Source organism: Robertmurraya siralis, assembly GCF_005502275.1.
Lineage (GTDB): Bacteria > Bacillota > Bacilli > Bacillales > Cytobacillaceae > Robertmurraya > Robertmurraya siralis.
Genome location: NZ_SWLZ01000026.1, coordinates 1 through 57671, shown reverse-complemented (window position 1 = coordinate 57671; position 57671 = coordinate 1). Strand labels below are relative to the sequence as shown.

52 protein-coding genes, 1 tRNA gene, 3 pseudogenes and 1 riboswitch (1 of these 57 running past the window's edge) are annotated in these 57671 nt (G+C 38.1%); of the genes and pseudogenes, 48 read left to right on the top strand and 8 right to left on the bottom strand.

Annotation, left to right across the window (positions count from 1 at the left end; translation table 11 throughout):
* From FCJ93_RS21160 to FCJ93_RS21125, 8 genes and pseudogenes are all read left to right on the top strand, one after another.
* Positions 1 to 130 (top strand): annotated as a pseudogene (locus FCJ93_RS21160) (GNAT family N-acetyltransferase); its annotated part reaches 41 nt to the left of the window's first position; the annotation flags it as partial.
* A gap of 19 nt (positions 131 to 149) precedes the next feature.
* On the top strand, positions 150 to 707 hold the full coding sequence (locus FCJ93_RS21155; protein ID WP_137744653.1) for a GNAT family N-acetyltransferase: 558 nt from the start codon (positions 150 to 152) through the stop codon (positions 705 to 707).
* A gap of 423 nt (positions 708 to 1130) precedes the next feature.
* A complete protein-coding gene (locus FCJ93_RS21150; RefSeq protein ID WP_137744652.1) occupies positions 1131 to 2687 on the top strand; it encodes a spore germination protein in 1557 nt (518 codons plus the stop codon).
* Between the two features lie 16 nt (positions 2688 to 2703).
* A complete protein-coding gene (locus tag FCJ93_RS21145; RefSeq protein ID WP_137744651.1) occupies positions 2704 to 3819 on the top strand; it encodes a GerAB/ArcD/ProY family transporter in 1116 nt (371 codons plus the stop codon).
* Positions 3816 to 4973 (top strand): Ger(x)C family spore germination protein, encoded by a 1158-nt coding sequence (locus FCJ93_RS21140; protein ID WP_095309168.1) that lies wholly within the window; start codon positions 3816 to 3818, stop codon positions 4971 to 4973. Before FCJ93_RS21145 ends, FCJ93_RS21140 begins: the two co-directional genes overlap by 4 nt.
* Before the next feature lie 25 nt (positions 4974 to 4998).
* Positions 4999 to 5232, top strand: coding sequence for a hypothetical protein (locus FCJ93_RS21135; RefSeq protein WP_095309170.1), 234 nt, complete (start codon positions 4999 to 5001; stop codon positions 5230 to 5232).
* Between the two features lie 380 nt (positions 5233 to 5612).
* Positions 5613 to 5694 (top strand) — tRNA-Leu (locus tag FCJ93_RS21130).
* 145 nt (positions 5695 to 5839) lie between these two features.
* Complete coding sequence (locus tag FCJ93_RS21125) at positions 5840 to 5998, top strand: hypothetical protein (RefSeq protein WP_211344143.1); 159 nt, start codon at positions 5840 to 5842, stop codon at positions 5996 to 5998.
* A gap of 59 nt (positions 5999 to 6057) precedes the next feature.
* Here the strand turns inward: FCJ93_RS21125 and FCJ93_RS21120 are convergent.
* Positions 6058 to 7178 (bottom strand): IS3 family transposase gene (locus FCJ93_RS21120; RefSeq protein ID WP_137743760.1). Its coding sequence is split into 2 segments (ribosomal slippage): positions 6058 to 6929 and positions 6929 to 7178, totalling 1122 coding nucleotides; the frame shifts between segments, so codons are not numbered across the junction.
* 22 nt (positions 7179 to 7200) lie between these two features.
* Here FCJ93_RS21120 and FCJ93_RS21115 point away from each other — a divergent pair.
* The 4 genes and pseudogenes from FCJ93_RS21115 to FCJ93_RS21100 all read left to right on the top strand — a co-directional run bounded on the left by FCJ93_RS21115 (position 7201) and on the right by FCJ93_RS21100 (position 14571).
* Positions 7201 to 8571: pseudogene (locus FCJ93_RS21115) on the top strand (IS3 family transposase).
* Positions 8572 to 8747: 176 nt separating this feature from the next.
* A complete protein-coding gene (locus FCJ93_RS21110) occupies positions 8748 to 10475 on the top strand; it encodes a site-specific DNA-methyltransferase (RefSeq protein ID WP_211344142.1) in 1728 nt (575 codons plus the stop codon).
* Between the two features lie 3 nt (positions 10476 to 10478).
* The gene (locus FCJ93_RS21105; RefSeq protein WP_137744650.1) at positions 10479 to 12665 is read left to right on the top strand and encodes a DEAD/DEAH box helicase; all 2187 of its coding nucleotides are present in this window, start codon (positions 10479 to 10481) and stop codon (positions 12663 to 12665) included.
* 184 nt (positions 12666 to 12849) lie between these two features.
* The gene (locus FCJ93_RS21100) at positions 12850 to 14571 is read left to right on the top strand and encodes an ATP-dependent nuclease (RefSeq protein WP_137744649.1); all 1722 of its coding nucleotides are present in this window, start codon (positions 12850 to 12852) and stop codon (positions 14569 to 14571) included.
* Positions 14572 to 15508: 937 nt separating this feature from the next.
* On the opposite strand, the gene FCJ93_RS21095 is transcribed toward FCJ93_RS21100, so the two are convergent.
* The 4 genes and pseudogenes from FCJ93_RS21095 to FCJ93_RS25715 all read right to left on the bottom strand — a co-directional run bounded on the left by FCJ93_RS21095 (position 15509) and on the right by FCJ93_RS25715 (position 18472).
* Positions 15509 to 16432, bottom strand: a complete 924-nt coding sequence (locus FCJ93_RS21095; RefSeq protein ID WP_137744648.1) for a DUF5655 domain-containing protein — start codon at positions 16430 to 16432, stop codon at positions 15509 to 15511.
* Between the two features lie 459 nt (positions 16433 to 16891).
* Positions 16892 to 17068 (bottom strand): hypothetical protein, encoded by a 177-nt coding sequence (locus tag FCJ93_RS25125; RefSeq protein ID WP_170211376.1) that lies wholly within the window; start codon positions 17066 to 17068, stop codon positions 16892 to 16894.
* Positions 17069 to 17138: 70 nt separating this feature from the next.
* Positions 17139 to 18064, bottom strand: a pseudogene (locus tag FCJ93_RS25565) (IS3 family transposase); the annotation flags it as partial.
* A gap of 279 nt (positions 18065 to 18343) precedes the next feature.
* Positions 18344 to 18472, bottom strand: a complete 129-nt coding sequence (locus FCJ93_RS25715) for a hypothetical protein (RefSeq protein ID WP_268951615.1) — start codon at positions 18470 to 18472, stop codon at positions 18344 to 18346.
* Between the two features lie 631 nt (positions 18473 to 19103).
* Between FCJ93_RS25715 and FCJ93_RS21080 the strand changes: the two genes are divergently transcribed.
* Positions 19104 to 19607, top strand: coding sequence for a DNA topology modulation protein (locus tag FCJ93_RS21080; protein ID WP_137744646.1), 504 nt, complete (start codon positions 19104 to 19106; stop codon positions 19605 to 19607).
* A 268-nt stretch (positions 19608 to 19875) separates the two neighbouring features.
* Here the strand turns inward: FCJ93_RS21080 and FCJ93_RS21075 are convergent, their stop codons facing one another.
* Positions 19876 to 20385, bottom strand: a complete 510-nt coding sequence (locus tag FCJ93_RS21075; RefSeq protein ID WP_408014808.1) for an SRPBCC domain-containing protein — start codon at positions 20383 to 20385, stop codon at positions 19876 to 19878.
* A 186-nt stretch (positions 20386 to 20571) separates the two neighbouring features.
* Positions 20572 to 20898, bottom strand: a complete 327-nt coding sequence (locus FCJ93_RS21070) for an ArsR/SmtB family transcription factor (RefSeq protein ID WP_095309174.1) — start codon at positions 20896 to 20898, stop codon at positions 20572 to 20574.
* A gap of 823 nt (positions 20899 to 21721) precedes the next feature.
* On the opposite strand from FCJ93_RS21070, the gene FCJ93_RS21065 reads away from it, so the two are divergent.
* The 5 genes from FCJ93_RS21065 to ade all read left to right on the top strand — a co-directional run bounded on the left by FCJ93_RS21065 (position 21722) and on the right by ade (position 28324).
* Positions 21722 to 22576: an AAA family ATPase gene (locus FCJ93_RS21065; protein WP_137744645.1), complete on the top strand. Its 855-nt coding sequence runs from the start codon at positions 21722 to 21724 to the stop codon at positions 22574 to 22576.
* A gap of 501 nt (positions 22577 to 23077) precedes the next feature.
* Entirely contained in the window at positions 23078 to 24082 is a 1005-nt protein-coding gene (locus tag FCJ93_RS21060; protein WP_137744644.1) for a helix-turn-helix transcriptional regulator, read from the top strand.
* A 75-nt stretch (positions 24083 to 24157) separates the two neighbouring features.
* Positions 24158 to 24952, top strand: a complete 795-nt coding sequence (locus FCJ93_RS21055) for an SDR family NAD(P)-dependent oxidoreductase (RefSeq protein ID WP_137744643.1) — start codon at positions 24158 to 24160, stop codon at positions 24950 to 24952.
* 508 nt (positions 24953 to 25460) lie between these two features.
* Positions 25461 to 26147 carry a GNAT family N-acetyltransferase gene (locus tag FCJ93_RS21050; protein WP_137744642.1) on the top strand — a complete coding sequence of 229 codons (687 nt, stop codon included), beginning with the start codon at positions 25461 to 25463 and terminating at the stop codon, positions 26145 to 26147.
* Between the two features lie 213 nt (positions 26148 to 26360).
* Positions 26361 to 26462: riboswitch (purine riboswitch) on the top strand.
* Positions 26463 to 26584: 122 nt separating this feature from the next.
* A complete protein-coding gene (gene ade, locus FCJ93_RS21045) occupies positions 26585 to 28324 on the top strand; it encodes an adenine deaminase (RefSeq protein WP_137744641.1) in 1740 nt (579 codons plus the stop codon).
* A gap of 19 nt (positions 28325 to 28343) precedes the next feature.
* On the opposite strand, the gene FCJ93_RS25120 is transcribed toward ade, so the two are convergent.
* On the bottom strand, positions 28344 to 28514 hold the full coding sequence (locus FCJ93_RS25120) for a hypothetical protein (protein WP_170211375.1): 171 nt from the start codon (positions 28512 to 28514) through the stop codon (positions 28344 to 28346).
* A 789-nt stretch (positions 28515 to 29303) separates the two neighbouring features.
* On the opposite strand from FCJ93_RS25120, the gene FCJ93_RS21040 reads away from it, so the two are divergent.
* The 30 genes from FCJ93_RS21040 (at position 29304) to lepB (ending at position 57198) form a co-directional block, all read left to right on the top strand.
* The gene (locus FCJ93_RS21040; RefSeq protein WP_137744640.1) at positions 29304 to 30887 is read left to right on the top strand and encodes a long-chain-fatty-acid--CoA ligase; all 1584 of its coding nucleotides are present in this window, start codon (positions 29304 to 29306) and stop codon (positions 30885 to 30887) included.
* A gap of 268 nt (positions 30888 to 31155) precedes the next feature.
* The gene (locus FCJ93_RS21035) at positions 31156 to 32334 is read left to right on the top strand and encodes an acyl-CoA dehydrogenase family protein (RefSeq protein ID WP_137744639.1); all 1179 of its coding nucleotides are present in this window, start codon (positions 31156 to 31158) and stop codon (positions 32332 to 32334) included.
* Positions 32335 to 32350: 16 nt separating this feature from the next.
* A complete protein-coding gene (locus tag FCJ93_RS21030) occupies positions 32351 to 33115 on the top strand; it encodes a beta-ketoacyl-ACP reductase (protein WP_095309182.1) in 765 nt (254 codons plus the stop codon).
* Positions 33116 to 33205: 90 nt separating this feature from the next.
* The gene (locus FCJ93_RS21025; RefSeq protein WP_095309184.1) at positions 33206 to 33655 is read left to right on the top strand and encodes a MaoC family dehydratase N-terminal domain-containing protein; all 450 of its coding nucleotides are present in this window, start codon (positions 33206 to 33208) and stop codon (positions 33653 to 33655) included.
* Positions 33652 to 34053 carry a MaoC/PaaZ C-terminal domain-containing protein gene (locus FCJ93_RS21020; RefSeq protein WP_137744638.1) on the top strand — a complete coding sequence of 134 codons (402 nt, stop codon included), beginning with the start codon at positions 33652 to 33654 and terminating at the stop codon, positions 34051 to 34053. Before FCJ93_RS21025 ends, FCJ93_RS21020 begins: the two co-directional genes overlap by 4 nt.
* Positions 34054 to 34071: 18 nt before the next feature.
* Complete coding sequence (locus FCJ93_RS21015) at positions 34072 to 35307, top strand: acyl-CoA dehydrogenase (RefSeq protein WP_137744637.1); 1236 nt, start codon at positions 34072 to 34074, stop codon at positions 35305 to 35307.
* A complete protein-coding gene (locus FCJ93_RS21010) occupies positions 35297 to 36070 on the top strand; it encodes an SDR family oxidoreductase (RefSeq protein WP_137744636.1) in 774 nt (257 codons plus the stop codon). The genes FCJ93_RS21015 and FCJ93_RS21010 overlap by 11 nt, the downstream gene beginning before the upstream one ends.
* Before the next feature lie 15 nt (positions 36071 to 36085).
* Entirely contained in the window at positions 36086 to 37255 is a 1170-nt protein-coding gene (locus FCJ93_RS21005) for a thiolase family protein (RefSeq protein WP_137744635.1), read from the top strand.
* A 143-nt stretch (positions 37256 to 37398) separates the two neighbouring features.
* Positions 37399 to 37968, top strand: a complete 570-nt coding sequence (locus FCJ93_RS21000) for a TetR/AcrR family transcriptional regulator (RefSeq protein WP_095309192.1) — start codon at positions 37399 to 37401, stop codon at positions 37966 to 37968.
* 23 nt (positions 37969 to 37991) lie between these two features.
* Positions 37992 to 38438: an acyl-CoA thioesterase gene (locus FCJ93_RS20995; RefSeq protein ID WP_137744634.1), complete on the top strand. Its 447-nt coding sequence runs from the start codon at positions 37992 to 37994 to the stop codon at positions 38436 to 38438.
* 64 nt (positions 38439 to 38502) lie between these two features.
* Complete coding sequence (locus tag FCJ93_RS20990) at positions 38503 to 39564, top strand: phosphotransferase family protein (RefSeq protein WP_137744633.1); 1062 nt, start codon at positions 38503 to 38505, stop codon at positions 39562 to 39564.
* A 16-nt stretch (positions 39565 to 39580) separates the two neighbouring features.
* Complete coding sequence (locus FCJ93_RS20985; protein WP_095309196.1) at positions 39581 to 40330, top strand: 2-phosphosulfolactate phosphatase; 750 nt, start codon at positions 39581 to 39583, stop codon at positions 40328 to 40330.
* On the top strand, positions 40327 to 41115 hold the full coding sequence (locus FCJ93_RS20980; protein ID WP_095309198.1) for an enoyl-CoA hydratase/isomerase family protein: 789 nt from the start codon (positions 40327 to 40329) through the stop codon (positions 41113 to 41115). The genes FCJ93_RS20985 and FCJ93_RS20980 overlap by 4 nt, the downstream gene beginning before the upstream one ends.
* A gap of 291 nt (positions 41116 to 41406) precedes the next feature.
* The gene (locus FCJ93_RS20975) at positions 41407 to 42270 is read left to right on the top strand and encodes a branched-chain amino acid ABC transporter permease (RefSeq protein ID WP_095309200.1); all 864 of its coding nucleotides are present in this window, start codon (positions 41407 to 41409) and stop codon (positions 42268 to 42270) included.
* Positions 42271 to 43260, top strand: a complete 990-nt coding sequence (locus tag FCJ93_RS20970) for a branched-chain amino acid ABC transporter permease (RefSeq protein WP_137744632.1) — start codon at positions 42271 to 42273, stop codon at positions 43258 to 43260.
* 3 nt (positions 43261 to 43263) lie between these two features.
* Positions 43264 to 44031: an ABC transporter ATP-binding protein gene (locus tag FCJ93_RS20965; protein WP_137744631.1), complete on the top strand. Its 768-nt coding sequence runs from the start codon at positions 43264 to 43266 to the stop codon at positions 44029 to 44031.
* Positions 44024 to 44731, top strand: coding sequence for an ABC transporter ATP-binding protein (locus FCJ93_RS20960; protein WP_137744654.1), 708 nt, complete (start codon positions 44024 to 44026; stop codon positions 44729 to 44731). Before FCJ93_RS20965 ends, FCJ93_RS20960 begins: the two co-directional genes overlap by 8 nt.
* 194 nt (positions 44732 to 44925) lie before the next feature.
* The gene (locus FCJ93_RS20955; protein ID WP_137744630.1) at positions 44926 to 46122 is read left to right on the top strand and encodes an ABC transporter substrate-binding protein; all 1197 of its coding nucleotides are present in this window, start codon (positions 44926 to 44928) and stop codon (positions 46120 to 46122) included.
* A 101-nt stretch (positions 46123 to 46223) separates the two neighbouring features.
* Positions 46224 to 47231 (top strand): NADP-dependent oxidoreductase, encoded by a 1008-nt coding sequence (locus tag FCJ93_RS20950; RefSeq protein ID WP_137744629.1) that lies wholly within the window; start codon positions 46224 to 46226, stop codon positions 47229 to 47231.
* 403 nt (positions 47232 to 47634) lie between these two features.
* Positions 47635 to 48204, top strand: a complete 570-nt coding sequence (locus FCJ93_RS20945; protein WP_137744628.1) for a YdeI/OmpD-associated family protein — start codon at positions 47635 to 47637, stop codon at positions 48202 to 48204.
* Between the two features lie 550 nt (positions 48205 to 48754).
* Entirely contained in the window at positions 48755 to 49054 is a 300-nt protein-coding gene (locus FCJ93_RS25985; protein ID WP_137744627.1) for a pyridoxamine 5'-phosphate oxidase family protein, read from the top strand.
* 81 nt (positions 49055 to 49135) lie between these two features.
* The gene (locus FCJ93_RS20935) at positions 49136 to 49936 is read left to right on the top strand and encodes a CPBP family intramembrane glutamic endopeptidase (RefSeq protein WP_095309217.1); all 801 of its coding nucleotides are present in this window, start codon (positions 49136 to 49138) and stop codon (positions 49934 to 49936) included.
* Between the two features lie 187 nt (positions 49937 to 50123).
* Positions 50124 to 50567 carry a DUF488 domain-containing protein gene (locus FCJ93_RS20930; RefSeq protein WP_225310678.1) on the top strand — a complete coding sequence of 148 codons (444 nt, stop codon included), beginning with the start codon at positions 50124 to 50126 and terminating at the stop codon, positions 50565 to 50567.
* A gap of 162 nt (positions 50568 to 50729) precedes the next feature.
* Positions 50730 to 51107, top strand: coding sequence for an iron chaperone (locus FCJ93_RS20925; RefSeq protein ID WP_095309219.1), 378 nt, complete (start codon positions 50730 to 50732; stop codon positions 51105 to 51107).
* Between the two features lie 131 nt (positions 51108 to 51238).
* Positions 51239 to 51616 (top strand): VOC family protein, encoded by a 378-nt coding sequence (locus FCJ93_RS20920; RefSeq protein WP_137744626.1) that lies wholly within the window; start codon positions 51239 to 51241, stop codon positions 51614 to 51616.
* A gap of 481 nt (positions 51617 to 52097) precedes the next feature.
* Entirely contained in the window at positions 52098 to 52556 is a 459-nt protein-coding gene (locus FCJ93_RS20915; RefSeq protein WP_137744625.1) for a hypothetical protein, read from the top strand.
* Between the two features lie 246 nt (positions 52557 to 52802).
* Positions 52803 to 53981 carry an Nmad3 family putative nucleotide modification protein gene (locus FCJ93_RS20910; RefSeq protein WP_137744624.1) on the top strand — a complete coding sequence of 393 codons (1179 nt, stop codon included), beginning with the start codon at positions 52803 to 52805 and terminating at the stop codon, positions 53979 to 53981.
* A gap of 23 nt (positions 53982 to 54004) precedes the next feature.
* Positions 54005 to 54691 (top strand): DUF6946 family protein, encoded by a 687-nt coding sequence (locus FCJ93_RS20905; protein WP_095309227.1) that lies wholly within the window; start codon positions 54005 to 54007, stop codon positions 54689 to 54691.
* A 236-nt stretch (positions 54692 to 54927) separates the two neighbouring features.
* Positions 54928 to 56313: a serine hydrolase domain-containing protein gene (locus tag FCJ93_RS20900; protein WP_137744623.1), complete on the top strand. Its 1386-nt coding sequence runs from the start codon at positions 54928 to 54930 to the stop codon at positions 56311 to 56313.
* Positions 56314 to 56631: 318 nt separating this feature from the next.
* The gene (lepB, locus tag FCJ93_RS20895) at positions 56632 to 57198 is read left to right on the top strand and encodes a signal peptidase I (RefSeq protein WP_137744622.1); all 567 of its coding nucleotides are present in this window, start codon (positions 56632 to 56634) and stop codon (positions 57196 to 57198) included.
* Positions 57199 to 57671 lie beyond the last annotated feature (473 nt).

Below are 57671 nucleotides of genomic sequence, written 5' to 3'. Positions count from 1 at the left end.
GCAAAGAGTGATGGAGAAGGCAGGAATGACTTTTGAAGGAATTAATAGAAAAAGCATGTATATAAAAGGGCAATATTGGGATTTAAAGGTATATGCCATTTTAAAGGAAGAGTTTGATTTGTTTTATTAATGGGGAGCTAGGTGATGAAGTGAGTTATCAGGATAATGATTTAATAATTAGACCAATTACAAATGATGATTTAAGTAGGTTGTGGGAATTAATCTATAAAGAGGATTCTCCCGAGTGGAAAAAATGGGATGCTCCGTACTATGAACATAAAAGTATTTCATATGAGGAATTTTTACGTCAGAAGGATGATTATGTCGATAATGAACGGCGTTGGGCGATTGAAGTGAAGGGATTGGTTATCGGAACGGTCGGTTATTATTGGGAGCATAAGCCCTCGCTTTGGCTTGAAATGGGGATTGTGATCTATGATCCGCATTATTGGAATGGAGGCTATGGGAAAAAAGTGATTAAACTTTGGATTAATCATTTATTTCATACTTTGCCATTAGTTCGTGTTGGTTATACAACCTGGTCAGGAAATATGAGAATGATTAAACTTGGCGAAGGTCTTGGCATGAAAGAGGAAGCGAGGCTCAGGAAGGTTCGTTATTATAATGGCAAATATTATGATTCCGTCCGTATGGGACTGCTTCGAGAGGAATGGGAGAATAATCATATTTTTCACGAAGAAGTATGAATAAAACGAACGCTCCCTTATTTGTTTAAGGAGCGTACATAAATTCATCAAGGAAAGTAGTTCATGAAAGCATTCATAAAAAAAGGGCAACTCGATTGTATTGTATGAAATACGCTAATTTGACTACTGAAAAGAATTCTTAGAAAAAATGAAAGCGCTTTCTTTTATAGGTATTTTGTTTATAACTACTTAATCCAAACAAATTAGTTAGCATCATATGCGAGAAACACGTGATTTTACGCAGAAAGAGAGTAGCTCAATATTTATAAGCTTGGTCCGAAAGTAGTTTCAAGTCCAAACGCGTCCTCTTTTACTGGTCCAAGTAAAGAAACAGGCAAGCACAGAAATGGTATATTTTGCTTGGTAAGTGTGATACTACGTATATAGGAATATAATGGTTACCATCGAGAAAGTGGGATTCGGGTGTTTTTTCGAAAAAAGATTAAATTCAATAAGAACATTAATAAAAAACAGCAAGATGATAAACAAATTCCAAAGCCACTATTTTCTAATTTGGAGAAAAACTTGGACATTTTGCGTGAGCTTTATAAAGAATGTTCTGATGTCGTTTTCCGTTCATTTTTAATTGCTGGTCATACAAAGGCTCAGTTAATTTACATAAAAGGTCTCTCCAATGTTGAAGAAATGGATAACAATGTGCTAACTCCGCTTATGAAAAAATCCGAAAAGCGAACTGTTAATCCCAAAACCTTGATTGAACAGACATTGTCTGTTGCAGAGGTAGTGAAGATCTCCTCTTTTGAGGCTTGTATCGAACAGTTATCCGTTGGGAATCCGATATTGTTATTGGAAGGTGATGAACAAGGATTTGCCTTGGGATTGGCAAAGTGGGAGAGACGAGCAATTGAAGAGCCGACAGGTGAATTGGTTGTTAGAGGGCCGCGCGAAGGGTTTACTGAGGCATTGGAGGTCAATACTTCCTTGCTGAGGAGGAAGATTAGAAGTCCCCAATTAAAATTGAAAACGTTAAAATTGGGGCGTTATACGCAGACCGCGATTGCCCTTGCTTATATCGAAGATCTTGCGGATGAAACGTTAATTGAAGAAATCAATCAACGGCTAAAACGAATCGATATCGATGGGATATTGGAATCCGGCTATATTGAAGAATTAATTCAAGACAATCCATACACCCCTTTTCCACAGGTGCTTATTTCGGAACGGCCTGATACTGCCGTTTCGAGTTTGCTTGAGGGACGTGTAGTTATCATTGTTGATGGTACGCCTTTTGTGATGATTGCCCCGACAACATTCTTTTCCTTATTCCAATCAGGAGAAGATTATTATCATCATTTTTTGATATCCACGGCAACTCGCTGGCTCCGTTATTTATTCTGCTTTATTTCTCTACTGTTACCGTCTTTATACGTTGCGGTTATTACATATCATCAGGAGATGGTTCCTACAACCCTTCTGCTTACAATGGTGGACTCTCGTGAGGTTGTTCCATTTCCAGCCTTAGTGGAAGCATTGCTTATGGAGATTACATTTGAGGGATTGCGAGAAGCAGGACTTAGACTTCCAAAACAAGTAGGGGCAGCCGTCAGCATTGTAGGTGCATTGGTTATCGGACAAGCGGCTGTGGACGCCGGCTTAGTTTCAGATCATATGGTTATGGTCGTGGCGATTACTGGTATCGCTTCCTTTACCATTCCACGTTACAATCTTGCCATTCCCATAAGATTGTTGCGTTTTCCAATCATGTTGCTTGCTGGAACGTTTGGATTGGTAGGGGTCATGATAGGGCTTCTTGCAATCATGACACATCTGAGCACATTACGTTCCTTTGGAGTTCCGTACCTTTCACCAGTGGCACCGATGAAAGGAAGAGATATGAAGGATGCACTCATGCGAGCTCCATTATGGAAATTAAATACGCGTCCTCATTTAACGGGAGAATATAATAAACACCGACAAGGCTCCAATCAGAAGCCGCATTCCGATAAAGGCGGCGAGTAATGATGAGGTGAGAGCAGTGATTGAAAAAGGAAAAATATCAGCATTGCAAATGGGATTATTGATGTATCATGCTATTTTGGCAACGGGGATTCTTTTTATTCCGGCTACCGTCTTTAATGTTGCAAAACAGGATATTTGGATCTCTCCTATTTTGGCTTCTCCTCTAGGGTTTTTAAGTGTATATATCGCATACAAGTTAAACAAGTATTATCCCAAAGATACGATTATGCAATACAGCAAACATATTCTTGGAACCTTTTGGGGGAAAATGCTTGGGCTGCTCCTGCTGCTATTGTTAATCACTTCATTGAGTGTGATGTTCTGGCAGTACGGTGAATATGTCGTTAGTGAATTTCTCCCGCACACGCCAAAATCCGTGATTATTGGAATGATGGTGATATTGTGTGCGTTTGCGGTACATGGGGGACTGGAAGTTTTGGGAAGGCTGGCAGGAATGGTCTTTCCAGTTTTTTTCTTGTTGTTTTTAGTCATTATCATTCTTGTCCTACCCGATGTAGAGGTAAAAAGAATGCTTCCTGTGATGGAAAACGGGTTGATGCCTTCACTAAAAGGGGCTTGGGTGTTATGCACGTGGTTCGCTCAATTTGGCATCATCTATTTTTTTCTCCCTTTTTTAACAGACCGTGAAAAGGGGCTGAAGTTTGGAATGCTTTCGGTACTCGTCGTTACGTTAACGTTGGTGGTGACCAATATTATCGTTATTTGGTTATTCGGGAATGTGACCGAGAACTTTAACGCTCCATTCATGAGCGCGTCCAGATATATTAGCCTAGCCGAATTTCTGTCACATCTTGAATCAATCGTAATGGCGATTTGGATTGCGGGGACATTTATTAAGCTCTGCGTGTTCTATTATGTCGTGGTGATCGGAACTGCTGAATGGCTTAACCTTTCAGACTATCGCTCGCTCGTTTTGCCAATGGGCTTTTTAATCGGAGTATTTGCCATGCAGGTATTTCTTAATTCGGCGGAAGCAGCTGAGCATTTTCGAATAGTCTCCCATGAAATAATGGATACTTTAGTGTACGGACTGTTGATCCCTATATTTCTTTTAATAGTAGCGTACATACGCAAAACGATTTTTAAGCATAAAGTGAGGCGGACAAATTGAGACGTGCAATCATGATTGGCGTTATTTTTATGGCTTTTGTGCTGCTTACGGGCTGTTGGGATCGAAGGGAAACCAATGATCTTGCGATTATTACCGGAGTCGCTCTCGATAAAAATAAAGAAGGGCAGATCGAACTTACAGCAGAAATACATTCTCCTGGCGGGAGCGGTAATGGGAGTGGTGGAGGAGAAGACAATAACCAAGGGGGAGTGCAAAGCACAGTTCTCCAAATCGGTAAAGGAAGCTCCATACCAGAAGCGATCGAGAACCTTAATGAAAAGCTTCCCCGGGAAATTCTGTGGAGCCATGCAGAGGCGATCGTGATCAGCAAAGCGTTTGCTGAGAATGGAATAAGCGATGAATTGGATTTTTTTGTCCGCCATCCTGAGCCCCGTTTGAGAAGTTATGTCTTTATTAGTGACGGGAAGGCAAAGGAAATTATGGCCTTACGTCCGTCATTGGAACGAAGTGTTTCCGAAGCGCTGATAAAGTTAGCGGAATCCGAAGTATTAATGAAGGCGACATTATTCGATTTAATGGAAATGCTGAAGGGAGAACAAGGCGCGATCGTTCTTCCGATGATTGATAAATTGTCTCCGGAAGAAGGGCAGCTTCCCTCGGAATCTATTGCATACATTCATCGTTCGGCAGTTTTAAAACAAGGGAAGATGATCGGAGTCATTAATGATCAGATATCAAGAGGAGTGCTCTGGTTTAGAAATGAGATCAATGAATCGATTGTCACTGTCGAACCTGACGAAGCAGACGAGATCATATCGATGAATTTAATTAAAGGAAGAACGGATTTAGTTCCGGAAATAGACGGCCAATCATTAAAAATGACGGTTAAAATTGTAACAATAGATGATGTCATCCAAAACCAAACGAGTTGGGATTTGAAGAGATTAGACAAACTTAAAGCACTGGAAAACGAGTTGGTCCAAAAGATTGAAAAGTGTCTAACAGACACTCTAGACACGGTTCAAAAAGAAATGAAGATTGATATCATCGGTTTTGGGGAAGAATTTCGCCGACACCATCCTAAAAAATGGAAAAAAATAAAAGGAGATTGGGATGAGAAATTTCCGACTGTTCAAGTGGATTTTGACATCGATGCCCGTGTTTTGAGAGCAGGAAAAGGAAGCGAAACTTGAGGCTTTTAAAATAGAGGTGAAGAGGATGAAATGGGTATATATTGTCAGTATAACGATACTCGTTATTTTGATGTTCATTTTCCAATGGCCGAAAATTAAAACAGTCGAAAAAAATGAAAAGATTGCTTTCATAACTTTAACTGTATTAGGTTGGGCAATCGCTATTTTTTATGTGATTTTTCCATCTATGCCTTCGCCGGCAAAAATCGTTGATTTCACTCTAATGCAAATAAGTAATATCTTTCGTACTCTATGGTAAGCTCTGTCGTGTCTCCCATTTGAACACTACAACGACAACATGGCTGATGAGAGAGGATAACCTCGCCCTTGCGATTCAAGATAAGGATGCAGACCTCTCTCTCGAACTTGCCTGCTTCGCAAGAGACAACATATTTAAATGGAACAGCAGCATTCTCCATTAATAAGCGTTAAAGGCAACACTAGCAGGGGTGATAATCAAGCACCGACAGAATCACAAAAAACAGTGAACGCATGTTTGGAAATAAGGTGTGACAATTTTTTGCTCAAAAATATTTGACTTAAATCCGAACATAAATTTAGTTTGACAAACTAATATTATCGTGATATGATATTCTTTGTCTTGAGATAATGTTATTTATCTTTTGACAATCAAAATATGCCGGTGTGGCGGAATTGGCAGACGCGCACGACTCAAAATCGTGTTCCTTCTGGAGTGTCGGTTCGACCCCGACCACCGGTATCATAAGGTCAGTAATGACAAGGCTTCTACTCATTTGAGTGGGAGCTTTTTTGTTGTATACAGACACGATTTTTTACTGACAAGTCGTGTTCCATGAGTCGTATTCCTTGTGGTGTCATACGAACCAGTACAAGGAGGAAGAATAATGGCTAGAAGAAGTAATGTACTTTCCACAGTTGAGCTTGCCAAGGTAACTAAAGAGACTAACTCGTGTGACTATGAAAGCTCAATTAAATTCTTTGAGGAGGATTGCAAGCTCAGAAATTTAAGACCTCATACCTTGAAGTATTACTTAAACGAATGAAAGGTCTATGAGAGATACTTGAAAGAGCAAGACATAGATACTGGTATGTCAACACAAAACTAGACAATTTTTTTAAGGTGTCTTTGCTTATAATCAATTGGGCTTTCATATCCAAGGGTCCCATGAATTCGTATGCTATTAAACCAGTGAACATAGTCTTGTAATTCCCTTGTTAGTTCATCTAAACCATTAAAATGCCTGCCTTTCACAAACTCTGTTTTGATGATTTTGAATGTTGCCTCTGCTACTGCATTATCATACGGGCAGCCCTTCATACTTAAGGATCTTTGAATATTAAATGTCTTTAAAGCATCATCAATCAATTGGTTTTTAAATTCATTTCCACGATCTGTATGAAATAGCTGTATCTTATTTAGATCGACCTTGATAGAAGCTAGCGCACGATATACGAGTAGTGCATCTTTATTTGGTCCTGTACTAAAACCAACAATTTCTCGATTAAAGAGATCGACAAAGACACATACGTATTTCCATTTTTGATTAACTCTTACGTACGTTAAATCGCTTACGATTGCGCTCATCTCTTGTTTCTGGGCGAACTCACGATTCAATTCATTTTTCTGTTCTGATTCATTACAGGTTTTCGTATGTGGTTTAAATTGAGCGGTTGTGTAGGCAGAAACAAGGCCCTGCTCCTGCATGATGCGGCCGATTCTTCGTCTGGAAACGATAAGACCACGCTTTTTTAATTCTACTTTGATTTTTCGTGTTCCATAGTTTTGACGGCTTGCGTGAAAGATATCAACCACATCAGAGACAACGGGATCCTCTGCTCTTCTTTCTTTTGCTTCATAATAATAGACACTTCTAGAGATTTGTAGGACTTTGCATATTGCTGATATCGAGTATTTGTGTTGATTATTCTTGATTACAATTACTTTCGTCCTAGTATCAGCGCGGCTTGCTTTAAAATATCATTTTCCATTTCTAGTTGTTTATTTCTTTTCCGGAGTTCCATCAATTCTTTTTGATCATTTGTTAGATTGTCTTTCTCCTTAAAAGAACCTGAATTTTGGCTCTGACTCACCCACTTATCTAAAGAAGAAGGAGTAAGGTCATATTCACGAATAATCTCTTTTCTCGATTTTCCATTTTGGTACAATTGCACGATCTGTCGTTTGAAATCTTCAGTAAATGTTCGGCGTTCTCTTTTGGCCATGTAGATTCTCCTCAATTATATTATCTGTAGTCTACTTGACCTTAAAAATTCTGTCCAACTAAGTGTAAGCCTATCCACATATTCAGCTAAAGAGATTAAAGCACTACAACAGAATCCAAATGTTCAACGTGTTAGTGAAAAAGCTATTACATATACTGACACCTTTAAAAATAGATTTATGGATGAGTATCTGTCCGGTAAACTTCCGCGTCAAATTTTTATGGAGAACGGCTTCGATATTGAGATTATAGGACAAAGTAGAATAGAACAAGCTGCTTGTAGGTGGAAGAGGACATATGAAAAGAATGGATTAATCGGTCTTACAGATTCAAGGAAAGTAAGTTCGGGCAGACCATTAAAACGAGAGCTTACCCCTTCTGAGGTGATCGAGAGACAGGAAGCAAGAATTAAGCTACTCGAGGGGCAGGTAGAGCTATTAAAAAAGCTAGAAGTGACAGAAAGGAGGCTGCTAAACGCAAGAGAAAATCTAGAACCGAGTAAAGTATATCAGTTGATTTATGAGACCATTGAAAAGAATCGTTTTAAAGGAATGACCTCGTATTTTTGTCAGCTATTAGATGTATCCCGTTCGGGCTATTATAGCTACTTAAAGGCATCCAGCAGCCGAGAAGCAAGAGAACGATTAGACCAAGAGGCAAAAAAGATGATATTAAAGGCATTTAATCATCGAGGATATAAGAAAGGGTCACGTTCTATAAAAATGATACTAGAAAAGGACTATGGTATTATCTATAGTCGTAAAAAGATACAGAGAATCATGAGGAAATATGGCATTGTCTGCCCACATAGAAGACCGAATCCTTATAAAAAGATTGCTAAAGCAACTAAGGAGCACCAGGTCGTTCCGAATAAATTAAACAGAGAGTTCAAGCAAGGCGTTCCAGGAAAAGTATTATTAACGGATATTACTTATTTGCCATATAACGGGAATTGTATGTCTTATTTGTCGACCGTAAAAGATGCCGCCCCTAACGAAATCTTAGCTTATCATGTTTCCGATCGGGTTACTTTAGACATCGCAACTAAGACGATACAGAAATTAATGAACAACAAGAAAGTGACTCTACATCCAGAAGCCTTCATCCATTCCGATCAAGGAAGTCATTACACTAGTCCAAGATATCAAAAGTTATTAAATAAGTATGGTCTTGGATAATCTATGTCTCGTAGAGGAAATTGTTAGGATAATGCTCCTCAAGAGTCATTCTTTGGGCATCTAAAAGATGATGTTGATTATAAATCGGCTAAAACGTTGAAAGAATTGAAGGCAAAAATAAATCATTATATGGTTTACTATAACAATTATCGATATCAGTGGAATCTAAAAAAGATGACCCCTATCCAATATAGGAATCACCTTCTAGTTGCTTAAGCTCTTTTCTATAGTGTCCTTGACATAGGTGCCAGTTTACCTAGCTATTGCTGGTGATGTAGCTCTCTTTTTTTATGTTCTTTAATGAAAACTAAAAAAACACTAATGTTTATAGTAAAATAGTTGGTAGGATTGATAATTTATTATTGAGTAGGAAGCGAGTGTTACAAGAATAAATGAGTACAAATATATCAAAACAAAAAAGAGAAGCTTTACTTGAGAAAATAAATCAACTTAAAACTTTTGTTGAAGAAAATTCAAGTGACGAAAATACTAGACGATTATTGAGCTATTTAGGTGAGATTCAAAAAGACGTTAATGGTAAAAAATTTGGTCTTGTTTTTGAGGAGCATAAAGAGAAAATTGATTTAACCTTAGAAGCGAACACTCCCGTTTTAACAGAAGAAAAAGAGTTGTTTATTCACAATGGCGAAAAAATGAATTTTTTAATTGAGGGAGATAACCTAGCTGCGTTAGAGTTACTCACAAAAACACATAAGGAGAAAATTGACCTTATTTACATAGACCCTCCCTACAATACTGGAAATAAAGACTTTATGTATGATGACGACTATGTAGCTGAAGATGATGAATACAGACACAGCAAATGGTTGTCATTTATGAGTAAAAGATTAGAGTTATGTAAAAGTCTACTATCTCAAGAAGGCTTCATTTTTATCAGTATTGACGACAAAGAGTATTCACAACTCAAAATATTATGTGATGAGATTTTTGACGAGCAAAACTATGAAAAAACAGACTATATTCAAGTTAGGTATGCAGATAAAACACTAAAGTCAGATATGAAATACCATAAACAAGTTGAACAAGTGCTTATGTATAGACGGAGTAGCAAAGCACAACCTTACTTGGAGCCAGAAGATTATTCTTATGATAAGTTTATTTACTCCTTTCAAGAGTTGGAAGAAGGAAGAGAAATCCAACTAGGAGGAAAAAAGGTTGTTGTATTTGATAAAGGTCAATACAAATTGATTAAGCATGAAGAGGGATTTAAAGAAGGACTAAAAGAAGTGTGGGCAACTGGAACAATCTTGAATGGCAATTCCTCTGGAAGATTTTTTAGAGATTACTTATCTGGCAGAAAAGATGAAGATGGATTAGGTGTTGTATATAAGGTATATGGAATTGGTGACGACCAATATGATTATAGGTACTTTACTGGTCCGAAAAGAGCAAATGCAACTAAAGGAAAGTATTTTCAAGGTGTTCCAAATGAAAAATTAGAAGAAGGTTCAACAAAGTTTTCACCTATTCCAAATTTCTATGACATGGCTGGAGACTTTGGAAATATCCGTCATGAGGGTGGAGTTGACTTTAACAGTGGAAAGAAACCAGTAAAGCTAATTAAGAAATTCATTGAATACTTTAGTAAGAAAGACATTACTGTATTAGACTTTTTTGCTGGTTCGGGGACAACTGGACACGCTGTATTACAAAAAAATGAAGAAGATGGTGGAGAGCGTCAATTCATTTTGGTAACAAATAACCAAAATAATATATGTAGAGAAAAAACATACAAAAGATTATGTAATGTAATTGAAGAGCTTGGTAATAAGTCAAGTCTAAAATATTTCAAAGTAGACTTTGTTCCAACAAATGAAAGATTTTTCTATGAATATGCTAATGAGCTTCTTGAGCATATACGAGAATTGGTTGAGCTAGAAAATGCTATAAACTTCAATGAGAATAAAGAAATTAAAATTATCTTATCAGATGAAGAACTGGAAAGGTTCACTCAAGAGATTGACCAATTGGAGTTGTGTAAAGTAGTTTACCTTGGACATGATGTGCTTCCAAACGGTGAACAAGAGGGAATTCTTAGAAAGAAAAAAATCAAAGTAAATGTAATTCCAGATTACTATTACAAGGAGAAAAGGGGATAAAATATGCAACTTGCAACTTTTCAACTTAAAGCAGTAGGGGAAATAATGGAAAGCATAGGAGACTCAAATAAAGAGATTGTTTTTAAAAGTCCTACTGGTTCGGGGAAAACAATCATGCTAACACACTTTATGAGTGAGTATGGTAAAGGACATTTTGGTAATGTCTTTGTTTGGTTAACTCCAGGGAAAGGAGACCTTGAAGAACAAAGTAAAGCCAAAATGGATAAGTATATCCATAACAGCTCAACAAAGCTTATAACTGATATTATGACAGATGGTTTTAAAGAGAATGACGCTTGTTTTTTAAACTGGGAGAAGCTAACCAAGAAAGGGAACAACGCTTTGAAAGAAGGCGAGAAAGCTAACTTTCAAGAGCGAATTAAACAAGCTCATAATGATGGACTTGAATTTATCATAATAGTGGACGAGTCGCACCAAAACGATACAGTAAAAGCAGATGATATAATAACTCTTTTTAACCCTAAAAAGATTATAAGAACTTCAGCAACTCCAAAAAATTATTCTAACGCTACACTTATTGAAGTGAAGGAAGAGGAAGTAATAGCAGAAGGTCTTATTAAAAAAATGTTAGTTATCAATGAGGACTTTGGTCGTTCAGTTGAGGTAGAGAGCCAAGTTGGTTTCCTTCTTGATAAAGCTTTAGATAAACAGAATGAATTAAAGGTGGCTTTTGAAGAAAGAAAATCATCAGTTAATCCTTTAATTATTGTCCAACTCCCAAATAAGAGTGAAGTCATGCAAGATGAAGTTGAGCGTTATTTAGCGACAAAAGATATTACCTATGAAAATGGCTTATTAGCAGTTTGGTTAAGTGATAGAAAACAAAACCTTGAAGATATTGAAAAAATGGACGCTAAGCCAATTGTTATTATTATAAAACAAGCAATTGCTACTGGCTGGGATTGTCCAAGAGCACATATTCTTGTAAAGCTTCGAGAAAACACAAGCGAAACTTTTGAGATACAAACAATTGGACGAATTAGACGTATGCCAGAATTAAAGCATTATGAAAGTGACTTGTTAGATTCTTGTTATTTATTTACCTTTGATGAAAAATTTACAGAAGGTGTAAAGTTACATTTGAGAAAAGGTGCACTAGACGCTGTAAAGCTATACTTGAAAAAAGAACATAGGGAAATAACTCTAACGAGTGAGCAAAAATCTGTAATAGGAATATCTAAGGACGCAACTCAGTCATTAAAAACTTTGTTGCTTTATTATCAGAAGGAATATGGAATTTCTACAAAAACGGTAGAAAACAAGACACGTCTTGAGACTAATGGATATAAATTTTCAGATATGATTATTAAAAATACCTACACTGGAGAAATACATAAATTAACTGTTGAAGAATTTAAAAATCTTGCAAGGGTAGATATGATTGAACCATTAAACACTCACAGACACGGACGTGAGTACCATAATCGTGTTAGTACACTAGGTGTAAAATTGAATTTACCTTACGAACATATGAACACTATTATTCGTCGTTTATTTGATAAAAATGTTCGTTATGAAAATAAGATTTTACGTTTAGACACGAGGGAAGTCTATGCTTTTGTTATTAACAACTTTGATAAACTAAAAGATGATTTTCGGTTGGCTATTTCAAGTCCAACATATCAGACTTCATTCGCTTTACCAGTTACTTCAGAGAAAGAGTTTAGAATACCTCAAGAAGTTTTATTTACTTACGATTCAAAAAACAAAGTGCAAAGAGTATACGAACATAATGTATATAAGGGGTATCTTTCTTCTGCTGAGGTGCGTTCAGATTCAGAAAAATCTTTTGAAAAATATTGTAATGAGTCTGACAAAATTGAATGGTTCTATAAGAATGGTGACAAGGGAAATGAATACTTATCAATTGTTTACCAAGATAACTCTGGAACACCAAGGTCATTCTATCCAGACTATATTGTTTCTAAAGACGGAGAAGTTTGGATTGTAGAAACAAAAGGTGGGTTTACAAGAAGTGGTGACAGTGAAGATATAGATAGATTTTCACCTAAAAAGTTTGAAGTTTTAAAAGCATACTTGAATAAGCATAATTTAAAGGGTGGATTCGTAAGGAAAGACAAAAGTAATAATGAATTGTTTATCTGTATGAATACCTATAATGATGATATTTCAAGTGACGAATGGCAATTGTTAGAAGATGTATTGTAAACTTCATAGGAATATATTTTAAATTTAATTGAGAGTCATTTATTGGCTCTCTTTTTTATAACTTGAATATATGTTGTTAGTAGAAATTACAAGAAATAAGTCATAATTTGGAATAGTAGACAACCAATTAGTAGGATATATATGGTAAAATATAGAGTAATATACTAGGGGGGATTTTTAAAAGATGAGATTAACAAATTTTAGTGTAACGAATTATAAGGTCTTTAAAGACACTTTTAATATTGATTTTTCTAAAGACTCAATTGCAATTCTAACTGGAAGAAATAATACTGGTAAATCAACTATCTTAGAAGCTATTAACTGTTTTTTTCAAAAAGCGTCTAAAGCAAATGCTATTCCTAGTGATTGCTTCTCGGTGGAGAATAAGGAAATTATACTAAAAGCTACATTTGAGTCTACTGACGAAAAAATCACTATCCAAAAGAAATATACTGAGGGTACATCTCCTAAGTTTTATGATGAAACTGGTGATGAAATTAAAGCAAGTCATGAACTGAAAGAAAAACTAGATGAAATTTTAAACAATCAACCCTTTTACATAACTCCAGCTATGTTGCCAGATGATATTAACGGTTTAATACAAAATATATATTCAGAGATACTTAAAAACAATTTAGATAAACTTGAGGGTGATGAAGGCAACGCTGAAGAAAAAGAATTAGCAGAAGAGTATGCTCAACTCAAAAAGTCTTACCCTGAGTTTTTAAGAAAACTTAAAATAAGTACGGATAGACTACTTGAAGAAGTAAGTGGTGATGTTTCTGATAACTTGCGAACTTTGTTTTCTAACGAACATTTATCTTTAAATGTTGTAGGTGGAGAGAGTGGTGGATTTTCCTCATCTGACATATTAAAGTCTACAAGCTCAAGTGTACATATTGATAGTAAAAAGCAATCCGAAATGCCATTGGCGAATCAAGGAACTGGTTTACAGCGAATGAGTTTAATATATCTCATTCAAAACATGATAGAGAAAAAACTAATGGGTGAAAGTGACAATAAGTTATTATTGATAGATGAGCCAGAAGCCTTCTTACACCCAGAAGCTGTAAGAGCACTCAGTCGTTCTCTTTATAAAATTGGTGAAAAAATGCCACTCATGATTTCAACTCATTCACCAATACTTATAGATTTATCTGAGAACCATACGTCTATTCAAGTTTTCCGTGTTGGTGAAAAAGAAGCAATCCAATTATATAGGTCTGAAAGAGAAAAATTTGATGATGATGATATTAGAAATATGAAAATTCTAAACTATGTTGATTCTTATGTGAATGAATTTTTCTTTGCTGACAGAATTATAATTGTTGAAGGGGATACTGAGTATATTGCTTTTAAACACCTAGCTAAAACAAAGAATGAGAATGTGCACATAATTCGAGCTAGAGGTAAAGCTACTATTTGTACCTTGATGAAAATTCTTAATCAGTTTAACTCAAGTTATGATGTTTTACATGATGTGGATAACCATACTAAGCACTCCTCATCAACATTAAAAGCTCAACTAACCAATTGTAAAAACATACTGGAACTAAAAGAAAATGAAAACATAAGAATTTTCTGCTCAGTATCAAACTTTGAAAATGCCATTGGTATTGGAGACGTACCAAACAATAAAAAAACGCAAACAATTTATGAAATATTACATGGAACCTCTGATACAGATGAGTTTGCTAAACCTAGAAGGATTGTACAAAATTTGTTTGAACAAATAATAAATCGTAAAGACAAGAAATCTTTAGATATAGGATTTTGTAGGATAAACAATAAAGAAGATTATGATGATTTCTTTACTGGATTGATAGAACAAAAGATTATAGAAGAAATGGAAGAGAAGAAGAAGAAAAAAGAGGAAGAAAGCAAGGAAGTAGCTTCTCATAAATAAAGCTAGAACTAGCTACCTCAAGGGTGTTGCTCAGAAGCTCTCAGTTGCATTTATCTTTTATGAGCTGGATTACTACTCAGTTAATTGCTCCAGAGCTTCTCACTGAGGAGCTTTTACTGGTGAAGAAAACTGTCTCCTCTAGTACGCTTGCCAGCTCTCCTAAATCATGTTAATATGGAAGCTCAATAACAATCGTATGACATACTCAAGGAGTATGAGCTGACAAACTCAATACTGACAAGGTTTGATACCTTCCATGAGGTAAATTGACGACTCAAAATCGTGTTCCTTCTGGAGTGTCGGTTCGCTCCCGACCACCGGTATCTATTAAATGCAGTAATAACAACGCTTTGCCGTACATGGCATGGCGTTTTTATTTTGCCTACACACACGACTTTCACTGAAAAATAGTGTGCATATAATCGTCTGCGAGTTGAATTAATTTGCAAAGTATGCGAGTTTGATTTATACGAACCGATATCATCGGAAATGGCTGAATATGAAGCTACTATGGTTGAAGATATAGCCCTTGTATGTTCCAACTGTCATCGTATGCTATACCGTAAAAGACATTGGCTATCTATAAACGAACTTAAACAATTATTAACTAACGCAGTAAACACGAGTGAGTTAAGTGAATAAGAATTTAAAGACAAAGACCGTGATGAATATGAGAAATAGTGTAGTAACAATAAAACCGGTGTGTATTTAATAAGGCAGGAGGTAAAACTGGCAACGTAGTTCATGCGGTTGGTTGTTGGCATTTAAACGTGCCTTCACGTATAGGCATTTACACCATACGTTATCCAAAATACTGTTCGGAAAATCTTTACGATTTATGGTGGTAGTTGATGAATTAAGTAAGCTGAATAGTTGGCGGGAGTGTACTGCTTTTATTAAGAAATAATTAAACGGGCTTGCGTTATGCTTGCCCGTGTTAACTAACATCGTATGCCATATTTATTAATCGTTTAGCTCTTTCAATATCTTCACCGTTAGAAATCGTAACCTCTAAATCGCCCGTACCGAAATGACCAATATTGCTAACATCACGAGTAAATCCTGGCTCTAATGTAATACTATCTGGTTTAACTTTTAAATAAAGCAGTACCTTAGCACTTTGGGGGTGTATTTCAACGCAAGCAAAGTTTTTAATACGTTTAAACGCTATGTAATGTTTAAGTATTTTCATTTGAACGTCATCACCTAACGCCATCATATAGGCTTTTACCGTTTCAAATCTATCCGTTAATTCCATGTTAGCCTGCTCTAAATAGTCCGATACAGTTTTTATCCGTGTGTTACGGTTTGAAGGCGTTGTTGTTGGAGTATCATCTTCAATATGTACCGTTTGTGCGGTTGTAGCGTTAACTAAATCTAGTAACAGTAGTCCGTCTGTATAATGCTTATATTGATAAAGTTCAATGTTTCGGTTTATTTGTTGTACGGCGTGCTCATCATACTTAGTAAAACCGCCTGCTATACAAAGTAAGCGAGGGCTGCTCCAGTCAATAGCATCTGAAACGGATTGTCCGTACCTACGCATTACCATTAGTTCAAATTCCGCTTTATGGTCTAGTAACCAATCTAAGTAAAATAAACCTTGATTAATAACATTTTCGTTTAGTGATCGCTTATATTCAATAATAACAGGTGAATTGTTTTCATCAATGCCTAACGTATCGATTCTTCCCGCGTGTCTTTTACCCGTACTATGTTCGGATGCTAGAAAGCGGACACCCAAAAAAGTTTCTAAATGCCGTTCTAGTATATGTTGTAACGATTTTTCAACAGCAACTGATTGCCCTTCTAATTCATCTACTGTTTCACCGTTTAACCTAAATAGCTTTATATCACCCAAAACATTCCCTCCCTTACAGTCGAACTAATTATATCATTTTGTATTAGTAAAATCTTCCTGATAATAGGTAAAAGTAACTGTCACTTTGATAAACGGCGTGTGTCGCATTTATAGCTTATAATACTGTTAGCCGTTAAAAAGTGACAGGCGTTGAAATCAGCGGATTGGTAGCGTGTGTTAAGCCTGTCGGTACGTGTGCACGTTTAGGATTGCCGTACTATTAGCGGGCTATATTATACTGTTGTAGTACATGGTCCACGGCACGTAAAAGTTTTTTAAATCTTTTTTCCATAAAAACGGCATAATCTCTCCATTTTAACGGTATTAAGGTGGGGGATATATTTTTAAAAACTTACCTGCCGTAATAAGGTCCTTTTAACGGTATTTGAATTGAGTTGTTAGTTATTCCGAATTAGCGGGCAGTATTCATGATCGAAGCACCTGTGTTTTTCATATAGTCTAATACATCGTCTTAAATTGAGCAAACCTCGTTGTTCTTTTCTGTTTGCGCATTAACCCTTCCATTCCAAATTTCTCAAATACTTTCACCCATTTCTTAATGGTTGTATCACTTTTTATACCATACTTCTTGACCAACAAACTGTACCCCCATTTTTCTCCACTGTATTTAGCCATAAAAATACACCCCGAAAATTAGATATTACTCTAACTTTGGGGCGCAGACACTAGTGGTTTTGATTTGAAGCTAGTAAAGATTCTGGATCATCAACACTAAACTAGACAGTTTTCTTAGGTGCGTAACTTTGTATTCTACTGGACTTAGATAATCTAAAGTACCATGGATGCGTAGGTGGTTAAACCAGTGCACATAGTCTTTAAACTCTCTATGTAACTCTTCTAAACTATCAAAATGACGTTTCTTTACGAACTCTGTTTTAATGATTTTGAATGTTGCTTCTGCTACTGCGTTATCATAAGGACAGCCTTTCAAACTTAGAGAACGCTTAATGTTAAACGTTTCTAGTGCCTCATCGATGATCTGATTCTTAAACTCGCATCCTCTGTCAGTATGGAACATTTGAAACGTATGCAAATTACCTTTAATGGACGATAGAGCACGATAAACTAGTAAAGCATCTTTGTGCTCACCTGTGCTAAATCCAACGATTTCCCGATTATAGAGATCAACAAATACATATGTAATTCCATTTTTTATGGACTCTTACGTAAGTTAGGTACTGACAACTTCAACTTATCCTCTTGTGTAAATTCACGATTTAACTCATTTTGCTTGTTCACCTTCATTTGGTTTATTCTTATGCGGTTTGAATTGAGCTACTGTATAAGCTGAAACAAGCTCTTGTTCGCTCATAATTTTGCCGATACGACGACGTGAAACCCGTTTCCCTCGTTTCTTTAGCTCATGCTTAATCTTTCTCGTACCATAATTTTGTCGGCTTTGATGAAAAATTTCTATGATGTCTAAGGTTATATCGTCCTCATTCTTTCGTTCCTTTGCTTCATAATAATACGTACTTCTAGGGAGTTGTAGGACCTTGCACATGGCTGATATCGAGTATTTGTGCTGGTTGTTCTTAATCACATTTACTTTCGTCCTAGTATCAGCGCGGCTTGCTTTAAAATATCATTCTCCATTTCTAATTGCTTATTACTAGTTTAGTATTGACAATCCAAGCCACATAAAATCGGATTAAAATTGGTAAAAGCAATACTATACCATTCTTATTAAATTCTAATGATAATCATTAATGGTGATAGCCATTGTTATAAAGAATCCTTGAAACAAGATTAATTTTTTGCGTTGGCATGTATGTTTTACTTGTGTTTTATGCTTGCTAATAAAAAATCCTATTAAAAAAACAAGGCGAAGCTGCAAGATTTTTAATGAGATCCTCGCCTTATTCACCATTAATTTTAATTTCATAAGCATTAGTACTGAATCCAACATAGCGCATCCCTGCATAAATTAGGTTTCTCTTGACCATCGGCAGAGGCAGGGGCAGTGATTGTTACTGTAATGATTGCCACTAAGCCAAGGCGGATAATCCATTTTTTCATCATAACACCTCCTTCTTGTATAAATCTGTAAATAGATTAACAAGAAAATCGAAGTTAATAAATAGAATTTTATTTATAATCAGAAAATTGGTAATTTATTACTATACTCAAACACAATATATTATATATGGTAGGTAAAATGTAATCTCATGACTCTCTATGCAAAGGAAGCTTTTCAGATATAAGAGATGAAGGAAAAACTAATTTCAAAGGATGTAGTGCTGAAAACTAATGCTTACTTTCAAGGCTTAAAATATAGATTTTTAATAAACTTAAAAAAATGTTAACATTTTTGCGATTTATGTCGAATATTTTGTAAAGAATTTGCTGAAAAATATAAGAGTTCAATGGACTGTCTAATTAAAGGAACGAATGAGATAACAGTGTTTATAGGATAGGGTAGACACTTGAAGGGGTGTGCAGTGCTATTGCCTAGTGCCTAGTGCCTAGTGCCAAAAATATGGATACCATTTTAAATGGACAAAATCTTTTGACAGGCGCCATAATTAATAGCTATTTGCCAAATAGGTGCAGTGCTGAGGGATATTCTAGGAGAAGAAACTTTTACATATTTTAGAAGGTTAAGTTATTATTAAATAAACGATATAGAATTGTTTATTAAGGGGTTCTTATGAAAAAGGTTGTACTTATTGGTTCAGGTGGCTCAGGGAAATCTACACTAGCAAGACAATTAAGTGAGAAGCTAAAAATAAATGTTTATCATCTTGACGTTTTATTTTGGAAGCCAAATTGGGTAGCCGTTCCTAAAGAGGAACAAAGAAAAGTTCAAAATGATTTAGTGAAAAAAGAAGAATGGATTATTGATGGAAACTACGGGGGAACAATGGAGATAAGGCTAAATGCTGCAGATACAATAATTTTCCTTGATTTTCATAGAACAATTTGTGTCTATCGTGCATTTAAAAGAATGTTGAGGTACCGAAATAAAACAAGACCCGATATGGGAGAAGGCTGCAAAGAAAGATTTGATTTAGATTTTTTAATGTGGATATGGAATTATCCAAAAACAAAAAGGCCAGGAATTTTGAAAAGGCTCAAACAGTTGTCTAAAGATAAACAAGTAATTATATTAAAAACACCAAAGGAAGTGCAACGGTTTTTAGAAAAACTTTAAGTCCTTATTCTCAAAGGCCATGTCAGGCTATACTTTTGCATCGTTTCCTTTTTTTGAAGTGAAATATGTGAAGTGCCGTCTTGTGATGACCTTTTGCCAAAGCTAATCTAAATTTTGTCTTGTGTTGGATCAAAGTATTGCGGGATTGGTCACTTTTGAATCAAGAAAAATATATAAAAATGTCCCCATCTTCGATTCTATCAGGAAGCAAAGATGGGGGCAGTCTTTGGTTCTATTAATGATATACCCCGTGTAAGTATAAATTGCCTTATTTGTTTTCGTTCAAATGCTCTTCCAGACGGTTCCAAGTCTCGGTAATTCCTTGTAGCATACCCATATCCATGACGTTTTTGAGAGCTTCCGCAGACGCATACTCAGCACGGTTTACAAGTTTCGTTTTCCCGTCCAGATCAATGAACTCCAATGTGACCTCGGTTGAGGGCATATTTTCGTCGATGGTTCCCTCGGCATCCGAGAAGTAATCGGTGTAAATAATGGTCTCCGGCTCGATAATATCTTTGTAAATAACTTTCCCCCAAGATTCCATGCCGTAAAAATCACCTTGATTTTTATCCGTGCATTTCATACAGAAGTGCCAAACTCCACCTGGTCGGAAATCGATGTGGCAAACCGGAAGTTCCCAACCAGTAGGTCCCCACCAATGCTTGAGATGCTCAGGTTCTTTGAACATGTTGAACACGAGGTCCCGTGGTGCATCGAAAATGCGCTCCAACACCAGTACCCGCTCATTCTCAACTCTTGAAATCATTTCATTCATCTTAATTCCTCCATCCACTTAATAAATATCTTTTTCTCTGCTATATTAACTTTTTCTAATATGGCAATGTAATGATTACTAGGATGCCTCAGCTTTTGCTGTTTTTTTAGTGCTTGCTTTATAAACGATCAAAGCGAGTCCATGACCAACCTGATAAATCATTTTTTCTGATTTTTTAACCTCAGTTTAATTCAATGGTTTTTTCCCCTGTAATACGTTGAGATAATCGTCCAAACGATCCATCCGCGCTTCCCATATTCGACGGTAGGAATCAAGCCATTTATCCAACTCTTGCAGCGGTTCTGGTCTTAGATTATAAATGCGACGATTAGCGACCTGATGAACCTCAACAAGTCCAGCATTACTCAATACTCGAAGATGTTTAGAGGTTTGAGGCTGGTTTAGTTCTAACTTTTGGGCAATCTCTCCTACTGAAAGTGGTCCGTCAAGAAGAAGGTCAACAATATCAAGTCGATTGGATTCAGCTAGTGCACTGAAGGTTTGTACGTTCATATAGAATCATCTCCCAACATGTGTATGTTTCTAGCTTTAATAATCGTTTGTTTTCATATAAAGAATATCACCTCCGAATTTCTAAATAATGATGTCGTAACGTGTTGTTGGATTTATTATTCCACATAAGGAATATTCCAGTCAAGGAATATTTAGAAAAATAATTTAGCGAGTTATAGTATGATTTTGCCACAGCTTTCTATTAACCATTCATCGCGTCAGGTAAAGATAAGCTGAACAGTTACAGGAACCAGTAGTAATCTTTGGCACAGTCGTGTACTTATTCAGAGGGGCTGTTAAATATCTTTTATGATGTAAAAGTGCTTGTGATTTATAATGGTGATAATTATGGATGAATAGCTGAACACGCTCTCTTTTTTCAAATAGTGTGTCACCTAACTTGTAAAATATTTAATGTCGAAACGAGTGACTTGGCAGTTACCTCTATCTCCGTCGATCTAGTAAAGGAAGAAAGGCAGCAGCAACATTGTTCAAAGAAATGGATCATTCACGGGAGGGAAAAATTTGAAAATAAGAAGTTTTTTAAAATTGGTTAGAGAATGTGTTGCAGAAGTGAAGCCATTTCAATGGACTTTTTAGGTCGAGGTGGGTAAAAGAGACTCATACCCTAGCTTGAATTGATGGTTATAATATTAAATGTTATGGTCAAAGTTTTAGTAATAAGGAAAATTTAGAGATAGCCATACACTTCATATCAGTCATTTTGATACTTGTATTATACTAAAATTACTCAGAATTGGAAAATTCAGTCTGAATCTTATTATAATGGAGTGAAAGAGATTCAGTAGTTAAGGAGGAAAGTATGGTTTATTTACATGCTTTTTCATTTCCGAATGAGGATTTGGAATTTGACTTTTTCATGAATATAAAAAGAACGTGTTATGACTCGTTTTATCCATTTAAGATTTTATCGAAAAAATGCTTTGAATCGATTGTTTTTGAGCCAGTGACGATCATATATGGTGGCAATGGTTCAGGAAAGTCAACTGCATTAAATGTGATAGCAGAAAAAGCGGGAATCAAACGTGACTCTATCTATAATAAATCTAATTTCTACCCTGATTATATCGATATGTGTCATATGCAGTTGAAAGCAGACATTCCTGAAAATAGCAGGATTATTACTAGTGATGATGTATTTGATTATATGTTAAATATTCGAAATCTCAATGAGGGAATTGACCAAAAACGGGAAGAGCTTTTTGAGGAGTATTTGGATGCGAAATATTCCCATTTTCAGATGAAGTCTATGGCAGATTATGAGCAGCTCGTAAAAGTAAACGCAGCCAGAAGTAAAACTCAGTCTCGTTATGTTAGAAATGAATTGATGGATAATGTGAGGGAGTATTCGAATGGGGAAAGTGCATTCAAGTATTTCACTGAAAAAATTGGCGAAAATGGACTTTATATTTTGGATGAGCCAGAAAATAGTCTTTCTCCCAAACGTCAGATGGAATTGATGAAATTTATTGAAGACTCTGCTCGATTTTTTGGTTGCCAGTTTATTATATCAACACATTCTCCATTTCTGTTATCCATGAGGGGAGCAAAAATTTATAATCTTGATGAAAACCCTGTTAAGGTGAGACGCTGGACGGAATTAGAAAACGTCCGTACATACTTTGAATTTTTCAAAAGTCATGAAAGCCAATTTTGAGATTGAGCACGAATATTTACAATTATTTTAGAAAATAGTAATAACTCCATTGGATTTAATTTGTTAAGGTACATTTTAGATGACATCTCTGAGGCAGATGATACAGATTAAGCTTCCAAAGCTGATTCCAAAGGCCGCCCATTCTGTATGGAAAGCCGCACTCGCAGAAGCAATCTTAAACATCGTCTGCAAGGCGGCCGTGGTTCTGGTTATCCTTTACGGATTGATGATTGACAAATCCACGGTGTCAGGGCATCTCTTTGACGGGCATTCAAATGCTGTTTGCCGGTACAAGCAGCTTTTAGTACGTATTATTTAGAATACCCAGAACATTGAGCTCTGACGAAGAACGATAGCGGCAAAAAATATATTTTGGGACCACCGCAAAATAATTAAACATGTTGCCTCACCACGCCCGGTTAGGTTAAAATCAGAAGAATCAATGGTCCACGGGCTCCGTGGATTGTTGCAATTTGACTTTGTCCTTGGAGGTCGACAGCCATGAACGCTTCTTCCGCAGACCGTATCAAGATCGCGCCAGGTTTCTGGACTAGCCTGAGAGGGATAGGGGTAGAACCCATTGATGTAGCACGCCAAGCACGACTACCGCTCACCGTCATCACCGAACCGTTAGTCACGACCGTACAATATTATTCGATCTGGCAAGCCTACTCCGAACTAGTCGGGGACATCGCTACTGGAATCGTTAAACTTGCGACCGCGTTCGAGACAGCACAGTATCCGCCTGCTGCTTTGGCGACCTTTCACGCTCGCGATTACCGGGACGCGCTGAACCGAATGGCTCGCTATAAGCAATTGTGCCCTCCGGAATACTTGAGGATTCAGGAACGAGGCGAGCAATGCTTGATTGAATTGGAGTGGGAGCATGCTGAGCTACCCGGACCGCCGGTGCTTGTCGGCATTACACTCGCCTACCTGCTTGAGTTCGGGCGCCGGGGAACCGGTCATCCTCTGAAAGCACATTCCGTCGAATTCATAAATCCCATGGGCAACGTTCAAGCCCTTGAAAGTTATTTCGGTTGCCGCATTCGGATGGGTACGGGATGCAATCGGCTAATACTGAATCGTGCCGATCTGGACCGTCCCTTCACGTCGTATAATGAAGAACTTCTCGAGATTTTGACTCCCGCTCTGGATCGTACGTTGGAAGCACGACAGAGCCAGCTCACCGTGAGCGCTAAGGTGCAATGGATCTTGAGCAGATGCCTAACTCGAGGGCGAATCGATATTCAAACCGTTGCCTCCGAGTTAGGGATGAGTGAGCGCACCTTGCAGCGCAGGTTGACGGGAGAAGGCGTAAGCTTTAAGCAGCTGCTTGCGAAAACTAGGTGGGAGATGGCCGTCGCTTACTTGGCAGATCCCGCGCTGGAGATCAAAGAGGTCGCCTTTCTCGTCGGCTACGAGGACCCTAATTCGTTTTATCGCGCGTTCCGCTCATGGACAGGGGAGACTCCCGCCAATTGGCGCGGCGTGCAAGAGAATTGACGTTCTGTGCTAGTTACTGAGTAAGCGAAACGATGTATCATGATCCCTATCCTAAACATAAGGAGTGCAAAGCAGATGGATATGGGATTGAAGAATAAGACGGCTTTAGTAACGGGATCAACTAGAGGCATAGGAAAAGCGATTGCTTTTGAACTTGCCAGAGAAGGAGTTCATGTACTCATAAATGGTCGGAACAACGATGATGTAGAGCGAACGGTAGCAGAGATCCAAGCGACGTTCCCGGAAACGGGGCCGCGAAACGCAACCGCCGATCTTGTCGATTCGCGGCAGAGAGAAGCTTTATTCGCGAATTTTCCCCACGTCGATATCCTCGTCAACAGCATGGGCATCTATGAAATTATGTCCTATGATGATGTAGACGATGCCGTATGGGAGAAGTACTTCCGCACGAACTTTCTTGCCGCCAACGATTTAACCAAGTTTTATTTGCCTTCCATGCTGAGTCGTGAATACGGCCGAATTATCTTCATCGCGAGTGAGGAAGCCGTCATGCCTTCCGGACAGATGCCTCAATACGGTGTGACCAAATCGATGTTGTTGTCATTATCCAAGAGCTTGTCCAAGTTGACCCGCGGCGCCGAAGTTACAGTGAACACGATCCTGCCGGGACCGACCCTTTCCGAGAACGTGCAGCAGATCATCGAGAGTGTGTATTCGAACGAAGAGATGACCTTCGAGGCTAAAGAGAAAGACTTTATGACGAAGAACCTGCCTCATTCCGAAATCGGGCGGTTTATCAGACCTGTGGAGATTGGCCGATTGACTGCTTTCATTTGCAGCCCGATGGCCTCCGCCTTCAAAGGAGCCCCGATTCGCATAGATGGGGGAATGGTACCAACCATATTTTAATTTTTTTGCTTAAACAGGAAACGTTAGTTTCATTAAAACATCACGAGGTTGCCGCGGAATAGAGCAGGCAACCTCTTTAAACAATTGGCAGCATAGATCAATAAATGTGATATAAATATGCTGATCAGAAAAAGACAGTGAGCTCCCTTACAGGCATTGAGCCGGAGGAGGAGTTCACTGTCTTTTGTTAGCGCTTCATTTGGATTCAATTCGGCAAATTGAATTGACCTCCTCAGATAAAGTCTTTTTCACTGCCGACTAGATGCATTGCTCAATATCCAGTACATAGCGAAGGGAAGCCATGTGACTCTTTGGATAAAAGCAACTCCTTCTGGTTTTTCGGCCATTGTTTCCTTGACTTCGGACAAGCAATTCTGTCAAGTGGGTGTTATGGCCGAAGAAAATAAATGGCAAGTCAGAAAAACTACAAATAACAACTACTTATTTACTAGCTAATTTTTCGATTTTGCGATAATAATAGAATTAAATATGATATCGGAGTGTAATCATGAAAAAGAAAAATTATGATTTTGAAGATGATAGAAACGATGGAGTTTATTTTATAGATGACAACACGGATGGCGGTGCCGTATCTGGACTACGTTGGGAAGAATTGATCCCGAAAGAATTAAAGTTCAGACCAGCTAGTAGAAAAGATGCAAATGAAGTTGTAGAGCTGATCCATCTTGCAATTGGAGATATTGCTGAGCAATTGACTGGTCAAACGAAGGTTGAAACTATTCGTAAGACTCTCACAAACTTTTTTTGTGAAGAAAACAATCGTGTTAGCTATCAAAATGTGTTGATTGCGGATATTTTTAACGAAATCGCTGGAATAATCGTAACCTACTCTGGAGCAGATGCCTTGCAATTGGACATGCCTTTACTTGAACGTTTAAGAAGAAAAACAAGGAATCAGAACATTTTCTTTGACCAAGAAGCGGATGTTGGCGATTTATATATTGATACACTTTCTGTCTCACCGAAGTTTCAGGGCTGTGGAATTGGAACAGAATTGCTGCTGAAGGCTGAAGAATCAGCGTTGCAGAAGGGATATGACCGAATATCCCTCAATGTCGCCAAGGATAATCCCAATGCAAAAAAGTTATACAATCGGATAGGGTATCAAAAAGATAAAGAGATACAGATTAATGGTCATACTTATGACTATATGGTGAAGACGTTGAAAAAATGAAAAGTTCAGTTGTCTTTTCTAGAGTTTCTCAAGAGGTGACCTTGTCTTTAGAAAGGTGAAAGAAGAAATGGATATTGTTAGAGCATCCAGCCAATAAATGATGAGACTGTTTCTTTAATCTACAATCCTCTTCAAAAAGCGATTATACGAATTATTTGATTATTTGCTAACCTGTTGAATTTCAATAATTCCATGCTATAATACAACTTAATCAAAAACCGCATAAAGTTCACTCATATAATAGCAGGAATACGGCCTGCAAGTTTCTACCAGTTCACCGTAAATGAACTGACTATGAGGTGCAATGAATAGGAAGAGATTGATAGTCTGCAACCTGTTCTTTTTCGGCATATAGTATCGAAGAACTTGCTCCTCAAGATGATAGGGAGTTAAGGTCTTCGGTTTTTTTTTATTTTCGGACATAGGGGGAAAACAAGATGAAAAAAAGCGAATTGGCACACCTAATTGATGTAGCTGCAGGGCGAAAACGAGCAGATTTAGTTTTGAAAAATGGGAACATTGTTGATGTGTATCAAGGAACGATCATGACAGGTGATGTGGCGATCGTAGCAGGGAAAATTGCTGGGATTGGGGAGGAATATGAAGGGAAAGAGGTTGTTGATGTAAAGGGGAAATATATCGCTCCTGGATTTATTGACCCCCATATTCATGTCGAATCCTCTTATGTGACTCCGGAAGAATTTGGCCGTTTACTTGTCCCCCATGGAACGACGACGGTCATGGCCGACCCGCACGAGATCGTCAATGTCGCAGGGCTAAAAGGGCTGGAATATATGATTGAAGCGGCAAAGCATACGGCGTTAGACATTCAATACATGCTCCCTTCCTGTGTGCCGGCAACGAATATGGAGAATGCAGGGGCTATATTAACGGCTTCAGATATGGTGGCGCCATTAGAGAAAGGAATGGTCGAGGGACTGGCTGAATTTATGGATTTCCCCGGTGTGATCGGGGCCGAGGACAGTGTCTTAGACAAGCTTCTTGTAGCGAAAAATTTAAAGAAACGAATCGATGGGCACAGTCCGATGGTAAGTGGAAAAGAGCTTAACGCCTACATTGCGGCTGGAGTGGAAAACGATCACGAATGTTCGACTGTTGAAGAACTGCAGGCTCGTGTTTCACGCGGGATGTATGTTTTTCTACGAGAAGGGTCTGTTACCCAGAATTTACGTACGTTGCTAAAAGGGGTTACGCCTCAAAACGCTCGTCGCTGCGTATTATGCGGGGATGATGTCCAAGCCAAAACGATTTTAGAAAAAGGACATTTGGACAATGCCATTCGTATTTGTGTCGAAGAAAAGGTAGACCCGATCCAAGCCATTCAGATGGCCACCCTTAATACAGCGCAATGCTGTCAACTTGATGATCGCGGAGCTGTAGCCCCTGGATTAAAAGCCGACTTGATTATTTTCAGTGATTTGGACAAGCTTGTTGTCGAACAAACCTATATTGATGGGAAGCTTGTCGCTAAAGAAGGAAAGTATATTTTACCTATTACAAGAGCAGATATTTCTGCTGTTCAATCCAGTGTCCATATCGGTGATTTTACAAAAGAGAAGCTTCGACTAAAATTAGAAACCAATAAAGCAAGGGCGATTGAAGTGATTCAAACGGAAGCATTGACGAACGAAGCGATCGTTGATGTGGAACGCGATAGGTCAGGCGAATTTGTGTATAATCCGGAGAAGGAAATTTCAAAAATTGCCGTTATTGAGAGACACAAAAACACGGGAAATGTATTCGTTGGTTTATTAAAGGACTATGGAATCAAAACAGGGGCCATTGGGATATCCATTGCCCATGATTCCCATAACTTGATTGTGACGGGAACGAATGATGAGGATATGGAAGTAGCTGTAAAGAGTCTGAAAAAACAAGACGGTGGAGTCGTCTTAGTCAACAATGGTGAAGTTATTTGCCGCATGGCTCTGCCGGTAGGTGGACTGATGAGTAATCTCTCTGGAGAAGAAATCGTTGAACAACAAAGTAAAGTTAATAAAGTGGCTCGTGAAGTATTGGGAATTGCAGAGAATGTCGATCCGATCATGACTTTAGGCTTCATGTCCTTAGCTGTGATTCCAAAGTTGAAAATCACCGATTTAGGACTTGTTGATGTGACAAAATTCGAATTTGTCCCAGTATCAGTTCACCAATAAAAACAGAGGGTCTAGTGTTTCACTGCGAAACACTAGAATCGTCCCCTCGCTTTTCCAATGCCTGTTGTTTATTCTCGTCACACTTAAAGCATAGATAGTCATGTTCTGGAAGTAATACACCATTAAAAAATCCATTTTCGCAGCAAATTTCTTTTCCGCAGATTTTACATTGACCAAGATATTCTCTCATCTTTATCCCTCCAATCTCTCGGCTTTGAATGCTGTTAACGTTTAACTGATTATTTTGATTCATTATTAGATGACACAATCGGACAGTTCCTCCTTGATAAGAGGAACTAAAAATTTTTAAACCTAATGTAGTGGTGTTCTGGACGGGGCATTCATATGATAAGCACCTAAAAAGATATATTCCTAATATTTAGTTTAAATTACCTATATCTTTCGGAAAGAATCAGCGATTGAATTGTTCAAGCACCTACCTGCCAGCCCTATCTTTCCGAACTTATCATCCAGGTTATTTAAATCGATTACAGGATAGGAGTCTATCTTTTTATTCTAACTCCCCATTGATTGAATTGTTAGTACAGATAGCAGAGTTAGAAAGTTCACTCTAAAACGTTCAAGCAGTCTAACGGTAACGACAATCAACCGTGAATATGGGAGAAAGCAGCTGTGTATAATGCAAATATATCATTTTACACAATACAGTTAAAACTCGTACTTTAACAAGAAGCACGAGTTTTTTTATATTCCATTGATTATTGAAATTATCATCACACTTGAAAGTAAGTTTCGCTTTGTATCAAAGGTAGCTGCAATAAAATTAAGGCGATATTAAAATGGCTGAAAAAGAATCATCGTGAACATCTGCAGAAAATTTCATGACCAAGATTTTTGTATTCGCTTACAAAAAAATATTGACTTCGGTTTCGGTTGATTTATAATGTTAATTGAATACTCTGAAAATACTGACCGCTCAGTATCTTTTGGAAGGATAATATGGAAAGTAGGGATTTACATGGAAAAACCTTGGTTCAAGCATGTTCCAGAAGGAAATCCAACAACGATTGACATCCCTGAAATCGCACTTCAAGATCTGTTCTACCAATCTGTGAAAACATACCCCGATCATGTTGCGGTTACATTCTACGATAAAACGATGACGTATCAAGGATTACATCAACTCATTCAAAATGCAGCAGCAGCACTCCATCATCTAGGTGTAGGAAAAGGCGATCGTGTAGGTTTGATGCTGCCGAACAGTCCGCAATACCCCATTAGCTATTATGCCACGCTTGTGTGTGGAGCGATAGTTGTCCAAATCAATCCGATGTATAAGGCGGAGGAACTGCTACATGTATTAAACGATTCAGAAGCGGAAACGCTCATTGTACTCGAACCATTATTACCATTAGTGACCGCTATCAAAGACAAAACTTCCCTCACAAATATCATCCCAGTCTCATTTGAAAAAGAAACTAAATTTAACGAAATGCTCAAGAGTCGTGGCTATCCAGTCCCTAAAGTTGAGATTGATGCGAAAAATGATGTTGCTGTCCTTCAATATACAGGTGGTACTACAGGTCGTTCGAAAGGTGCGATGCTTACCCATTACAATCTCGTAGCAAACACCCTTCAATCCTACTCGACCTCGGAAACATCGACGGAGCTTGGCAAAGAGCGATTTTTAACGATTTCTCCATTATTCCATGTATATGGAATGACTAGTTGTATGAACTTAACGTTTTACATAGGGGGGAACATGATCCTTCTTCCAAAGTTTGATGTGGAAGAAACCGTTTCTATTATTGAAAAGACAAAGCCTACTGTTTTTCCTGCTGTCCCAACGATGTATATTGCCTTATTGAACTATTATCAAGTGAAAAAATTCGATTTAAGCTTTCTTAAAACGTGTACGAGTGGTTCGGCGCCACTCCCAGTCAAAGTAATTGAAACATTTAACGAGTTAAGCGGTACATCTGTAGCAGAAGGATACGGGCTATCCGAAGCATCTCCAGTGACACATCGAAACCCGGTAAGCGGGTTGCAAAAGCATGGGAGCATCGGGATACCGATTCCCAATACCGATTCAAAAATTGTCGATATCGCAACAGGTAAAGAGGAGTTGCCAATCGGTGAAGTTGGAGAATTAATTGTAAAAGGTCCCCAAGTGATGAAGGGATACTGGAAAATGCCAATGGAAACGGATGAAACGATTCGTGATGGTTGGCTTTATACGGGGGACCTTGCCAAAATGGACGAAGATGGATTCTTTTACATTGTTGGTCGTAAAAAAGAGCTAATTATTGCGAGCGGTTATAATGTGTACCCGATTGAAATAGAAGATGTACTATACAAGCACCCAAAAGTAATGGAGGCAGCAGTAGTTGGCATTCCAGACGAATATCGTGGCGAAACGATCAAAGCTTTTATCGTTTTAAAAGAAGGAGAGCAAGCAACTGAAGAGGAGATCATCGCCTACTGTCGTGAAAAATTAGCCGCGTATAAATGTCCGCGATTCGTTGAATTTATGGCTGAGTTCCCGAAAACCGCAGTCGGGAAAATTCTTAAGCGCACTTTAAAGGAACAATTAAGAGCTTAGCCTGACGCCATTCGTCCATCCTGTTATAAACGCTGTTTTCGCAACGTTTGTGGTTTGTTCGCAAATGCCCATATTTTTCTACGGCATTTACATCTCTAAAGCGAGTTCAGAGGCACTCTATGGCCCTTTTCGCCGGACTGTTATCGTTTTTTGAATCAGAATTGGATTGTTCTCCAATTTATGCTTTAAAAAGCCACAAGTTTTGCGAAAGGCGCCTTTATAAAAAATAAAACATACTGACTAGTTAGTATCAAAAGGAGAGAGAGACATGCATTTACGTTTAACAGAGGAACAAAAAATGGTCCAAGAAACGATTCGGAAATTTGTTGAAAAAGAGCTTATCCCACTAGAGCCAGAGGTTTTACGAAATGAAATTCAAGGCAAGCCGTCATTATCAAAAGAAAAATTAAAAGAGTTAGTAAACAAGGCGAAAGCTGCAGGCTTCTGGGGGATTAACACTCCAGAGGAGTATGGTGGAGCAAATTTGGGGCAAATGATGCAGGCGATCGTCATCATGGAAACATCAAAATCATTTGTTCCATTCCAATTTGGTGGATCTGCCGATAACATTCTGTACTACGCAAATGAGGAGCAAAAGCAGAAATATCTCATTCCGACGATTGAGGGAACGAAGAAATCATGCTTTGCCATGACAGAGCCTGCCGCAGGCTCGGATACACAAAGAATTCGAATGACAGCGGTAAAAGATGGAAATGAGTGGGTGTTAAATGGGGAGAAGACATTCATTACGGGTGGTAATGAAGCAGATTTTGTGATGGCGATAGCGATTACGGACAAAGAACTGCATCAATCTTCTAGAGGAAGAGAAGGAGTGACATGCTTTATCGTAGACCGGGAGATGGGGTGGAAATCTGAATACATTCATACGATGGGCGAATGGGGGCCAGCAAGTTTAGTTTTCGATCAAGTCCGTGTTCCAGAAGAAAATATCTTAGGAGAATTGCATAAAGGATATAACCTCGGTTTAGAATGGATCGGTTTTGCAAGGTGGATTGTCGGTGCCCGCGCTGTGGGTGCCGCTGAAAGACTGCTACAAATGGCGATTGATTATGCGAAGGAGCGTGAAACGTTTGGTAAACCGATCGCCGAGAGACAGGCGATTCAATGGATGATTGCCGACTCAGCAGTTGAAATTGAAGCTGCCAAATGGCTTGTGTTAAATGCTGCATTTACCTTGGATCAAGGCGAAGATAATCGCCATTACGCATCGATTGCAAAGCTATATGGATCCAATATGGGCAACCGTGTTATCGACCGGGTTCTGCAAATTCATGGCGGTATGGGGTATACGAGGGAGTTGCCTATTGAACGCTGGTACAGAGAAGCAAGGCTATGGAGAATTTATGACGGTACAGATGAAATTCAACGTCTTATCATATCTCGTAATCTATTAAAAGGTCACATCAAAATTGGGCAAACATTTTAGAAGAGGAGGAGCGAAAATGCGAGGTAGATTTACAGGGAGAACAGCATTTATTACGGGTGGCAGTAGAGGGATTGGCAAAGGAATTGCCCTTGCATTTGCCGAGGAAGGTGCAGATGTTGCCATAATCGATATTAATGAAGAGGCATTAGCACAAATGAAGGATGAATTTGCTGCAAAAGGATACAAGTTGCGTGCAACAAAGGCAAATGTTACAAATGCAGATGAAGTAGAAGCAGCGATTGATGGTGCTGTTCAAGCGTTCGGTTCGCTCGATATTCTCGTGAATAATGCTGGAATTATTCGTGATAATCTCCTATTTAAAATGACAGATAATGATTGGGAACAAGTCATGGATGTCCATTTAAAAGGAGCATTTTTGGCAACAAGGGCAGCACAAAAATATATGATTGAACAAAAATACGGAAGAATCATCAATATATCCTCTACATCGGCTTTAGGAAATCGTGGCCAGGCAAATTATGCAACGGCTAAAGCAGGTCTACAGGGCTTCACGAAAACATTAGCGATCGAACTCGGTAAATTCGGGGTAACTTGCAATGCGGTTGCACCAGGCTTCATTGAAACGGAGATGACACAAGCCACTGCGGCAAGAATTGGAATTCCATTTGAGGAATTGGTTAAAGCAAGTGTTTCGCAGATTCCAGTTGGAAGAAGTGGAAAACCAGAGGACATTGCCAATGCCGTTACCTTTTTTGCAGATGAGAAGTCATCCTTTGTGAATGGGCAGGTCATTTATGTAGCAGGTGGTCCAAAGGCTTAAAAGGCTATCGGGTAAGCATTCGGACACTTGTTATGATATTGCGCTATTAAACGACATTCAGACCGAAGGATAAAAAAAGGTGGGATATCGATGTTTCATGATTTAATCGGAAGTAAATCAAACAAAGTAAAAAATTTCGTTGAACATGGTCGTGTGAAACAGTTCGCAGAAAGTATTGGTGATCTTCATCCTATTTATGTCGATGAGGAGTATGGAAGAAAATCGAAGTATGGCCGTAACATTGCTCCGCCAACTTATCCAAGGGTGTTCGACTTCGGCGTTCTTGAACAAGTAAAACTTCCAAGTAAAGGATTAATTCATGGAGAGCAACGTTATATTTTTAAGCGGCCATTATTTGTGGGAGAAGAAGTGTACTGCTATACCGAATTACAAAATTACTATGAAAAGACAGGCGGCAATGGCTTGATGGGATTTGTTGTGATTAAACGATACGGCGAAGACCCAGAAGGAAACTTGATTTTTACAGAAGAAATGACGGCCATTATTACGGAAGCTGTAAGGAAGGCGATGAAGGTATGAATAGCTTAACGCAAATAAAAGTTGGGGGATCATTGTCAGAAGTGACTTTGCCGCCTGTCTCTCGCTTGGATTTAATAAAATATGCTGGAGCATCACTTGATTTTAACCCGATCCATACAATTGATGAAGAAGCATCAAAAGCTGGGCTACCTGGTGTAATCGCTCATGGGATGTGGACAATGGGGAATTTAGCAAAATTATTCACACCCTATCATGAGATCGGGTTTATGAAAGACTACCAAATTCGCTTTTCAGGTATGGTGTTTTTAGGTGATGTCATCACATTAAAGGCTGTTTTATCAGAAGAGACAGAGAATGCTTTTATATTTAGTGTGCGTGCTGTGAATCAAAAAGAAAAGGATGTCATTAAAGGAAAAGTAGTGTTTGCAAAACATTGATTGAAAGGAAGTGATGGAATGCACTTCGACTATTCAGACAAAGTGAAACACTATCAAAAAAAGTTAACCAAGTTCATGGAGGATTACATTTATCCAAATGAACAAACATACGTAAACGAAATCAATAAAGAAAATCCTTTTTCAGAAACCCCTCCGATTATGGAAGAGTTGAAACAAAAAGCAAAAGAGGCAGGATTATGGAATCTGTTCCTGCCAGAGAGTGAATATGGGGCGGGACTGACGAATTTAGAATATGCACCACTCTGTGAAATTATGGGGCGTTCAGGTATGGCACCAGAAGTGTTTAATTGCGCGGCACCTGACACAGGCAATATGGAAGTGCTTGTTCGTTACGGAACTGAAGAGCAAAAACAATTGTGGCTGGAACCACTTTTACACGGGGAAATTCGCTCATGCTTTTCGATGACAGAGCCAGATGTAGCTTCGTCGGACGCTACCAATATTTGTGCAAGCATCAAAAGAGACGGGGATGAGTACGTCATCAATGGAACGAAGTGGTGGTCTTCTGGTGCTGGAGATCCCCGTTGCAAAATAGCGATTGTGATGGGGAAAAATGATGAGCATGCAGAAAAGCATAAGCAGCAATCCATGATTCTCGTCCCTTTAGATACCCCAGGAGTAACGATTAAAAGGATGCTTCCCGTATTTGGCTATGATCATGCTCCACATGGGCATGGGGAAATTGTCTATGACAACGTGCGAGTGCCTGCTAGCAATATGTTACTTGGCGAAGGGAGGGGGTTTGAAATTGCTCAAGGACGCCTTGGTCCAGGGAGAATTCATCATTGTATGAGAACGATTGGGGCTGCTGAACGTGCATTACAAATCCTCTGTGAACGGGTTACAAATCGAGAAGCATTCGGAAAAAAGTTAGCTGAGCAAGGGGTGATTCAAGAATGGATTGCCGATGCTCGTATTGAAATTGAGCAAGCGAGGCTGTTGACGCTTAAAGCTGCTTATATGATGGATACCGTCGGAAACAAAGCAGCAAAAGCCGAGATTGCCATGATCAAGGTTGTCGCTCCGAATATGGCGTTGAAGATCATTGATCATGCCATTCAAGCTTTAGGAGCTGCAGGAGTGAGCGATGATTTTCCTCTAGCGTCAAGCTGGGCAAATATTCGAACACTACGTCTTGCTGATGGCCCTGATGAAGTGCATCGACGTGCGATTGCCAAATATGAGTTGCAAAAGTATCGCAAACAAGGGAGGGAAAAGGAGCATGCACGTTAAGGAGTTATTTAGTTTGCAAGGGAAAACAGCCATTGTCACAGGTGGTGGACGTGGCTTAGGGGAACAAATTGCCACAGCTTATGCTGAAGCTGGAGCCAATATCGTCCTTTGCTCTCGTAAACTGGAAAATTGTCTTGAAGTTAGTGAGAAATTAAAAGGGTTAGGGGTTGAAACACTCGCTTTAAAATGTGACATTACGAATAAAGAAGAGGTCGATCATGTCATAGAGGAAACGTTAAAAAAATTTGGACGGATTGATATTTTAGTCAATAACAGTGGTGCATCGTGGGGAGCACCAGCAGAGGAAATGCCATTAGAAGCCTTTTATAAAGTCATCAATGTGAATGTCGTTGGCACATTCCTAATGTCACAAGCTGCTGGTAAAGTTATGATTCAGCAAAACTATGGGAAAATCATTAATATCGCTTCAGTGGCAGGGCTAAAAGGCTCAAGACCTGAAGTGATGGATGCTATTGGCTATAACACAAGCAAAGGTGGAGTCATTTCCTTTACGAGAGATTTGGCCGTTAAATGGGGACCTAAAGGAATTTATGTTAATGCAATTGCTCCTGGTTTCTTTCCTACGAAAATGTCACGCGTCATTATTGAAAAAGGTGGAGACCAAATCTTTGAAGCAACTCCGTTACGAAAATTCGGGTCTGATCATGATTTGAAAGGGGTTGCCCTATTTTTAGCGTCAGCGGCGTCAGATTTTGTTACAGGAGAGACGATTGCCGTTGATGGTGGAACAAGTGCCATGTAGAAAGGAAGGGAAGAAATGAGTAGAGAAGCGGTCATTGTTTCTGCTGTACGAACAGCGATTGGACGTCAAGGTGGCAGCTTAGCCACTGTCCCAGCACATGTCTTTGGAGCGGAGGTTATTAAGGAAGCGTTGCATCGTGTCGATGTATCTGCAGACAGTGTCGATGACGTGATCATGGGAAATGTGTTAAGTGGTGGCGGAAACATCGCACGTTTATCCGCTTTACAAACAGGGCTTTCGATCAATATTCCTGGGCTCACGGTCGATCGTCAGTGCGGTTCAGGCATGAATGCCGTTGCACTTGCAGCACAAGCGATTAAGGCAGGGGCAGGAGACATTTATGTAGCTGGAGGAATTGAAAGCATGAGCCGTGCTCCTTATTTACTGGAACGAGCGGAAAAGCCATATAGTGCCTCTCCACCGAAGTTCAGGAAATCTCAACATTCACCAGAGGAAATTGGCGATCCCCCTATGGGAATAACAGCAGAAAATTTAGCAAAGCAATACAGGATCTCCCGAGAAGAACAAGATGAATACGCCTATTTAAGTCAAAAAAGAATGGCTGAAGCTGTAAAGGAAGATAGATTTAAAGAACAAATCGTCCCAATCACCATACCTGTACGAAAAGGGACGCCGGTTGTATTCGCTCAGGATGAACACCCAAGACCTGAAACAACGTTAGAAGGGTTAGCAAAGTTGAAGCCTGCCTTCTTAGAGGGTGGTACAGTAACAGCAGGGAGCAGTTCGGGCTTAAATGATGGAGCAAGTGCATTAGTGGTCATGTCGAAAGAAAAGGCTGATGAACTTCAATTAAAGCCGCTAGCGTATGTAAGAGAATCTACTGTTGCCGGAGTGGATCCCAATATTATGGGGATTGGCCCAGTTCCCGCAACGAAAAAACTGCTTGAAAAAACGGGATTATCACTAGATGGTATCGACTTCGTTGAGTTAAATGAAGCATTTGCAGCACAAGTGATTGCCGTGAATCGAGAATTAAATATTCCCATTGAGAAATTAAACGTAAATGGTGGCGCCATTGCACATGGACATCCGCTAGGTGCGACTGGTGCAATTTTAGTGACGAAAGCCGTTTATGAGCTGATGAGAAGAAAGGGTCGCCTTGCCATCATTACAGCTTGTATTGGTGGAGGTCAAGGAATTGCTGTATTAATAGAGAAGGCTTAATGTTGTTTTTTCTTAAGTCGAAACGAGTTGTCCCGCTATCGTAAGCTCGAAAACTATTAAGTCGACAGTAAGAGAAATGCTATAATAAATTGAATCTTTGAAAAATAAAGATTCATACAACAACTAGTTTTTGGAGGAATATGATGAAGGAAAAAATAATGAAAGAGAGCATTGATTTGTTTGATAAGAAGGGATTCAGTGACACCTCTATTCAAGATATTGTCGACTTAATAGGAGTTACAAAGGGGACATTCTACTATTATTTTAAGAGTAAACAAGAGCTTCTTCGTGATATACATCTAAGTTACTTAGAAAGACTGTTAATGGAGCAAAAAGAAATCCTTCAGGATGAATCGAAAAATTATAAAGAAAAACTGCTAGCGATCATTCACTTAACGGTTAGCAAAATTAAAGATGAAGGGAAGATGGCACGCATCGTCTTTCGTGAAATGCGCCATTTAAATGAAGATAATTTAAATCAGATCAAGATGAAGCGAAAGGAATTTAGGTTGAATTTTCAACAAATCCTTGAGGAAGGAGTGCAACAAGGAGAATTCAATGAAACGATTCGAACGGATATCCTTTCTTTCGCGATTCTAGGTATGGTAAACCGGTCCTATTATTGGTTTAATCCAGATGGTGAAATATCGGCAGAGGAGCTATCAGACCTTTATCTAAAACTAATACTCGAAGGGATCGATCAGAGAAGTTAACAGAGGAAAAGGTTGTGAGGTCATTGGGAAATCAGCATGAAATAGAAGTGTTTGTACGCTTCTGTGAAACAGATGCTGTTGGACATGTAAACAATACAAGTTATTTTCTTTACTTCGAAGAAGCAAGGACTAAGTTTTTTCAAGAGATTTTTAAAGAAAGAAATCAAAAGTTTAATATGATACTAGCTTCGATTAAATGCGATTATTTACACCAAGCATATGCAAGTGAAGCATTAATTGTTAGGACAAAAGTAATCGATGTGGGGACGAAAAGCTTTAAGTTAAGCCTTGAGCTTGTGAACAAATTAGCTCGAGTACCAATTGCTTATGCGGAATGTGTCTCTGTTTGTTTCGATTATGAAACACAGCAATCAGTTCCAATCCCAGAGGAATTGAAACAGCGGCTTCATGCTAATCAAATGAGTTTTGCCAACCAAACGGATCCCATCAGCAATCCATGTAGCGGCTGATGGGAGGAACAAGGGTTTATACACATTATTAGTTCAGAATATTCCGATAAAAAGGGTGTGGGGTATGGTACAAGAGACCATTCAAGTTAGAAAAGGAGAGGAGCTTGACTTAAATAAACTGGAACACTATTTAAGTCAACATATGGAAGGACTCCCAGAGGAACCTCTGCAAATACGGCAGTTTCAAGCAGGCCGCTCAAACTTGACCTATTTATTACAAAAGGGGAATTGGGAAGCGGTATTAAGAAGGCCGCCACTTGGCCCCGTTGCTCCTAAAGCACATGATATGCAAAGAGAGTACTTTATATTAAATGAACTGTACTCCTCCTACTCTCCGGCACCAAAGCCGTTATTATTTAGTAATGACACATTATTAGGTGCTCCATTTTTCATTATGGAAAGAAAGAAGGGGATTGTACTCGATCAGGATTTTCCTGAGCATATTGAGGTATCCGAAGCATTATGCACACGGATTTCTGATTTGATGGCAAAAAATCTTGCACGTTTACATGAGATTCCATATGAAAAAACAAAGCTTCCAACCATTACGAAGCCGGAAGGTTTTATGGAACGACAAGTTCATGGATGGATTGGTCGCTATGAACGGGTAAAAACAGAAGATATCCCTGAAGTTGAAGCATTGAAAAAATGGATGATAGCATCGATCCCAAAATCTTCAGCACCTGCAATCATTCATTATGATTTTAAATTAAATAACTCCATGTTCGATGAAACGTTTCAAAACCTTGTCGGAGTCTTTGATTGGGAAATGACGACAGTAGGCGATCCATTAGCTGATTTAGGTGTAGCTATGAGTTATTGGATTCAAGCTGATGATTCAGATATGCTCAAAAAAGGTTTAGGTGACACTCTGATTACAACTGTAAAAGGGTTTTATTCGCGAGATCAGTTCATACAAGCATACGCAAAATATAGCAATCGCGATATAACAGATTTCCATTTTTACTTAACCTTTGCTTATTTCAAACTAGCAGTGATTTGTCAGCAGATTTTTTACCGTTGGAGAAAAGGGCAAACAGAGGACGCTCGCTTTGCCAATATGAATGAATTTGTCACAAATCTTATTTTATATGCAAGCGAATCCTCTACAAAAAGTTTGAAATAAAGAGAAGGTGTGCGAGATGCGAAAGCTACATGTATTAATGAAAAAAGAAGAATTACAAGAAGAGAAATTAAAGGATAAAGTGGTCGTTGTTTTTGATATTTTATTGGCGACAACGACGATCGCAATGATATTGGAAAATGGAGCGAAGGAAGTTATACCTGTTAAAGATAGTGAAGAAGCTCATGAGGTTGCGAAGAATTTTGTTCATCAGAATTATTGTTTAGCAGGTGAATATTTAGGGAGAACGATTAATGGGTTTTTAGACCCTTATCCTCAAGCTTTAAAGAGACATGTTAAGGATAAATCGGTCATTCTTTCCACTACGAATGGAACCGTTGCGATGCGTCATGCTCAAGAAGCGAAAGAGATGTATGCTGCTTCTATGCTGAACAGTATGGCTATTGCAAAGCATATCTTCTCCACAAATTCTAGCGAGACGGTGTTGTTGGTTTGTTCAGGTTCACATGGGGCTTTTAATTTAGAGGATTTTTATGGAGCAGGGTATTTTATCGAATGCTTGTTCCAGTGCAGTAATCAATGGGCATTAACAGATTCAGCAATAGCAGCACATCTTTTTTATGAAGGAAATAAAGACAATGGTGAAAAAGTACTGTTGACGAGTAGAGTAGGAAGAAAAATACATTCGGCTGGGTATGGAGACGAATTGAAATTTGCCTCCCAAAAGAGCGTCTACCATCAAATTGTTAAGTTTACAAACGGGAAATGTACAGTTTTGAATAAAATGAATGAGGAGTTGAAAAAATGACGATCACTTCTACCGATCATGTGAAGGTTGAAAAGAATAATGGTGTTCTTACGTTAACACTAAACCGTCCAGATCGTTTAAATGCATTTAGTGCGGAGATGATTTCTACATTAAAAGCTGAAATTTCGTTAGCAAAAGATGACGAGCAAATCCGTGTCATCGTATTACGTGGAGAGGGTCGAGCGTTTAGCGCAGGTGGTGATGTAAAAGGGATGGGTGCTGGTTCACCAACACAAACATACGCGCATATTGGAAGATTAAATGAATTAATTATTCAAATGCAGGCATTGGAAAAGCCCATTATCTGCGCCGTGCATGGCTATGCAGCAGGTGCAGGGTTCAATTTAGCATTGGCATCGGATTTAATTGTTGCAGAAGAAGATACAAAGTTCATATTAAGCTTTGCAAAAGTTGGATTAATTTCAGATGGTGGTGGTTTATACTTTCTTCCTCGTTTAATCGGTATCCATCGTGCCAAGGAGCTCTTGTTCACAGCAAAGCCCATTACTGCAGAAGAAGCGAAAAACCTTGGGATTGTAAACCAAATCTTCACAAAAGAGAGATTCCGAGAAGAGGTGACTGCTTACGCTACTGAATTAGCACAGGGTCCAACAGTTGCCTACGGGTTTATAAAGAAAATTGCCAATCAATCGTTAACCGCAACATTGGAAGATGTGTTAGAGCTAGAAAGAATTACTCAAGCTACGGTTGTGACGACAAATGACCATAAAGAAGGTGTTCGTGCATTTAAGGAGAAGCGAGGACCACAGTTTTCCGGAAAGTAAAAGGGAGTCGAGGCAGATACATCCAATCGGACATCTTAAGAAGCGCTACTTTACATCGAGAGCTAATGATAAAGTCATTCAACGCTTGAGGAATCTAATCTCGGGAAATCAAGCCGTGCTTGTTCAAAGTAACTGAAAAGAAGAAAATGAAAACGCTTTTATTAGGAGGTAGCTGCTTAAAAGGAGCGTATAGTTTAAGGAGCCAATGTCGATGAATGGGAAGAATCTGGATAAAGCTTCAAGAAGAGGAGCCCGTTCAAGAAAATTTGTAAATAAGAAAGGAGTGCGATAATGGAATTATTGATTCAACAATTGTTTAATGGCTTAACGATTGGGAGCGTGTATGCCTTAGTGGCTTTAGGGTTAACACTTGTCTATGGCATATTGCATATCCCGAATTTTGCCCATGGTGCACTCTATATGGTTGGTGGTTATGTAACGCTTCTGATGATGACCAATTTTGGCGTTCATTATCTCCTTGCCATTCTTGTCTCAATGGCAGTAGTTGGGGTATTAAGTGTACTAATGGAACGATTTATCTTCTATCCGTTACGGCATTCACCACCTATTCAAGATAAGGTTGCAGCAATTGGCATCTTATTATTTCTTGAGGCGTTGGCCCAACTTTTATGGGGGGCGGACTATCGAACCATGCCAACACCGTATGGGCAGGTTGTGAATCTTTTTGGTTTGACGCTGACGATGCAGAGAATCATCATTGTCATCACCGCTATTGCTGTGATGATCGCTCTATATGCTTTCTTAAAGAAAACATTTATCGGTGCAACGATTATTGCTATGGCGCAAAATCGTGAAGGGGCAAATCTGGTTGGAATTAATACGAACAAAGTGGCAATGCTGACGTTTTTCATTGCCGGAGCGCTAGCTGCTATTGGTGCATCGTTAACCTCTCCTATTAATCTAGTATTCCCAGGTATGGGGCATCTCGTCATCTTAAAAGCGTTCGTCATCATTATCATTGGTGGCATGGGAAGTGTACCAGGTGCCATCCTTGGCGGATACATTCTAGGATTTACGGAGAGCTTAGGTGCGACGTATTTAGCAAACGATTACAAGGACATCATTGCATTTCTGTTACTTGTGTTGATCTTAACGATTAAACCAAATGGTATTTTTGCCAAAGGGGGCGTGTAGATGTCGTCCATCTTTACAAAAAAGAATACAGTCATCGCCTTGATTGTTTTAGCGTTTGTTATCCCATTCGTCCTGCAAAACCAATATTACTTGCATGTATTAACCCTTGCCTGTATTTGGTCAATTGCTGTGTATGGGTTGAATTTACTAGCAGGCTTTACGGGCTATCTTTCATTGGCACATGCAGGCTTTTTCGCGATTGGAGCCTATTCTTTAGGATTATTGACCGTCAAGGCGGAACTAAGCTTCTGGCTGGCCTTTCTAGTTGCCCCTATTATCACAATGATTATCGGTACATTTGTAGGGATCATTGCTCTCAGAACGAAAGAACACTTTTTCGCCATCTACACGCTATGTGTTGGCTATATTATTTATTTAATCATCGATAAGTGGGACTCGTTAACTGGCGGTGTACGTGGTTTAATCGGTATTCCATCGCCTGCCAATATCGGACCAATCTCATTTGATACACCATTGTCACAGTATTATTTTGTCCTCGTGGTCACGCTTCTTTGTATTCTCATGGTCTATAGAATCGTTCATTCTCTAACAGGTCGTACATTCATTGCAATCCGCAACAGTGAGGAACTCGCTTTATCACTTGGAATTTCTACAGCGAAGAATAAGTTGTTATCTTTTGTTCTCTCCACTTTTTTCGCAGGAGTTGCGGGTGCTCTATACGGAAGCTTTATCCGCTTTATCGGACCAGAAATTTCTTATACAACGATTATGTTTGACTTTTTAACATATTTAATTGTAGGAGGAATTGGTACATTATCCGGCCCAATTGTTGGAACCTTTTTAATCGTGCTATTATCGCAAAATCTTCAATTTTTACAGGATTATCGAATGCTTATTTTTGGCCCATTGCTCACACTTCTCATTATTTTCTCACCACGAGGAATTGTCGGTTTTGTGTTGACAAAATATCACCAGCATCAACGAAAAACATCTGCTGTTTTAAAAGATGCAAGAGCGAAGGAGGGGTAAAACGTGATCTTACAAACGAAACAACTGACCAAGCAATTTGGTGGATTGGTTGCTGTTAAAAATGTTGATTTCAACATTGAAAAGAGGAAGGTCAATGCCATCATTGGTCCGAATGGTGCAGGGAAATCAACATTCTTTAACCTTATAACCGGAGTCCATCGCCCCTCCAGCGGACAAATTTTATACAAGGGTGAGGATATTACTCATTTACCAGCGAACAAAGTTGCCGAGTTAGGTTTGGCGAGGACTTTCCAAACGACGAATTTATTCGAAATGGCAACAGTATTTGATAATGTCGTGGTCGGTCACCGATTAAGGACGAGATCAAATTTTTTTGATGCCATATTTAGGACAAAACGGTTAAAGGAGGAAGAGGAAAGATGTAAACAAAAGGCATTGGAGGTATTGGAATTCACTGAGCTTTCACATATTGGCCATCAGCTTGTCGCGAATATTTCCCAAGAGGAAAAGAAGCGTGTCGCATTTGCCCTAGCATTGGCTACCGAACCAGAGATTGTTTTCCTTGACGAGCCAACTGCTGGAGTGAACCCAGATGAGACAGAATCATTGGCCTATTTAATCAAAAAAATGGTCAACCAAGGTATTACCGTTTGTTTGATTGAACATAAGATGCGCATGATTATGGATTTAGCTGACCATATTATGGTACTAAACTATGGCGAAAAGATCGCTGAAGGAACACCAAGTGAAATCAATAAGAATGAAGAAGTCATCCGAGCCTACTTAGGGGGGAGCGGTGCGAGTGCTTAAATTAAATAGTGTAACGGTCAACTATGGAAAGTATTCAGCTGTAAGACAAATTGATATTGAGGTCAGTGAAGGGGAAATTGTGGTTTTACTTGGTGCAAACGGAGCCGGTAAAACGACAACATTTAAAACCATTAGCGGATTGCTAAAACCTACTGGTGGAACTGTAAATTTTGAAGGGGCACCTATCAACGGTAAGTCACCAGATCGCATCGTGCAAGCAGGGATTGTGCAATGTGCCGAGGATCGCAAACTATTTCCGCAAATGTCTGTACAGCAAAATTTAATGATGGGCGGATATATACATCGAAGCAAAAAAACGCAGTTAAAAGAAAGTTTAAAGGAAGTGTATGAGCTTTTTCCAATCCTTTACGATAAACGTGATGAATCAGCCCGTTTATTAAGTGGAGGACAACAACAAATGCTTGCGATAGGAAGGGCATTAATGGCTAAGCCGAAATTAATGCTTTTAGATGAGCCATCGATTGGTTTGGCACCTTTGGTCGTAGAGCAAATGTTTACAAGCATACAGCATATAAACAAAGACGGGACAACGATCCTCCTTGCTGAACAAAATGCAAATGCTGCGTTATCCATTGCTGATAAAGGATATGTGTTTGAAAATGGCAGGATTGTGATAGAAGGTACTTCTGAAGAGCTTTTTTCTAATGATGAGATCCGAAAAGCTTATATCGGTGCTTAATAATACCGATTTTCGCTATGATTGCGTTTTTTTCGTAAATGAGGTTCAGTAGCACACATTATTTTTGCACGGCATTTTTCGCCTACTGGACTATTGCTTGGAAGATAAATGGTGCATTTTAATCCATACTACGGCTCAAAAGCAACAATATTTGCGAAAAGAGCCCAATAATACAATGAAATGAGGAGAGGTCTATGAAAAAGGGGAAGACAATCGTTTCATTATTTATTTTGGTGATCATGTTGTTTTTAGCTGCTTGCAGTAACGATACAACCGCACCAACATCTTCAGTTGAAAACGAAGGGAAAGAAACAAATGAAGATGCGGAGATTGTTTATATTGGCTATAGTGGACCTTTAAGTGGCCCTGCTGCTTATTACGGAGAAAATACATTAAGTGGTTTGCAATTAGCGGAAGAAGAAATTAATAAAGAGGGCTTTGAAGTAAATGGGAAAAAGTATAATATTCAAATCGTATCATTAGATGATAAGTATATGCCGAATGAAGCGGCAGCAAATGCCAAGCGACTTGTTCAAGAGAATAAAACACCAATCATTTACAATCCACATAGTGGCGGTATTGCGGCCATGCAAGTGTTCAATGAACAGGACCAATTTATCGTCGCAGCCTATTCCAGTGAACCGGATATTACTCAAGTCGGTAACAGCTTGACGGTACGAATTCCACCAACGTATGATGGGTATATTGAGCCATTCACAAAATATGCGATGGAACGTTTTGGTCCGAAAATAGCTTCACTGCCAACGGCAACACAATACGGCAAAGATTGGTCAGAAGCTTTATTGCCTTATTGGGAAAGCAAAGGTGGAGAAGTCGTTTACAATACTGCGATCGATTTCTCTAAAGAAACAGATTTTTTTACAATCTTAACCAATGCTTTAAAGGATGATCCGGATGTGCTTTTTATTGGTGGAGCATCAGAGCCAACGGCAAAACTTGCCATTCAAGCTAGGGAGCTTGGCTTTGAAGGTGGCTTTATCGTAATGGACCAGGCGAAGTTAGATGAAATGAAAGCGATTTCAGGATCGTATGAAACCTTTGAAGGTGCTATTGGAACGATGCCGCTCATATTCTCAGACTATCCTGGAACAAAGCCGTTTATTGACAGTTATCAAGCAAAATTCAACAAAGATCCAGGTTCAGAAGCTGGATTCCACTATTTATCTCTTTTTATCTTTGTGGAAGCAATGAAGGCAGCCGGTAGTGTAGATGATGCAAAACTGATTCACGAGCATATGCAGGATGGTATCGATTCCTTGCCAGAAGATAAGAAAGTCTATGTCGTTGAAGAGATTGATGAAAACGGAGGCTTTAATTTAGCAACACAATACGGTGCCATTGAAGATGGTGCGGTTGCGCCTGTTGAGTAAATACGAGGTGAAAGTCGGTCAAGATTTCCTGATCGGCTTTCATTCTATTAAAGGAAAAAGCGGTGAAAGAAAGAATATAGTTAAATAGAGGAGGGATTCAAATGAGTAAAGTAAATCGAGTTTACTTACTAGCAAGACGTCCAAAAGGAATGCCTTTGCAAGAGGATTTTTTATTGGAAACCAGAGAGCTAAGATCGATTGAAGATGGTGAAATCCTAATAAAAACTCATTATTTATCTGTCGATCCATATATGAGAGGAAGGATGAATGGAGTAAAGACTTACGTCGATCCGTTTGAATTGAATGAACCATTGACAGGTGGAGTAATCGGCGAGGTGATTGAGTCAAAAAATGAGCGATTTTTGATTGGAGATATGATTGAAGGTAGGCTGGATTGGGCAGATTATTCGTTATCAAGTGGGAAAGGGATACGTAAACTTGAAAACTATGGAGAAGTATCATTGACTACTGCTCTAGGCATCACTGGTATGCCTGGGTTAACTGCTTATTGTGGCTTGATGAATATAGGGAAACCGCAAGAAGGAGAAACGATTGTGATCTCCGGTGCTGCTGGAGCTGTAGGCTCTATAGTCGGTCAGATTGCAAAACTAAAGGGATTAAAAGTTGTAGGAATTGCAGGTTCAGATGAAAAGTGTAGGTGGCTAAAAGAGGAATTAGGCTTTGATGCTGCTCTCAATTATAAAGAGGAATCATTCTATCAAAATTTAAAAATAGCCTGTCCGAACGGAGTCGATATATATTTTGACAACGTAGGAGGAGAAGTTTCCGACGCCGTGATGAGAAGGATTAATTATAAAGCTAGAATTCCGTTATGCGGTCAAATATCGATGTATAACGCAGAATCGATGCCAATTGGTCCAAGAGTCGGGGGCCAGCTTGTCACAAAGAGTGCGTTAATGCAGGGCTTTATTGTCAGTGACTATAGCAGCCAATTTAGAGAAGCAAGCGCACAGCTCATCTCGTGGGTAAAGGAAGGAAAATTAACGTATAAAGAGACAGTTATAGAAGGATTAGAAAATGCCCCCAAGGCATTCATCGGCTTATTTAAAGGAGAGAATATAGGAAAACAGTTGGTAAAGGTAATTTAATTAACGTTATTGTGGGTGTCCAAAAATTTAGATAGTACCAGCTATATTAGTCCTTTAAATGAAATTGAATATGAATATATTCCTAAGCCTGAGCTTAAAGATAGAAGTTTTTTAAGAAGAGTTTGTCGAAAGCAGGTTTCGTTTTTTGAAGAAATAGAAGAGATTCAAGTAATAGTGACATGTATGCGGAAACACATTGCTTGTGTCAGAATACATTTAGTTGTGTAAATATATAGATTTCAGTTGCCGATGAAAACATCATGTTAATGAGTGGAAGAGTTATGAAGAACAGTTGCGGGATGGCAAGGCTACCTGCTTGTTGGAGTATAAGTCATCCAGTTTCAATCGTTCATTTCTCTAAGTGTAAAACCGCTCATATTGAATTAGAGAGGAAATGTTTAAAATGGAAGTTAAGAATTTAATTAAAGCTAAGACAAGGCAGGAATTGAGAGATTGGCTTGAGGCGAATTCAAATACTGAAAGATTTTGTTGGGTAATCGTAAGCATGAGTGAACAATCAGGAGTCATCCAGTATCTAGATGCAGTTGAGGAAGCGTTATGCTTTGGTTGGATTGATGGAATAAAGAAAAAAATATCAGATACTGAATTAGCTCAAAGGCTTTCCCCAAGAAAGAAAACAAGTAATTGGACAGAATTAAATAAAGAAAGGGTAAGGAGATTAGATAAATTAGGTCTAATGAAAGAGGAAGGGCTGAAAATTCTCCCTGATATGAGACCGGAATCTTTTACTATAGATAAGGATATTGAAGCGCTTCTGAAAGAAGATGAACAATTATACGAGAATTTCATTAACTTTCCGGAACTATATAGAAGAATTAGAATTGATACGATTCAAAGCTATAGAAATGAACCTAGTATTTTTAATAAAAGGTTAGAAAAGTTTATTGAAAATACAAGAGAAAATAAAATGTATGGCCAGTGGAATGATAATGGTCGCTTGCTCAATGATTAAAAAAGGGAATATATGATATTCATTGTATACTTTAATTTAACAAGCAATATTATAAAATGGAGCTTTCTAATGTAAGCAACAGAACCATCATAACATGATATTTCTTGTTTTTCTTTTGCTTCCAGTAATGGTACAGGATAATTGGAAATGGGAGTAACAAGTAAGAGCTTGATAAGTCCAAGCTCTTTTTAATACTTCTACTTATTAGTAAAGTTAAAAAAATTCGCTCATTTTAATGCAGTAGGTGAATGGGCTGACAAACCTGTTCAAAGTGACTATAAAGCGATTTTTCTTGTCAGTAATGATGACAGATGTTCGACGATAATTTCAAAATATGGAAAAGTAAGTAATGTCATAAATGTCTTTAACAAGAGCATTCACGATATATCAAAAGGACTCATTGTTAACGATTTATCCATTTTATACTAATCTGTTGATGAACTTCGTGATCAATCAGGGTATGATAGATATTTTAGTAGATGCCGTTATTTTCTCCCGCTTTCTAAATTAATGAGCAGGGTTACCTTAAAACATGTTTAATGGCTAAAGTTTGCGATTATGGGTTAAAAAAAAATATTCTTTGATATCCAAGCGTTCACATCTTCATGGCAGGGCAACACAGTTTGAACATAATTCCAAAGCTTCAGTCTGTTACTTTAAAGACACAGATAGTGTAACTTTAATTGGAGAGGTCAAATTTGTCGAGGATGCAGCATTGAAAGAAAGGTTATGGTCAGAATCAGATCGTCGGTTTTTTAGTAAGGGGATTGCTGATCCGGAATTTAGATGGCTTAAATTTACGACATTAGAGGCATCTTTTGGATTCAAGGGCAAATTCAGAACTTGTTAATATAAAAAAGCTGAGTCACATTGATGGTAGATGAGGTGTGTTCCGTTAAAAGGATGCTTTAAAATGTGAGGTGAGGATATTGTGACAGACAAAAAAATTACAGTACAATTTACGCTGCTGACCTTTTGTATCGCCTATCTTGTGTCAGGTGCTTTGATTGCTCTTGGACCATTTGGATATTCGGTTCACAATTGGGTTTACACATTCCAGCAATTCTTGATGAATATTCCTTTTGCAATCTATATTTTGTCGCCTGCTATTGCTTCTTATGTCATTTTGAAGAAAAATAAACAAATAGCAGGTTTTAAGGAATGGTTGAAAACGGTTTTCTATGTCAAAAACAATATATTTGTCTATTTCTTTGTTTTTGCAGGGCTTGCACTGTACTTCTTGATCCATATTGCAGTTTCAGACCACACGGAAATGGTGCTTCCATTTTATACGTTTTTTCTTTCGCTGCCTGGTAATCTCATTATTGGCGGCTTAGAGGAAGCTGGCTGGATGTACATATTGCAGTCTAAACTCGCCAAAAAATACGGATTTGTTGTATCTTCTGTTTATACTGGGATTATTTGGACTGTATGGCATATCCCTCTTTTCTTCATTGCGGGGACGAATCACGGTGAAGGGCTCATTAACTTTTGGATGTTTGTAGTTCAACTCATGGCTTTTCGGTTTTTCCACGGAGCAATCTACAAAATTTCAGGAAAAGGCTTTGTCTTTATGTCCGTATTATTCCATACCATGTTCAATGCAGCATCCCCTATTTTTGGCACCATGACGATGACATGGCCGGGAACTATTGCTGCAAACGCTGCGATTGTCCTTGTTTCAATTTTGACCGTTGTGATATACGAAAAAAAGACAAAGCGAATAGTATAGCGATAATATACAAGTTTGAAAGCTTTCGCATGGTCGTAATACCGCTGGTTTACCCACCTTTTATAATGATTTGACAATGTCCAATACTGCCCTTAGCTGTATGCCAATTAAGTCAAGCATTATTTGTAATAAGAGTGTCAGCTTATTCAGGACGATAGGTACTTAACAAAATTTTCGGAGAGTTACGATGACAATGGATTTATGTACAATTGGTTTTTCACAAAAAAATTTACGGACTTTCGTAGAGTTATTAGAACGTAATCATGTAGCTAAGTTAATAGATATCAGACTAAATAATACTTCACAGTTATCGGGTTATTCAAAAAAAGATGATTTACAATATATTATGGAATTAAGAAAGATTGAGTATGTTCATGAACTTCTTCTTGCACCAACGGATGATCTAGTAAAGGCGTTTAGAAAAAAGGAGATTTCTTCAGATACGTTTGAAAAAAGATATTTAGAATTGCTAATTGAACGCAATATAAAAGAAAAAATAGATGAGATAATAGGCAACAAGACAGTATGTTTACTTTGCAGTGAGCATAAGCCTCATCATTGCCATCGGAGAGTGCTTGCTGAATACATTAAAAAATATCGTAAAGATGTTAATATCATTCATTTGATGTAGATTAATGACCATTGCTAAATGAAGAAGAGTTAATGGTACAGCACAACCTTATTAGTAAATGTACGACTCTCGTGTTCCAAAGAATTTAAAGTCTCCTAAAGATTATTAAAAAAACTGAATTTGTTTACGGTAAAACTGAAAATGTAGGAGTGAAACTTCAACATGCAATATGATGCAAAGAATGCTGAAGAATATTTGGAAATGCTTGAAGACGATTGGAGAAAAGAGAAACTGCTCGCAATTCGACAAATGATATTTACATACGCACCTGAACTAGAAGAAGTTATCCGCTATAAAATGTTGAATTATGGTAAAGACGACAACTATATTTTTGCTTTAAATGCGCAAAAACATTATGTCAGTCTCTATGTGGGTACAATAGAAAAAATCGAAAATGCAGAAACCCTACTAGCGGGCTATAGTTATGGGAAAGGCTGTATTCGCATTAAAAAATCAATAAAGATGGAAGATACGGGATTGGAACAATTTATTCACAAAACCGTTGATATGTGGCGTGCCGGTGAAGATACAGCTTGTTAGCCTAAAGGCTGGGGTTTTTTGAGTTCAGCAGTATAAAACAATACTGCCAGTGAGACGATAAGTGGTGTAATCATGCAATACCTGGAAAAAAAGATATAAGATTCAGATTTTAAGTAAGTGGGGGAACTTAAATGATTAATAAAATTGGGAAAATTACTATCTATGTAGAAGACCAAGAACAAGCAAAAGCGTTCTGGTTAGAAAAACTTGGCTTTGTATTAAAGCTAGAACAACCAATGGGATCTAATGCGACTTGGATTGAAGTAGGCCCTAATGAGGATGAGTTTACCACGTTAATTCTTTATTCTAAATCATTAATGGAGAATCAACAGCCATCTAAAGTTGCTCATCCATCTGTTCTCTTTAGTACTACTGATATTGAAGCGGCTTACGAGGATATGAAGCAAAAGGGTGTAAAGGTGGAGGAATTATTAAAAATACCGTATGGAAGTATGTTCGTTTTTTATGATCAAGATGGAAACGAGTATATATTAAGGGAAGATAAATAATCATAAGTATCAGTTCCCCTAATCTGCTGATGTATGATGGAATTGTGGGACTCACCTATTAGTAAATTTATCTTTCGCCCAACTCGTTGACCAATCGTCTTTGACATTCTTTGAGATTGTAGGGCTTTTTTGGAAATACACTTGATTTAGTGTTAATTAAATGGTAATAACAATTTTAATAAAATAGGTTAGTCTAATCAGATAAAAAGAATCAACCGATTAGACTATGTATCTTTTTTTGCAAAATTTTTAATAATGAATTTTAGTTAAGACTCATTCGATTTTGAAATGAGTCTTTTTACATTAAAAACAGGTTTTTTTTTACAGTTGTTGAATATTTATATATAGTGTTTGAAAATGGAGGGAACCTTTAACTAATAATGGTAAAAGAGAAACTATTGATAGAATAGATTGATAAATACATATTGAAAAAAGAAAAATAATAACTAATATGTTCTTCAAAATTGAATAGGAGGATAAAATGAAACGCGAAATTAATATATGGATGCTTCTTATTGTAATTGTCGCTGGAGTAATAATAGGTGTAAATGCTAATAATCCATCAAAGATATCTTCAACTACTTCAGATACTTTAGAAAATAAAAACTATGAAAAGTTAAATAGTGATAACCAACATGTGCAACAAGAAGAGGCGATTAAAAAAGCACTTGATATGTACATGAGTGAAAACTTCTATCGATATCATAAAACAACTTGGTTTGATTCTGTTTCCGGTACAGATGCTGTTATAAATGAATATGGCAAAGCTTTTATTATTCAATCTAAAGGAAAAGAATATGAGCAAGAGGCAGAAAAATTTTATAGTGCAGTACTTGGTTTTTTTAATGCAAATACAACCGATCCTAAGTATCTGGTTGATAATGTCATTTTAATAGATCAGGATTTCAATATTTTAAGAGAAACAAAAACTATTCATTGATGATGTTAGATTGTTTATTTAAATACTGAGGCTAGAAAGACGAAAAACAATGGTTTTTGACTATTTCTTAAGCAGTACCTTGAATTAAGTTTTTGGCTTTTGATATTTAAAAATGGATCAATGCAAAGAAAGAGTTGTAAAGGAGCTTTATGGAATCGGAATGGTAATTTTTTTTTATAAAGCCCTGTATTATAAATGGACAGTGTTTATAAAATTTTTTTAAATAAAATTAAAGAGGGCGATTTTATGAAATTAGTTCTTAGCAGAAAAGGGTTTGACTCTGGGAGTGGAGGATGTTTGTCCCCATATGACCATGACTCAGGGCATTATATATGGTTTCCAATACCAGAGAAAGTAAATAGTTACTCAAATCAGATTCGATATACAGATATACTTGTAAAAAATGAATATCTTTGTAACCTAAAAGGTTCTAATTTAAGCGAAGTATATAAAAGCTTCAAGGGGAAAGACCAGGTAAAGTTACGAAAAAACGAGTATGCTTCTATTGATGATCCTAATTTATTTACTCATTTCGATCCGATGTTAGGAAAGCCTCCTTGGTTAGTGGAAAATAAGAATTTTATAATTGGTAAGGGGTTTGGACAATTTAATGCTGCGCCTCATCTGGAGAATCACAATGTAAAAGATGGATCCATTTTTCTATTCTTTGGTGGGTTTCAGTCAACATCCAATAAAAAAGTATCTGGCCATTATATTTACGGGTGGTTAAAGATAAAGAAAAGAATAGAGACTTATATGGAATGTAAAGAAATCATCGAACCATACAACCTCGAACATCATCCTCACATCACAGAAGCCGCTTTTAAAAGAAACCAGAAGAATTATATTTTTTTACCCGATCAATGGTTATTTGAAGACTTAAATATTCCAGGCTGCGGTTATTTTATTACCTTAAATGATGATTTATTACTCTCATGCAGTAAGGAATCTAATAAAGCTACTTGGAAATTGCCAATCTTTTTTTATAAGAATCTTACACAGGTCCACCAAAAGACCTGGCAAATTGAACAGGAAAAATTTTGTACAGTGAAGACAGGTATTGGTCAGGAGTTTGTAACACATCTGTCCAAAAAGGGAGAGGAATGGGTGAGAGAGCTATTCTTGAAAAATCAAAATAATATTTACCGTCATAAAATTCATGCAGAAAGTGAGGAGAAAGAAATGGACTTTCAAGATTATTTAATGCAAAAACATATTCTTAAAAAAGGAGAGAGGCAGTTAAAATCTATTTCTGTACAACAGTACTTCAATAGGCTAGAAAGCATGCGTCGACACGGCATATATAACGAAGAGGATCTGATTGATGATATCTTGGTTAGGAAGATTCAAGAACATTATAAGGATTGGAAAACATATTTGAAAACGGTGGAGCATTACTTAAATTATAAAACTATTAATCAATGAAAAAATATATAGGAGGCAGGTTAATGGGAGATTACTTTGTGCGAACTGATGGTCCAGAGTCATGGAGAAAATGCCTTGCTAATCCTGATAAGCAGTGGAAAAGTGGATATTCGGCTTACGAATTGGCTTATTGCTGGGAAGGAGCCACGAAACTACCAGCTTGTGTTGAAAGAGTATTCAAACAAAGTGAGTTACCAATATTCAAAAATGTAGAAGTATTGTTTGGATTTCCAGAGTACAAAGTGCCTTTACCTGGTGGGAGGGCAAGCTCTCAAAACGATCTTTTTATTCTTGCCAAGTCAAATGCTGAACTATTAACGATTATGGTCGAAGGAAAGGTTTCAGAGCCTTTTGGAGTAACTGTGGAAACTTGGCTGGGGAATCATCCTAGTAAAGGGAAGAGAAATAGACTAGATTCAATACTCGAAATATTAGGTTTGCAAGAAAAACAAGTGCTTAAAATAAGGTACCAATTATTACATAGAGCAGCATCTGCGATGATGGAGGCCGCTAATATGACTGCCAAGCATACACTAATGCTTGTTCATTCATTTAGTGAAACTGGAAAATGGTATTCAGACTATGCAGAGTTTGTTAAACTATTTCATCTATCTCCTACGAAAGATAGCATAGTGGGCCAAGTACAAATTCAAGGTATAAATCTTTATTTTGGTTGGGTTACTGGAAGAAAAATAAGTACTATTGATTGATTTGAAAAAACTACTTTATTTATGGCAGAGAAAAGATTAACGAAGCAAATCGTTTTGGTGAATTTGATTTTATCACTTGCAGCTACAGTTACGTTAGGTACTACAATGGGAATCAAAGGAGGCATTTCAAGAAATAATGGAGAATTGATACAGCAAATCGGAGAGCTATTATAACTGTTCAATTCTTCCGAGAAGTAAACGGTTATGAAAGTGACGATAAATCGAGGTGGAAAATAATGAGAAAAGAAGAGTTGGAGCCGCAATTCACATCATTATTTACAGAGATTAAAAATCAAGGATTTTTCAATGGTGTGGTACTTGTAGCTGTTGAAGGGAAAACAGTGTTATGTGAAGCGATAGGGAGAGCGGAATACAATGATGGGAACGGGCGCCATTTGACGAGGGGTTCCATGTTCGAACTGGCTTCTGTATCCAAACCAATTACGGCTTTAGGTATTGTCCGTTTGCAACAACAAGGGAAGTTGAATTGGGATGATCCCATTGCTAACTGGATTCCTGAACTGCCGTATCCAGGAATTACAGTACGACATTTACTCAGTCATACATCGGGTTTACCTGATTATATGGAGTTATTTGCAAACAAGTGGGATCCTATGCGTTATGCTTACAATGAGGATGTGCTGCGTATGCTGATTGAGCATCAGCCTGAGCCGTTGTTTGCTCCTAATGAGAGTTGGCTGTACAGCAACACGGGTTATATTTTGTTAGCCATCCTCATCGAGCGGATTAGTGGTCAGAGTTACGGCGACTTTTTGGACGAACAAATCTTTCAACCTCTCGGGATGAAGCGAACGCAGGTCTATAATCGCCGAGTCGATCCAAGGAATGTTCCAGATGATTACGCTTTTGGGTATGTTTATAGGATTGAACATGGGTATGTTTTGCCTGATGAAATTCCGGAACTGAATTATGTAAAATATTTAGATGGGTTACAAGGGGATGGGATGGTCAATAGTACCGCTGATGATTTATTGCGACTGGATAGGGGCCTGTATGCTGATGATTTCTTTAATTCGAGTGTGCGCCAGTTGATTTTTTCTCCAGTTACAATGAATAATGGTGAGACATTTGATTATGGAATGGGCTGGCTGCTTGAGGATGATGAGCGACTTGGGAAAAGCGTCTACCACAGTGGAGGTTGGCCAGGATACTCTACATTACTTAAACGTTACATTGACCGTGATCTCACATTAATTATGCTGCAAAATGGCGAGCGGGATCATGCTTACACACAGCAGTTGGTGAATAGCATCGAACAGATTTTAAGTGGGGAGGCTTACACGGTACCAAAGCCTTTAGAGAATAAGAAAATCATTCCACTAGATCTGAAGAAGGCTGGGACATTGCTTGGAAAATACAGATTTTCAAATGAACAGGGAGATATTTTTGATGTAGATGTATTTGTAGAGCAGGATAAGTTATATTTGAAGATGGGAAATGGAATGGTGCTAAAGTTGTTACCATTATCATCAACACGCTACTATGAGGAACAAACGGCGACAGAACTTGAGTTTCATAGCGATGAGGGTGACGAGGGGATGCGACTAATTTGGCATTCAAATGCTGAGCCGGAGATAGCGGAGCGGGTAGTTATGGATTAAGGTAAAAAAAGTTCTCTTATAGGCAGAAACTCTTAAATGAGAGGTTCTGTCTTTTTCTTAATTTATTAGATTCGGTGAGTCTATGAAAGAGAATTCTCCTACCATGGATGTAATAAGGGTAATAGGTGTACTTACCAATCCTTTCTGTTGTACAGGGATTGCAACAATGGATTCAATAGACTTAGAGAGAAGATTTCCACACACAAATTCTCTTTTAATTTTGCAGTCGTTGCACTGTGAGACTTTATAATGCTAGTATGATAGAGGAAGTGTTAGCAGTAACGATAATAGCAGTTTAAAAGAGAATGAGGTGTTTATGTGGAGAAAAAGAAAGAAAAAAATGAACTATTCGAATGGATAAAAACAATAGGGATTGTGTTTGTTTCCGCATGGGGCATTCACTTTTTTCTATTTGAACCGATTGAAGTTAATGGTGCCTCAATGATGCCTACATTTGAAAATGGAGATAGAGTTGTGGTCGATAAAATAGGCCCCCAATTAACGGATTATGAGAGATTTGATGTCGTTGTATTTGAAGCAAAAAAAGATACTAATTATATTAAACGTATTATTGGTATCCCTGGGGACCGCATTGTTTATGAAAATGATGAGCTTTTTATTAATGGTGAGAAATATGAAGAACCTTATTTAGAAGAATATAAAGATAGATTAAAGGACAGCGGTACTTTTACTGAAGACTTTACATTAGAAGAGTATTTAGGTGAAGAAGTAGTGCCAGATGGATACTTTTTTGTCCTAGGAGATAATCGCCGGAATAGTACTGATAGTCGAGATCCAAGCATAGGCTTTATATCAAAGGAAAAAATTATGGGAACTGCAAAAGCCGTTTTCTTTCCCTTAGATAATTTAAAAATCATAAAATAATAAAGTGCTATGAGTGAGGCAATGTTGTTATTGTCTACTTTTGTTCGTATTTTAATAAGTGGATGTACATAATGAAATCGATTATAAAAAATCGATGTTTTTTGACTGCATTTTTGCGAGTATTATGAGCCGTGTAAGTAAGGAATGCGACGACTCCTTACTCACACGGTGTTTTTAATTTGATATTGGAATCTTCCTGAATACAATTGATCCTTTAAGCGCCCGAAATTTCTTAGAAAATTTCTTTTTCCACTCTTCCTTATGTTGGAGATGGTAAGGAAGAGTAAAGTTAAAATTGATTCAATTTAACCCGATAGCGCATTAAATCCTGAATTTGAGGAATAGGTAAGGGTGGTGTGACTGCTAGAATAAAGTGTACAGTTTTTGCTTGATAAGATGAAACGCTTATTTACCCAAATATACCAGCAAAAAATATCAACCTATCACTGTAAAATGATCATAGTTCATACTTG

Excerpts from the sequence above, each read along its gene's own strand:
- FCJ93_RS21135 (WP_095309170.1), top strand. The coding sequence starts at position 4,999 with ATGAAATGGGTATATATTGTCAGTATAACGATACTCGTTATTTTGATG.
- FCJ93_RS21125 (WP_211344143.1), top strand. The coding sequence starts at position 5,840 with ATGGCTAGAAGAAGTAATGTACTTTCCACAGTTGAGCTTGCCAAGGTA.
- FCJ93_RS21110 (WP_211344142.1), top strand. The coding sequence starts at position 8,748 with ATGAGTACAAATATATCAAAACAAAAAAGAGAAGCTTTACTTGAGAAA.
- FCJ93_RS21105 (WP_137744650.1), top strand. The coding sequence starts at position 10,479 with ATGCAACTTGCAACTTTTCAACTTAAAGCAGTAGGGGAAATAATGGAA.
- FCJ93_RS21100 (WP_137744649.1), top strand. The coding sequence starts at position 12,850 with ATGAGATTAACAAATTTTAGTGTAACGAATTATAAGGTCTTTAAAGAC.
- FCJ93_RS25125 (WP_170211376.1), bottom strand. The coding sequence starts at position 17,068 with ATGGCTAAATACAGTGGAGAAAAATGGGGGTACAGTTTGTTGGTCAAG.
- FCJ93_RS25715 (WP_268951615.1), bottom strand. The coding sequence starts at position 18,472 with ATGAAAAAATGGATTATCCGCCTTGGCTTAGTGGCAATCATTACAGTA.
- FCJ93_RS21080 (WP_137744646.1), top strand. The coding sequence starts at position 19,104 with ATGAAAAAGGTTGTACTTATTGGTTCAGGTGGCTCAGGGAAATCTACA.
- FCJ93_RS21075 (WP_408014808.1), bottom strand. The coding sequence starts at position 20,385 with ATGAATGAAATGATTTCAAGAGTTGAGAATGAGCGGGTACTGGTGTTG.
- FCJ93_RS21070 (WP_095309174.1), bottom strand. The coding sequence starts at position 20,898 with ATGAACGTACAAACCTTCAGTGCACTAGCTGAATCCAATCGACTTGAT.
- FCJ93_RS21065 (WP_137744645.1), top strand. The coding sequence starts at position 21,722 with ATGGTTTATTTACATGCTTTTTCATTTCCGAATGAGGATTTGGAATTT.
- FCJ93_RS21060 (WP_137744644.1), top strand. The coding sequence starts at position 23,078 with ATGAACGCTTCTTCCGCAGACCGTATCAAGATCGCGCCAGGTTTCTGG.
- FCJ93_RS21055 (WP_137744643.1), top strand. The coding sequence starts at position 24,158 with ATGGATATGGGATTGAAGAATAAGACGGCTTTAGTAACGGGATCAACT.
- FCJ93_RS21050 (WP_137744642.1), top strand. The coding sequence starts at position 25,461 with ATGAAAAAGAAAAATTATGATTTTGAAGATGATAGAAACGATGGAGTT.
- ade (WP_137744641.1), top strand. The coding sequence starts at position 26,585 with ATGAAAAAAAGCGAATTGGCACACCTAATTGATGTAGCTGCAGGGCGA.
- FCJ93_RS25120 (WP_170211375.1), bottom strand. The coding sequence starts at position 28,514 with ATGAGAGAATATCTTGGTCAATGTAAAATCTGCGGAAAAGAAATTTGC.
- FCJ93_RS21040 (WP_137744640.1), top strand. The coding sequence starts at position 29,304 with ATGGAAAAACCTTGGTTCAAGCATGTTCCAGAAGGAAATCCAACAACG.
- FCJ93_RS21035 (WP_137744639.1), top strand. The coding sequence starts at position 31,156 with ATGCATTTACGTTTAACAGAGGAACAAAAAATGGTCCAAGAAACGATT.
- FCJ93_RS21030 (WP_095309182.1), top strand. The coding sequence starts at position 32,351 with ATGCGAGGTAGATTTACAGGGAGAACAGCATTTATTACGGGTGGCAGT.
- FCJ93_RS21025 (WP_095309184.1), top strand. The coding sequence starts at position 33,206 with ATGTTTCATGATTTAATCGGAAGTAAATCAAACAAAGTAAAAAATTTC.
- FCJ93_RS21020 (WP_137744638.1), top strand. The coding sequence starts at position 33,652 with ATGAATAGCTTAACGCAAATAAAAGTTGGGGGATCATTGTCAGAAGTG.
- FCJ93_RS21015 (WP_137744637.1), top strand. The coding sequence starts at position 34,072 with ATGCACTTCGACTATTCAGACAAAGTGAAACACTATCAAAAAAAGTTA.
- FCJ93_RS21010 (WP_137744636.1), top strand. The coding sequence starts at position 35,297 with ATGCACGTTAAGGAGTTATTTAGTTTGCAAGGGAAAACAGCCATTGTC.
- FCJ93_RS21005 (WP_137744635.1), top strand. The coding sequence starts at position 36,086 with ATGAGTAGAGAAGCGGTCATTGTTTCTGCTGTACGAACAGCGATTGGA.
- FCJ93_RS21000 (WP_095309192.1), top strand. The coding sequence starts at position 37,399 with ATGAAGGAAAAAATAATGAAAGAGAGCATTGATTTGTTTGATAAGAAG.
- FCJ93_RS20990 (WP_137744633.1), top strand. The coding sequence starts at position 38,503 with ATGGTACAAGAGACCATTCAAGTTAGAAAAGGAGAGGAGCTTGACTTA.
- FCJ93_RS20985 (WP_095309196.1), top strand. The coding sequence starts at position 39,581 with ATGCGAAAGCTACATGTATTAATGAAAAAAGAAGAATTACAAGAAGAG.
- FCJ93_RS20980 (WP_095309198.1), top strand. The coding sequence starts at position 40,327 with ATGACGATCACTTCTACCGATCATGTGAAGGTTGAAAAGAATAATGGT.
- FCJ93_RS20975 (WP_095309200.1), top strand. The coding sequence starts at position 41,407 with ATGGAATTATTGATTCAACAATTGTTTAATGGCTTAACGATTGGGAGC.
- FCJ93_RS20970 (WP_137744632.1), top strand. The coding sequence starts at position 42,271 with ATGTCGTCCATCTTTACAAAAAAGAATACAGTCATCGCCTTGATTGTT.
- FCJ93_RS20955 (WP_137744630.1), top strand. The coding sequence starts at position 44,926 with ATGAAAAAGGGGAAGACAATCGTTTCATTATTTATTTTGGTGATCATG.
- FCJ93_RS20950 (WP_137744629.1), top strand. The coding sequence starts at position 46,224 with ATGAGTAAAGTAAATCGAGTTTACTTACTAGCAAGACGTCCAAAAGGA.
- FCJ93_RS20945 (WP_137744628.1), top strand. The coding sequence starts at position 47,635 with ATGGAAGTTAAGAATTTAATTAAAGCTAAGACAAGGCAGGAATTGAGA.
- FCJ93_RS20930 (WP_225310678.1), top strand. The coding sequence starts at position 50,124 with ATGACAATGGATTTATGTACAATTGGTTTTTCACAAAAAAATTTACGG.
- FCJ93_RS20925 (WP_095309219.1), top strand. The coding sequence starts at position 50,730 with ATGCAATATGATGCAAAGAATGCTGAAGAATATTTGGAAATGCTTGAA.
- FCJ93_RS20920 (WP_137744626.1), top strand. The coding sequence starts at position 51,239 with ATGATTAATAAAATTGGGAAAATTACTATCTATGTAGAAGACCAAGAA.
- FCJ93_RS20915 (WP_137744625.1), top strand. The coding sequence starts at position 52,098 with ATGAAACGCGAAATTAATATATGGATGCTTCTTATTGTAATTGTCGCT.
- FCJ93_RS20910 (WP_137744624.1), top strand. The coding sequence starts at position 52,803 with ATGAAATTAGTTCTTAGCAGAAAAGGGTTTGACTCTGGGAGTGGAGGA.
- FCJ93_RS20905 (WP_095309227.1), top strand. The coding sequence starts at position 54,005 with ATGGGAGATTACTTTGTGCGAACTGATGGTCCAGAGTCATGGAGAAAA.
- FCJ93_RS20900 (WP_137744623.1), top strand. The coding sequence starts at position 54,928 with ATGAGAAAAGAAGAGTTGGAGCCGCAATTCACATCATTATTTACAGAG.